The sequence below is a fragment of the Methanosarcina sp. 1.H.T.1A.1 genome (assembly GCF_000979295.1).
Taxonomy (GTDB): Archaea; Halobacteriota; Methanosarcinia; order Methanosarcinales; family Methanosarcinaceae; genus Methanosarcina.
The window spans coordinates 1-42,578 of record NZ_JJQY01000019.1 but is presented as its reverse complement, the minus strand read 5'-3'; the positions used below and the strand labels follow the sequence as shown (position 1 = coordinate 42,578).

At 41.6% G+C, this 42,578-nt stretch carries 38 protein-coding genes and 2 pseudogenes; 26 read left to right on the top strand and 14 right to left on the bottom strand.

Annotation, left to right across the window (positions count from 1 at the left end; all coding sequences use genetic code 11):
- Positions 1 to 802: 802 nt before the first annotated feature.
- Complete coding sequence (locus EO95_RS02805) at positions 803 to 1,003, top strand: hypothetical protein (protein WP_235282831.1); 201 nt, start codon at positions 803 to 805, stop codon at positions 1,001 to 1,003.
- On the top strand, positions 1,003 to 1,281 hold the full coding sequence (locus tag EO95_RS02800) for a type II toxin-antitoxin system RelE/ParE family toxin (protein WP_048131943.1): 279 nt from the start codon (positions 1,003 to 1,005) through the stop codon (positions 1,279 to 1,281). Before EO95_RS02805 ends, EO95_RS02800 begins: the two co-directional genes overlap by 1 nt.
- Before the next feature lie 178 nt (positions 1,282 to 1,459).
- Here EO95_RS02800 and EO95_RS02795 read toward each other — a convergent pair whose 3' ends face one another.
- The 7 genes from EO95_RS02795 to EO95_RS02765 all read right to left on the bottom strand — a co-directional run bounded on the left by EO95_RS02795 (position 1,460) and on the right by EO95_RS02765 (position 13,509).
- Complete coding sequence (locus EO95_RS02795) at positions 1,460 to 2,191, bottom strand: hypothetical protein (protein WP_156163956.1); 732 nt, start codon at positions 2,189 to 2,191, stop codon at positions 1,460 to 1,462.
- A gap of 383 nt (positions 2,192 to 2,574) precedes the next feature.
- Positions 2,575 to 2,802, bottom strand: coding sequence for a restriction endonuclease subunit S (locus EO95_RS18690; protein WP_394297342.1), 228 nt, complete (start codon positions 2,800 to 2,802; stop codon positions 2,575 to 2,577).
- A gap of 1,160 nt (positions 2,803 to 3,962) precedes the next feature.
- On the bottom strand, positions 3,963 to 5,396 hold the full coding sequence (locus tag EO95_RS02790; RefSeq protein ID WP_048131939.1) for an NAD(P)/FAD-dependent oxidoreductase: 1,434 nt from the start codon (positions 5,394 to 5,396) through the stop codon (positions 3,963 to 3,965).
- A 1,097-nt stretch (positions 5,397 to 6,493) separates the two neighbouring features.
- Positions 6,494 to 9,232, bottom strand: coding sequence for a DEAD/DEAH box helicase (locus tag EO95_RS02780; protein ID WP_048131936.1), 2,739 nt, complete (start codon positions 9,230 to 9,232; stop codon positions 6,494 to 6,496).
- A 478-nt stretch (positions 9,233 to 9,710) separates the two neighbouring features.
- Positions 9,711 to 10,259 carry a LemA family protein gene (locus EO95_RS02775; protein WP_048131934.1) on the bottom strand — a complete coding sequence of 183 codons (549 nt, stop codon included), beginning with the start codon at positions 10,257 to 10,259 and terminating at the stop codon, positions 9,711 to 9,713.
- Between the two features lie 51 nt (positions 10,260 to 10,310).
- Entirely contained in the window at positions 10,311 to 12,182 is a 1,872-nt protein-coding gene (locus EO95_RS02770; protein ID WP_048131932.1) for a DUF2207 domain-containing protein, read from the bottom strand.
- A 145-nt stretch (positions 12,183 to 12,327) separates the two neighbouring features.
- The gene (locus tag EO95_RS02765) at positions 12,328 to 13,509 is read right to left on the bottom strand and encodes an acyltransferase family protein (RefSeq protein ID WP_048131930.1); all 1,182 of its coding nucleotides are present in this window, start codon (positions 13,507 to 13,509) and stop codon (positions 12,328 to 12,330) included.
- 424 nt (positions 13,510 to 13,933) lie between these two features.
- On the opposite strand from EO95_RS02765, the gene EO95_RS02755 reads away from it, so the two are divergent.
- From EO95_RS02755 to EO95_RS02690, 15 genes are all read left to right on the top strand, one after another.
- Entirely contained in the window at positions 13,934 to 14,524 is a 591-nt protein-coding gene (locus EO95_RS02755) for a 50S ribosomal protein L15e (protein WP_048131926.1), read from the top strand.
- 14 nt (positions 14,525 to 14,538) lie between these two features.
- Positions 14,539 to 14,964: an RNA-binding protein gene (locus tag EO95_RS02750; protein WP_048131924.1), complete on the top strand. Its 426-nt coding sequence runs from the start codon at positions 14,539 to 14,541 to the stop codon at positions 14,962 to 14,964.
- Positions 14,957 to 15,676: a ribonuclease P protein component 3 gene (rnp3, locus tag EO95_RS02745; protein ID WP_048131922.1), complete on the top strand. Its 720-nt coding sequence runs from the start codon at positions 14,957 to 14,959 to the stop codon at positions 15,674 to 15,676. Before EO95_RS02750 ends, rnp3 begins: the two co-directional genes overlap by 8 nt.
- Positions 15,673 to 16,035, top strand: coding sequence for an Rpp14/Pop5 family protein (locus tag EO95_RS02740; protein ID WP_048131920.1), 363 nt, complete (start codon positions 15,673 to 15,675; stop codon positions 16,033 to 16,035). Before rnp3 ends, EO95_RS02740 begins: the two co-directional genes overlap by 4 nt.
- 1,115 nt (positions 16,036 to 17,150) lie before the next feature.
- The gene (gene psmA, locus EO95_RS02735; protein ID WP_048131918.1) at positions 17,151 to 17,900 is read left to right on the top strand and encodes an archaeal proteasome endopeptidase complex subunit alpha; all 750 of its coding nucleotides are present in this window, start codon (positions 17,151 to 17,153) and stop codon (positions 17,898 to 17,900) included.
- 78 nt (positions 17,901 to 17,978) lie between these two features.
- Positions 17,979 to 18,671 carry a ribosome assembly factor SBDS gene (locus EO95_RS02730; protein WP_048131916.1) on the top strand — a complete coding sequence of 231 codons (693 nt, stop codon included), beginning with the start codon at positions 17,979 to 17,981 and terminating at the stop codon, positions 18,669 to 18,671.
- Positions 18,672 to 18,682: 11 nt separating this feature from the next.
- Positions 18,683 to 19,465: an exosome complex RNA-binding protein Rrp4 gene (gene rrp4, locus EO95_RS02725; RefSeq protein WP_048131914.1), complete on the top strand. Its 783-nt coding sequence runs from the start codon at positions 18,683 to 18,685 to the stop codon at positions 19,463 to 19,465.
- A gap of 78 nt (positions 19,466 to 19,543) precedes the next feature.
- Positions 19,544 to 21,031: an exosome complex exonuclease Rrp41 gene (rrp41, locus tag EO95_RS02720; protein WP_048131913.1), complete on the top strand. Its 1,488-nt coding sequence runs from the start codon at positions 19,544 to 19,546 to the stop codon at positions 21,029 to 21,031.
- A complete protein-coding gene (gene rrp42 / locus EO95_RS02715) occupies positions 21,015 to 21,815 on the top strand; it encodes an exosome complex protein Rrp42 (RefSeq protein ID WP_048131912.1) in 801 nt (266 codons plus the stop codon). Before rrp41 ends, rrp42 begins: the two co-directional genes overlap by 17 nt.
- A gap of 159 nt (positions 21,816 to 21,974) precedes the next feature.
- A complete protein-coding gene (locus tag EO95_RS02710) occupies positions 21,975 to 22,259 on the top strand; it encodes a 50S ribosomal protein L37ae (protein ID WP_048131910.1) in 285 nt (94 codons plus the stop codon).
- Positions 22,260 to 22,289: 30 nt separating this feature from the next.
- Complete coding sequence (locus EO95_RS16935; RefSeq protein ID WP_011021777.1) at positions 22,290 to 22,427, top strand: DNA-directed RNA polymerase subunit P; 138 nt, start codon at positions 22,290 to 22,292, stop codon at positions 22,425 to 22,427.
- Positions 22,428 to 22,432: 5 nt separating this feature from the next.
- Positions 22,433 to 22,906, top strand: coding sequence for an rRNA maturation protein (locus EO95_RS02705; protein WP_048131909.1), 474 nt, complete (start codon positions 22,433 to 22,435; stop codon positions 22,904 to 22,906).
- A 224-nt stretch (positions 22,907 to 23,130) separates the two neighbouring features.
- The gene (locus EO95_RS02700) at positions 23,131 to 23,379 is read left to right on the top strand and encodes a KEOPS complex subunit Pcc1 (protein ID WP_048131908.1); all 249 of its coding nucleotides are present in this window, start codon (positions 23,131 to 23,133) and stop codon (positions 23,377 to 23,379) included.
- Positions 23,380 to 23,942: 563 nt separating this feature from the next.
- Complete coding sequence (locus EO95_RS02695; RefSeq protein WP_394297341.1) at positions 23,943 to 26,003, top strand: CHASE4 domain-containing protein; 2,061 nt, start codon at positions 23,943 to 23,945, stop codon at positions 26,001 to 26,003.
- Between the two features lie 190 nt (positions 26,004 to 26,193).
- A complete protein-coding gene (locus EO95_RS02690) occupies positions 26,194 to 28,983 on the top strand; it encodes a NosD domain-containing protein (RefSeq protein WP_048131905.1) in 2,790 nt (929 codons plus the stop codon).
- A gap of 367 nt (positions 28,984 to 29,350) precedes the next feature.
- Here the strand turns inward: EO95_RS02690 and EO95_RS17975 are convergent, their stop codons facing one another.
- Positions 29,351 to 29,524 (bottom strand): hypothetical protein, encoded by a 174-nt coding sequence (locus EO95_RS17975; RefSeq protein ID WP_200894988.1) that lies wholly within the window; start codon positions 29,522 to 29,524, stop codon positions 29,351 to 29,353.
- Between the two features lie 431 nt (positions 29,525 to 29,955).
- Positions 29,956 to 30,351, bottom strand: a complete 396-nt coding sequence (locus EO95_RS02685; protein ID WP_048131902.1) for a Mov34/MPN/PAD-1 family protein — start codon at positions 30,349 to 30,351, stop codon at positions 29,956 to 29,958.
- Positions 30,352 to 30,677: 326 nt separating this feature from the next.
- Here EO95_RS02685 and EO95_RS02680 point away from each other — a divergent pair, with 326 nt between their 5' ends.
- Both EO95_RS02680 and EO95_RS17970 read left to right on the top strand, forming a co-directional pair.
- Entirely contained in the window at positions 30,678 to 31,901 is a 1,224-nt protein-coding gene (locus EO95_RS02680; protein ID WP_048131947.1) for an NADP-dependent malic enzyme, read from the top strand.
- Positions 31,902 to 32,026: 125 nt separating this feature from the next.
- Entirely contained in the window at positions 32,027 to 32,167 is a 141-nt protein-coding gene (locus EO95_RS17970; protein WP_235282830.1) for a hypothetical protein, read from the top strand.
- Between the two features lie 360 nt (positions 32,168 to 32,527).
- Here EO95_RS17970 and EO95_RS02675 read toward each other — a convergent pair whose 3' ends face one another.
- Complete coding sequence (locus tag EO95_RS02675; RefSeq protein WP_048131900.1) at positions 32,528 to 32,773, bottom strand: hypothetical protein; 246 nt, start codon at positions 32,771 to 32,773, stop codon at positions 32,528 to 32,530.
- Positions 32,774 to 32,973: 200 nt separating this feature from the next.
- Here EO95_RS02675 and EO95_RS02670 point away from each other — a divergent pair, with 200 nt between their 5' ends.
- Together EO95_RS02670 and EO95_RS18145 are read left to right on the top strand one after the other, a co-directional pair.
- Complete coding sequence (locus EO95_RS02670) at positions 32,974 to 33,438, top strand: class I SAM-dependent methyltransferase (RefSeq protein ID WP_235282829.1); 465 nt, start codon at positions 32,974 to 32,976, stop codon at positions 33,436 to 33,438.
- 47 nt (positions 33,439 to 33,485) lie between these two features.
- The gene (locus EO95_RS18145) at positions 33,486 to 33,662 is read left to right on the top strand and encodes a hypothetical protein (RefSeq protein ID WP_235282828.1); all 177 of its coding nucleotides are present in this window, start codon (positions 33,486 to 33,488) and stop codon (positions 33,660 to 33,662) included.
- Between the two features lie 523 nt (positions 33,663 to 34,185).
- On the opposite strand, the gene EO95_RS18405 is transcribed toward EO95_RS18145, so the two are convergent.
- On the bottom strand, positions 34,186 to 34,524 hold the full coding sequence (locus tag EO95_RS18405; protein ID WP_048131899.1) for an IS5/IS1182 family transposase: 339 nt from the start codon (positions 34,522 to 34,524) through the stop codon (positions 34,186 to 34,188).
- Positions 34,525 to 34,766: 242 nt separating this feature from the next.
- On the opposite strand from EO95_RS18405, the gene EO95_RS02660 reads away from it, so the two are divergent.
- From EO95_RS02660 to EO95_RS02645, 4 genes are all read left to right on the top strand, one after another.
- Positions 34,767 to 34,964, top strand: coding sequence for a CxxC-x17-CxxC domain-containing protein (locus EO95_RS02660; RefSeq protein ID WP_048131897.1), 198 nt, complete (start codon positions 34,767 to 34,769; stop codon positions 34,962 to 34,964).
- 543 nt (positions 34,965 to 35,507) lie between these two features.
- The gene (locus EO95_RS02655; protein WP_048131895.1) at positions 35,508 to 35,726 is read left to right on the top strand and encodes a type II toxin-antitoxin system HicB family antitoxin; all 219 of its coding nucleotides are present in this window, start codon (positions 35,508 to 35,510) and stop codon (positions 35,724 to 35,726) included.
- On the top strand, positions 35,727 to 35,951 hold the full coding sequence (locus EO95_RS02650; RefSeq protein WP_048131891.1) for a type II toxin-antitoxin system HicA family toxin: 225 nt from the start codon (positions 35,727 to 35,729) through the stop codon (positions 35,949 to 35,951). It begins immediately after the preceding gene.
- A 1,286-nt stretch (positions 35,952 to 37,237) separates the two neighbouring features.
- Positions 37,238 to 39,862 (top strand): UvrD-helicase domain-containing protein, encoded by a 2,625-nt coding sequence (locus EO95_RS02645; protein ID WP_048131889.1) that lies wholly within the window; start codon positions 37,238 to 37,240, stop codon positions 39,860 to 39,862.
- Positions 39,863 to 40,125: 263 nt separating this feature from the next.
- Here the strand turns inward: EO95_RS02645 and EO95_RS02640 are convergent, their stop codons facing one another.
- Positions 40,126 to 40,980 carry a hypothetical protein gene (locus tag EO95_RS02640; RefSeq protein ID WP_052733465.1) on the bottom strand — a complete coding sequence of 285 codons (855 nt, stop codon included), beginning with the start codon at positions 40,978 to 40,980 and terminating at the stop codon, positions 40,126 to 40,128.
- Positions 40,981 to 41,158: 178 nt separating this feature from the next.
- Positions 41,159 to 41,554, bottom strand: a pseudogene (locus EO95_RS02635) (argininosuccinate synthase); the annotation flags it as partial.
- Positions 41,555 to 41,797: 243 nt separating this feature from the next.
- Here EO95_RS02635 and EO95_RS02630 point away from each other — a divergent pair.
- Positions 41,798 to 42,193 carry a hypothetical protein gene (locus EO95_RS02630; RefSeq protein WP_052733464.1) on the top strand — a complete coding sequence of 132 codons (396 nt, stop codon included), beginning with the start codon at positions 41,798 to 41,800 and terminating at the stop codon, positions 42,191 to 42,193.
- A gap of 177 nt (positions 42,194 to 42,370) precedes the next feature.
- On the opposite strand, the pseudogene EO95_RS02625 reads toward EO95_RS02630, so the two are convergent.
- Positions 42,371 to 42,578, bottom strand: a pseudogene (locus EO95_RS02625) (argininosuccinate synthase domain-containing protein); the annotation flags it as partial.

Here is a 42,578-nt window from a genome sequence, read left to right as displayed (position 1 = left end):
GCTTCGGCACCCGAGTTTCGCTTCGGCACCCGAGTTTCGCTTCGGCACCCGAGTTTCGCTTCGGGAGCACGAGGTCCTTTTCGCTGCGCTCAAGAGGACTAAGCTACAAAATTACAGGCTGTATTTCTCTAATTGCGCCTCGGGAGTACGCTGCCCTTTTCGCTTTGCTCAAGGGGGCTAATTTATAGTTTCTCGCAGTGAGCTTTGTTCAAGAGGACTTAGAACAACTCTGGTTCTATTTTTAGTTTAAATCTTTTGCCTGCAAATCATATCCAGTTGCCGTGATGGTACTTCACGAATAAACGACTAATCTTTAACTATATATATCATTAAATCCACTAGAATATTGGGCATCTGGAAAGGTCATTAAAGACTTGTTTTTAACTCTTTTTAATAACCCCCCCATACCCCCCAACTCCCCAATATCCAGATGCCCAATCCCCATATTACAGATATCTTTTTAATTCTCTTTTCCATCTTAGTTTCGTCTCCCAAGTTCCGCTTCGGCACCCGAGTTCCGTTTCGGGATCACAGGAAATCGGTGATTTTCTGGGAGTTGCACTGCAAGTGCAACAGCACGCGGTCCTTTTCGCTGCGCTCAAGAGGACTAACTTTTGGCGAAGATTCATAACTTTATCATTATTTCTCAAGCAACAGCTCCATCTAACAGACCTGAACAACCGTTTCCATAAGTTTCTCGCTGTCTTCCCGTGCCTTTACAAGTTTTGATTAGAGTTTTCAGGACCGCTATTTAAAAGTAATTAATAGTAACTTATAACTTCTTATAAGTATAATAGTTAAAATGAGCATTATGAGTGAAGCTACCACAATTCCAGTTACAAAAGACGTAAGAGACAGATTGAAACAGTATGGTATGAAAGGGGAAACTTACAACGACATCCTCAAACGCCTTATGAATGAAGTTGACTACGAGACATTCATGGAGCGCCAGTACAAAAAACTGGAAGAAAAAGAGAAATTTGTAAGTCTGGATGAAGTCTGATGAGTTTCGAAATAAAGCTGCATCCTGATACAGTAAAGTTTCTGGTAAATTTGAATCCCGAGACGAAAGAGAGGTTAAAGTCAGGGATAAAAAGTCTGGAAATAGACCCTTTTAAAAGTAGATCCCGTTCCGACATAAAAAAGCTGAAAGGAACGAAAAAAAGAGATGATCTATACCGTTTAAGAGTTGGAGATTATAGAGTTATCTATGCAGTGGAAGAAAATACTGTTTTAGTTCTTGATATAATTCCACGAGAAAGAGGATATGACTGGCTTTGAATCCCGAATTGCCGCCCGAGTTCCGCGTCGGGAGCACGGGGTCCTTTTCGCTCCGCTCAAGAGGACTTATTTTTGGCGAAGATTCGCAACTCTCTTTTTATTTTTAGGCAGAAATCTACTCTAACAAACCCCCTAATAACCATTTTCATAGCTATCAGGCGCACACTGGCTTTTTAATTCAGTTTGTGGTGACGTAGTCGTCCTTTATGCTGATTTCCATATACTCGCAATGTGTGCATTTATAGTGTTTGATTGTTCTTCTAGTGTCAAAAGATTCCAGGTGCGTATCAGCCTCTCGGTATTCTATTAAAGCAAAATTTTTTCCACATTCTTTGCAGTTTTTTTCATTTCTATAAATATTCCTTGCTTTGGATTTAGATTTTTTGAGTAGACTTTTTATCTTGAGATCTTCATCACTGCAATATTTGCATTTAAAGTATCTTGTATCTGTTTCTTCATAATCATCGTAAGTACTTACCTTTTTGATAAGAGATTTCTTTATTTCCTCGTAGGCAAAATCTCGGCCGCATTTCTTACATCTGGAAATGTTGTAGTAATTCTCGATTTTATAAAGATCTGTGGCAACAAAGAAAAACATCATGCATGCCAGAAATAATATAATTGATAAAGGCCAGTAAGCCTCTTCTAAAGTTTGTCTAAGAAATAGCAGAAAGAGTAATAACAAAAGTGAAGATGCTGCCAATAGTATTGACACTTTTTTTACAGTCTTGATTTTTTCCAGGCCTAAACTATTGACCATGTTAGGAGCTCGTTCTTTAGGAAAATCATAAAAATTTCCTTCTGAGGTTATCGTTAACGCGTCAGTGTCCCTATCCAACTCGTAACAAACGTCATCCAAGAATCTTTTGTTTATACCTACAGGAAATTTTACGTATTTGGGTTTGCTCAATTTATCAATGACCAACTTCCAATTATCTAGCTGTTTTCAAGACTATACTGGATATATCTCAGAAGGAGATAATTCTTTTTCAGTGAACTTAATTTATACAGTTATTTCTTTTTGGTTATGAAAAGATCAAAGCCGGAGCAACATCATTAGCGTCTTTAACGGACCTTGTCACGCATGCAGTGCGGCTTTCCCGTAATATCAAATAAAGAAATAAAGTAGGCTTATTGTCCCGTTTTTAAAAAAAAGAAAAATTCACTGAATTCTGCCTGTAAAAACCTTTTATTTTGTTTTTGTGCTTTTTCGGACTGTCCCGAGCGTTCGCTCGGTGAAAAGGCAGGTTCGAGACAGTGAATATGGTTTTAGGTGGGTTCATAACTTCTTTTTTATATTTCGGCAGCAGCCCCCTCTAACAAACCCTTCACAACCGTTTCCATAAGTTTCTCACTATCTTCCCTCTCTTTTCTCAGTTTTAATTCGAGTTTATCACACAATCCCATGAGCTGCTCGACTTTTTCAACGATGCGTTTTTGTTCGGCGAGGGGTGGAAGAGGAATTAAAGAGTTCTTTAATTTTGGTCCATTTAAATTAGCTTGCCCACATTGTTGAGTGATCTCTGGTTCAATTTGTGTTTTTCTAAAGTAATCCGAATTGGGTCATATGTTTACCAGCTTCAAACTAAATATATATTTGTCCAATATGTGGGAAACGTCATCAGTAACAATTCTCAAAATCTAATGTCGCACCTGCGAGAATAGGTTAAACTATCAAACGAAAAGTTATTCGGGTTCTCTAACGATTATATTCCTGCGTTGTAATTATGCGTTAAAAATAATATATACTCCAGATGCATAGTATAACTTGCGTTCTCATCAATTGAACACCCACTAGCAAACAAACACCTACTCCAAAAAGATCTACCCCACACTAAAAGGATTAAAAAACGAAAAATTCTCAACCCACAACCCACAAGTCAAATACCTCAAACCTCTTCCCACACTAAAAATAAGAAAGTTAAATCTTTTAAACTCTTTCGGAATTTCCAGGTTTTTGAGATGGGGACGCAACCTCTTTTAAAACAAAATTAATAACAAAACAAAAACTAAAATATTTTTCTAGTCATTTTTCAATCCTATCACGTAGACGGAAAGTAATTTTCAGTGTAGTTCACTACTTTAACTATTAATTTCTGGTGTTTTTGATATTCTTGCAGGTATGACCACTTTCAGCATTTTTTGGCCCTTTTTTTAATTTTTATATTTTGTTATTTTAGATCAAATTATGACTCTGTTCCAAAATCTAGTGATTTTCAATTTTACATTCATCACTGGATTTTGGTATCGAGTCCAAATTATACAATCTATATAATATTAAATTACTAAATAAAAGGTTATATGATCCGCTAATGATTATATGCCTGCGTTGCGATTATGCGTTAAAAATAATATATACCTCAAGTACATAGTATGAATTGCGTTCTCATCAATTGAACACCCCAGTAGCAAACAAACACCTACTCCAAAAAGATTTACCCCACACTAAAATTAAAAACGAAAAACTCTCACCCCACAAGTAAAATACCTCAAACCTCTTCCCAAACAAAAAGTTAAAAAGTTAAATCTTTTAACTCCTTTCGGAATTTCCAGGTTTTTGAGATGGGAACGCAACCTCTTTTAAAACAAAATTAATAAAATAACAAAAAAACTAAAATATTTTTCTAGTCATTTTTCAACCTTAGAATTTTTGCAATTTACTTTTTCGGCTTCTTTGACCTTTATTTAATATCTTCTTTAACCTTTTTCATAATCCCTTCTGCAGCCATGATTCCGGTCGCAGCGGCATTTACTATGTCCCTTGAAAGCCCTGCTCCGTCTCCTGCTGCAAAGAGGTTTTTGATGCTGGTTTCCATCAGGCGGTCAACTTTCAGATGCATGGCGTAGAATTTGACTTCAGGGGCGTAAAGCAGAGTTGAGTCCGAGGCAACGCCGGGAATGATCTCGTTTAAGGTCTCAAGGCCTTCGATTATGTCCATGACTATCCTGTGCGGGAGAGCCATTGAGATATCGCCGGGTGTGACATCTTTTAAGGTGTTTATAACCAGGTTTTTGGCAAGGCGCTCTTTTGTAGAACGGCGTCCGCGCCTGAGGTCGCCCATGCGCTGGAGGACAGGCTTTCCTCCGCCGATCGTTGTTGCGAGTTTTGCGATTGAACGGGCGTATTTGGTTGTGTTTTCCATGGGCTCGGTCAGTTCGATATGGACGAGGAATGCGAAATTGGTGTTTTCGGATTCCGTGTTTGCCATCGAATGGCCGTTGGTCGCAATAAAGTCTTCATATTCTTCCTTTACGACAAAGCCGCGCCTGTTTGTGCAGAAAGTCCTGACAAAGTCATCATAGCGGTGGCTCTGGATATGGAACTTGGGATCCCGGTTGATTTTCGTTACAGGGTCCATAATAATTGCAGGGACTTCTACCCTGACTCCTATGTCAATCCCTCCGTAACGGGCTTCAAGATCATGTTTTTCAATCATTTCCGAGACCCAGTTGCAGCCCCTTCTTCCAGGCGACAGGAGCACGTAACGCGCACGGACAACTCTTCCGCCTGAGAGTATAACCCCTTTGCACGTTCCGCCCTCAACAAGCAGGTCCTGGACTTCGGTCTCAATCAGGAAATCCACACCTTTATCAACAAGGTCCTGTTTGAAGCGCCCTATGACTGCAGGAGCATTGTCCGAACCTATATGCCGCTGCTTGATCTCTATAAACCGGGCTCCGACCGAGGCAGCCCTGCGTTTTAACTCCTCTATTTCCGGGCCTTCGGTAAGGAGAGCACCCTGAGGAGCTCCGAATTTAAGGAAAACTTTATCAACCCTGTCCACCAGTTCCCAGGCTTCTGCCTGGTCTCCGGTCAGGGCTGCAAGGTCTCCTCCTATATCAGGCCGCAGGTTCAGGGTCCCGTCAGAAAACGTCCCGCAGCCCCCAACCCCGCACATGATCTCACACGGAGTGCAGTGCATGCAGTAGCTCTGGGTTTTCATGGGGCACAGGCGTTTGTCAATGTCCCTGCCCATATCAATAACAAGAATTTTCAGTTTCCCGGCCGCAAGCTCGTAAGCTGCAAACATCCCCGCCGGCCCTGCCCCTATAATTACTACATCATATGCAGAGCCTATCTTTTCCTTCTCAACAGCCTGGTTTTCGTCACCCATGGGTAACTCCCCTGGAATTTTGAACGTTAAGCACCGGAATAACCTGTGAATTTCTTTAAGATTATCAATATAAATTTCGTTATGAAATTCTGTTAATTCCCCACCGTTTTTAGCACATTATTATATTTCCTGTTTATATTTACACCACCTCCATGCTATACCCGCCTCCGATGAATAGGGTCTCGAACTTCTTCGGCAAAAAGCCGCTTCAGTCCGTATCAGGGGTGTAGAAGTCGTGCCCGTGAGTTTCCACAGGTTACTTTCTTCAAGCATTCCCCAAGTTCAGGACAGTATCTACGCTGAGACCCTTTCATTGATAGGCTTTATGTTCATATTTCAGTTACCAGTGTTTATCCGTGTACTGATCAATCACTGGAAATTGACGAACGAAAGTGCAAGCATAAAGGCCATAAATAGGCAGGCAAACACCATCAGAAAAAACAACTTTTGCAAATAATCCTCCTCCTGTTCCCACTATTTTAATATTCTTTCCCACTACCTAACTATATGTATCACACAGTATAAAAAACTTTCATTTACTCACTGAAATATATGTATGAAAAGTAAATAATTATCCCGAAGTCTCTTTAAAATATATTCTCTCGCCCGAATTGCGCCTCGCCTGAATTGCGTCTCGGGATCACAGGAAACCAGAGATTTCCTGGGAGTTGCTATGTAATCGCAACAGTACGCGATCCTTTTCGCTGTGCTCAAGAGGACTATTTTGGGTTTTAGTAGTGAGCTCTGCTCAAGAGGACCAAATTACAAATATTGGTGGAACTTGAAAACCGGTTTTCGGGGTCAGAGGACGTATTTATTGACTGGCAAGTCGGTTACAGCCCTGTGTGCCGCGAGGGAGAAAATCAGATGTTCTATTTGGGATATTCTGAATTATATATACGGTTAATCAGGGGCTACCGGAACTGTATAAAACAGGCAATTAAAAATAATCCGGATGGGGATTTTAAGTTCTCAGCTAACAGTCCGGGCTGTTAGTTCAGGTCATTAATATTGATAAGAGGCAGGGTTGATGAAATCTTATTTGAAATTTGGCCTGAAATGAGGAAGGTCAAAGAGTCTGAAAATTATTCCTTTCCTCAGTTCATTCTTCTAATAACCAGTTTCCTCACAGCCTTTTTCTGTTCTTCCGTATCAGATGCGCCCTTTTCTGTGCTTTTGAAAAGCTCGGTCCAGACCTTGAAGTGGTAGTCGCTGCCTGCCCCAAGGTCCCTGATCCGGATATCAATGGGCTTTTCTCTCGTAGCTTCCTTTTGCCCTGCGAGTTTGTGGTGAAAGGTTTTTGCTGCAGCCTTTTCCGGGGAAGGGGCAGAGATGACTCCTATCATTCCCCCATTTTCGTCCGTGGCAATGAAGGTCTTTTCCTTTTTCTCCTGCCCTGCCTGCGGATCCTGTTTTATGGTCTCCCGCCTGAGCTGCCTTCTGACCCTGTCAAGGGCATCCCCTGAGTCCTTTTTTTCCGGGATCTGCTTCAGGGCTCTGGCTTCAGAGAGGTGCCTTTCTTTTTTCTCAGGGGGGATGTAGGGGGCTTTTCCCAGGAGTTCGTGCAAAAGCATGACTGCAGCGTGCTTATCAAGGGGTTCGTTATTGTTCCCGCACTTGGGGGACTGGATACAGCCAGGGCAGCCGCTTTCGCAGGGGCAGCTTTCAATGGCTTTTAAGGTGCCGTCGAGGACCTCTTCAATCAGGTCATAGCCTTTTTCAGCGTACCCGACTCCTCCCCTGTGCCCGTCGTAGATGAAGATCCCGCTTTTGCCTCCGAGATCAGGATGGGATGGAGTTGAAACCCCACCCACATCGCTCCTGTCCACAAGCAGGTGCAGAGGGTACATGGAAATCATCGCATGCTCAACAGCATGGATCCCGCCTGCAAAATCGAGCTTATGCTCTTCGATCAGCTCCTGCAGCCTATTTGGGAGCTTAAGCCAGAGGGCAACTGTCTGAAGGGTTATCGGAGGCATCTCAAGGTCATGGGCACTCATGGTCTCGTCGCTGTGGGTCCGGATTTTCCTGTACCCTATAATCGTGTCCGTTACCTCCACGTCCCCAAGCCCGACCTCCACTTCGGGAGCGTGCCGGAGAGGCTTTACCGCATATGTCTCCCGCACCAGGACTGACGAATCTATCATGGGTTTTGTGTAGTAGCTGTCGTGAGCCCTTATGGCGTGGATCTCCTTTTTCTCATGGTCGATCCTGTTTATGTAGAAAGGTTCTCCCCTGTGTATGTAGACCGCACCCGGATGGCATTCCCGGAAAGCCAGGGTCTCCTCTATGTCTTTTTCGATAGGAAAGCTTTTTTCCCCTTCAAAAGTAAGAAGAGAGTACGTATTATTATCTATCCCTCTCAGGGAGACTTGTTTGTAAGGGAAAGGGTCAGTGGAATACTTCAGGTCACTGCCTGCAAGCAGCCCTTCGGCTTCCAGAAGCTCAACAACTCTTGGATACCCTTTCCCAAAGTACTTTTCATCGGATACCCTGAGAGGGATTTCTTTTGCTGCACAGAGCAGGTGCCCTGCAAGGATATAGGGGTTTTTAGGGTTAAGCACTGCATTTTCGCTGCTTCTTGCAAAAAAGTCGTCCGGGTTTCTCATATAATACTGGTCAAGGGCATTTGTGCCGGCTACCATAAGGACAAGGCTTTCGTTCCCGCTCCTGCCTGCCCTTCCTGCCTGCTGCCTTGCGCTCATAACCGTGCCGGGATAGCCGTCAAGAATGCAGGCATCAAGCCCTCCTATATCTATCCCGAGTTCAAGGGCATTTGTGGAAATGACGCCCCTGAGTTCTCCCGAATTCATTTTCTTTTCGATCTCTTCCCTCTCCCTGTCAAAATAGCCGCTCCTGTAAGAACAGACCGCGGAAGCGAGGCCGCGTTCCCTCAAAAGTTCCCTGCAGCTCTTATACATGCGCTCCACTCCCTGCCTTGACCGCGTAAAGGCAAGGGTCTGGAGCCCCGCCTGGACTGCCCGCGTAAAAAGGGTTGAGGTTTCGGAAAAGCTGTTTCTCCTTACTGTACTTCCCCTTCCGTTCAGGTAAAGAGGGGGGTTCCAGAACACAAATTTCTGGGGGCCGTGTGAAGAGCCGTTATTCTCAACTACTTCTGCTTCCCTTCCCAGCAGGGTTTCAGTATGCTCTTTCGGGTTTCCTATGGTTGCCGAGCAGCAGATAAACTGTGGGGAAGCCCCATAGTGTTCAGCAGCCCGGAGAAGCCGTCTGAGCACGTTTGCCATATTACTCCCTATAACTCCCCTGTAGTAATGGCTCTCGTCAACAACAATGAATTTGAGGTTTGAAAAAAAGCGTCTCCAGAGATGGTGCCAGGCAAGGAAGCTCATATGTACCATTTCGGGGTTTGTGAAAACAATATTAGTCTGTCCTTCCCTGATTTCTCTCTTCTGGGCTGCAGTCAGGGCGCCAGTATAACGGGCTATGCCTGCTCCGGAATTCAGTGCCCCTTCAAATTCAAGGAAGGCTTTTAACTGGTCGTTTACAAGGGCATTGAGAGGAGATATATAAAGGGCAGTAGCCTCAGGGTCTTTCATGACAGTTTCAAAAATAGGGATCATGTAAGTAAGGGACTTTCCGCTTGCCGTGCTTGTGCAGAGCACTATGTCTTTTCCTTCCCGGATCTTTTCGATCGCTTCAGCCTGATGGGAGTATAAAGATTCGATTCCAATTCCTGAAAGGGCAGTTTTTATCTGCTCCTTCAGCTCAAGAGGTGAATAAAGGGCGTCCCTTGCAGGTTTTTCTTCAATATGAACTATCTGGTTTTCATATCGGCTGGAAGCTTTTATTTCATTCAGCAGGCGGGAAATCTCCATTTTTCGGCTCCACTTTTTATTTTTCCAATTTTTATTATACCTTATACTCTGTTAATCCACTACGGAGGGTTGATATTTTGAGATCTAATTTTCCCAGTGCGGATGAAGATTACGCTTTAATTTGATCGAAGCTCAATGGCCCAGGCGGGGGAGCGGCGCGGGACAAAAGATATGAAAGATGCCGTTCCAGCTTGCCCTTGGATAATATTAACCTATTGACTGCGTACCACCTGCACTTTTAAGATTCTTCGTTTTCTCTTCTTAATTCAAATTTTTGAATCCAGAACTCTGCCTCGTCGTAACAATATTAGCTATATCATGTCGTTTCTAAAAACCAGAAAATGAAAAGACCGGGATACGTGTAAGAACCTAACAGATAAAAATGCCGGTGAAGCTGATAACAAACACACAAAAAACAGTAAGTAAAAGAAATCGAAAATTAGTAAACTGGTTCAGTAACCTGAACCAGTGTACATTATTAGAACTCGACCTTAGGAACTTCCCTTTCGGCTTGCAGGGTTTCAAATAGATCTTTTTTCTTGAATCCCATCAAAGATGCAACAATATTTCTAGGGATTGTCTGAATACTGATATTATATTTCATAACGGTATCATTATAAAATTGTCTTGCATAGGCAATTTTGTTTTCGGTCTCCATGAGGTCTTTCTGGAGCTGCATGAAGTTCTGGTTGGCTTTCAGGTCCGGATAGTTTTCTGCAACTGCAAAAAGGGATTTCAGGGTAGATGAGAGGTAATTGGATGCTTCTGCAGTTTCATTTACATTATTTGCAGACATTACTGCAGCCCTTGCTTTTGTAATGTTTTCCAAAAGGGTTTTTTCGTGTTTAGCATACCCTTTCACCGTTTCTATCAGGTTGGGGATGAGGTCATAACGCCTTTTCAGCTGGACTTCTATCTGAGCCCAGGAATTTTCTACCCTGTTTCTTTGCTTTATAAGGTCATTGTAAATTATAACGAAGAGCAAACCCAGAATTATTACTACTATTACCATAATTTCTACTATCATATAGATCACCATCTCCTAATCAAAAGTACTTAACCTGGCATTTACACGGCATCATCTTGCACCACCGCCGCCGCCACCTGAGCCGCCGCCCACGCCGCCGACCCCGCCTCCACTTCCGCTTGAAGATGGAGCTGATGCCGAATAGGCACTCCCAAAACCGGACCCGAACTGGCTGTAACTGTGTTGTACATAGTAGAAGTGACTGTATTTCAGCTGTTCATCAGGAACAACTAAAGACATGTTTTTAAGGACTTCTTCTGCGACTCCCAGAGCAGTTGCATACACCAGGTAAGAGTCCCAGATCTTTATTGATTCCGGCGGATGCTCTTTGAGAGCAGAAAAATCGGTGAGATATTTTCTAAAGTTATCCCAGCGTTCATAATAGAGCCTTCCTTCAGGGGTCCAGCTTCCCAGTACCTTTTCGAACATTCCGGAGAAAATTATCATAATTATCCCGAAGACTACAACTAAAGCCACCAGTATATTCACATTTGATGCAAGGGGAAATGATTCTGAAGGGAAATATTTGGAAATTACAACAAAATAAACAACTGCTGCTATTATAGTTGCCACACCGAAAATTCCCATATATGTGTTCCCTGTGGACCGGAAGAGTTTCTCAACTACAATATGCTTTTCAACTTTTTTATTCCAGGCCAGCACAAATTGATAGAAATCGGTTCCCTTTCCAAGTTCTTTTTTCAGTTTATCCCAGGAGACCTTATTTTCGGAAGCATGTTTTTTCAATAAATTGAACACATCTTTTTCGAAATCTGCAAGTTTGGGGAGTTTTCCGTTAGCTATCTCGGAGGAGTCCGGACTGACAAGTTCAATTAAAATGTTTTCAGATTCGGATTTGAACAGGCCCAATGCCCTGCTTTCTTCTGATTTTACAGTGTGGAGAGTAATATAACCAAGGTTAGCAAGGTTCATGACCGTGGCTGTAAACCCGTCCATTGTAGGAGTACCTATATTCCCCTTCATTATGGCATTAACTACGGCAGGGCTGGAATCAGTAGGAGGCTCTCTCTCATATATTGCCTCATAATCTATTTTTGGCTCTCTCCCATACCTGAAATAAATGATGAAGGGAAATGCCAGGGCAAAGACTGCAAATACAATTGCCAGGTTATAAAGACCCTTTAAGATCCAGCCTTTCATTTCATATTCATTCTCAATGGATTTTATTTTTTCAAGGCCTGCTTCATTGTCTACCTGGACCAGGCTGGAATTGGGAGATTCAATTCTTGGGAAAACAACTCTGATCTCATACCATTTATTTGAGGGAATTTCGGATGTCTTTAAATTGAGCACATTCTGTTCCAAACTCGCGTCCTGAGTATAACCGGTCGGATGGATCCAGTACTGTATCTCATTTTCGTTTTCCACAGGGAGCTTAATGCTTCCTTCTAAGCTTCCAAGAGGTTTCTCCCATTCTTCACCCCACAGCTTATAATGAAATTCGGAAACATCGCTGTGGACCTTGACTGCACCATAGTGGTCATAGGAAATAAAAAAAGTCACTTCTTTTGGGGTTGGGGTCGGAAGCTCACCTATCAACTCGTATCCTTCGGAAGTCTGTTCTACTCTGAAGTTACATGCTTCTTCAGAACAATATCCCTGGATATTCCGGATGGATTCTCCGGGGGACACCTCGAGTATTCTAAAAACTTCTTGATAATTTCCTTCAAATGTGTAGGAAATCGATTCTTCAACGTGGACTAAGCCGCTGGGATCAATAGTTATATTCGTCGCAGCTCCTTCAAGTGCATAGTCTCTTGCACTGGCTGAGGGTACCAGGCAGAGAAGGACCAGCAAAAGAATAGTTATCTTCAATGCCGCAGGATTAAACGCAGACTTAATACTTGCTTTTCTAACAGGTCCAACAGAACCAGGTTCAATAGAACCTTTTGAAAGCCGCAACCATATTCCTCCAACTCGGTATTAATTTTAAAATATTAATCTTCTCCGAAGGTCATTAAGATCTTAAAGTCTTCGGCTGAAGATATTTACTATTTTTCAGAATCGACAGATCAGCTTTATTTATTTACAGGCTTCCTGAACCTGGTCAGGAAGCTTTCAAAGCCTTCGAAGATTTCTTTTTCCCCAGTATGAAGGGAAAATAGTTGTTAATGATGAAGATCACAGGTACCAGGCAAATAAGATTCAGCACGGTTAAGCTCAGAGCAAAAACCACATTGTAATAGAAATACTCAAGCTCGACCCCGAAACTCAGAAGTGCCAGTTTTGTCAGGACATCCTTTATAGGAAAATGGAGCGCAAGCACAATCAGGCTATTTCTTCCGTAATATTCCAGGATTCTTGAACTTCCGACTTTTTTGAATAGATAAACAAAGGCAAAGATCCCTGAGAAAGCAAGAAGATAATACGAGAAGAAGCCTCCGTATTTCAGCACGTTCATGTTGACCTTATCGGTTGTAGGGAACTCCAGAAGGTATCCAAGATACAGCAGGTTCAGAAAGATAAAAACCACAGGGAAAACCTTCTCAGCCCGGACGAACTTTTCTCTGAACCCCGAACCCGAATTAAGGCTCGAACTTGAGCTCAGATTCGAATCTGCATTCTGACTCAAACCTGCACTCAGCCCTGAATCTGAATTAAGGCTTGAGCCAGATCCAGACTCTTTTTCCGGCTCTGTGATTTTTTTAAATAAATTTCCGGCTCCGTAAAAGACCACGGCAGAGAGAGCTACATCAGCGTTCCAGAACAGCCTGGAAGGTGCATAAACCGCATAAAGATACCCGACGATACCGGCTGCAATAAGCCAGAGTACAAGTTTTCGCGGTTCCCCGTAATACTTCTTTGCAAACCCGTAAAAGAGAATCTCGGTTACGAATAGGCAGCTCAGGAACCAGAGAGGTGGATTATAAGAGACGAGGGGGCCAAGTGCGTACAGAATGGAATAGATGCCGTAAAGAGTACTGTTTTCGAAAAACTCAATATTCGTGACTCCGGGCTGAAATCCTGCATCCAGCAAAAAGTAAAATAGGCCAGTGAGTAGTGCAAAAGAAAAGTAAGGCACAATAAGAGACCTGAATCTCCCCTTTACAAAATTTGCAGCCGATCCTGCATATTTCTCAAAGTCAAACAGCAGACCGGAAATAAAAAAGAAGAGCGGCATGTGAAAAGAAAATATGTAAGTATCAAGCGCTACAGGTAAGCTGTGGTGCGCAAACACTACAAGCATAATTCCAATTCCTTTTAAAGCGTCAATCCAGTGAAGCCTCATATTAACCCGGGATGTAAACAGTGTTTACAATATAATAATATTTTGTTAATTCTCATTGTGTGTACGTTGTTTCCGAACATTACAAGAACTTCCACGCAACATCGGGAAACTGAATAGTATCTAAAGTAGAAGTTGTTTCCGAATATTACAAGAACTTCCACCACGGTTTATTAGTTTCCATTTTTTTTCTATAGCATCCTGGTATTTAATTTAATCTTTTTCCAGGTTTCCCCTGAGCTTTACCCGCACCTCTGTATCTCTTTTTTGCGGATTCTTTGCTTTTAAAGGGCTTTTGAAGGGGCAAAGCTTTAAATCAGATGATTCAGTTGTATCGCATGTTTCATTTTCGGGATTAGATCCCGTTGGAATGTGGTCCTGCAGGCAGGGCTGAACCATGAAACATAAGTGAAACTTGGTGTTTAAATTGTCAAAATCTTTTTACGGATATATACGTGATGCATGGAAAAACCCTGATGAGACATACGTGAACGAGCTCCGCTGGGAGCGCCTCCAGGTCTGGAGGAAGCAGGGTTCCGTGACCAGAATCGAAAGACCAACCAGGATTGACAGGGCACGCTCCCTTGGATACAAAGCCAAGCAGGGAATTGTCGTTGTCAGAGTGAATGTACGCCGTGGAGGGCTTGGTAAATCAAGACCAAAGCGTGGAAGAAGAACCCAGAGGATGGGGACGAATAAGATCTCAGGCGGAATGAGCATCCAGAGGATCGCTGAAGCCCGTGCAGATCGCAAATACCCGAACCTTGAAGTCCTGAACTCCTACTGGGTAGGGGAAGATGGAAAGCACAAGTGGTTTGAAGTCATCCTTGTAGACCCGCACCACCCTGTAATTAAGAGCGACAAGAACCTGAACTGGGTCTGTGACTCATCCATCAGGGGCAGAGCTACCAGAGGCAAAACCAGTGCCGGCAGGAAGGGCAGAGGCATGACTACACGCGGCAAGGGAACTGAAAAGACCAGGCCGAGCATCCGTTCAAATCAGAGTCGAGGCAAGTGATTCATCACATAACAATGCGTGTGATCGCCCACGCAACCGAAGACGTATCCAGAGTCCGCGAGACTCTGGACTTTTTTTTATTAGGTGCTGGCGTAAAGGACAGAGATAAGCTCATAGAAGAGCTTGAGGCTGAAGGGCACCATGGAAATCCAATTACTATCCTTAGCTTACAGCTTAAAAAGAAGGCAGAATGCCTGAAATTTGCCCATTTTGTCCGGGAAAACTTTTCGGAAGAAGATGTGGGAATGCTCAGGAAAGAAATGCCTGAGAGGCTGGACGATGATACGGTTTTTCACCTCCGCTTTGACAAGCAGGCTGCATACCTGCAGCAGGTAAAACTGACTAACTCTTCTGATGCTATTATTGCAAAGGTCAAGATCGAGACCTATCCGAGGAACTGGGAGAAAGCCGGAGCCATAGTGGAGGAGTTATTTGGGTAAACCGAAGTTTTATGATTTTTGCGTTCATGCAGCTCCGGATGGGGACCATACTGCTCCGGAACTGGTTTCCCTTGCCCGGCATTTCGGATACGACGGGATTGCCCTTGCTAACCATTCCGATAAACTCCCTGATAAAAAGCCAGTACTGCCTTCAATAGAGGGTTTTGAGGTCTTCAGGGGAATTGAGCTTGTGGAAGAAAACCCTTCTAAATTACACAGTTTGATCGGAAAATTCAGGAATTCAATGGATGTCCTGATTGTGCACGGAGGGTCCGAAGCAGTCAACAGGGCTGCGCTCGAAAACCCCAGGGTAGACATTCTGAACCACCCGGCTTTTGACAGGAGCAGCGGGTTAAACCAGGTGCTGGCAAAAGCAGCTGCAGAAAATGGAGTTGCAATAGGTATCACCCTTAGACCTATTCTTCATTCCCGGGGTTCAAGGCGTGTCCGTTTGTTGTCCGACCTTAAGGCAAACCTTGAGCTTACCAGAAAATACGAGGTATCCCTTGTCCTTTGCAGTGATGCTATGTCCTGCTTTGACCTGCGCTCCCCAATGGAAACTCTTGCCCTTGCTGAGGTCTGCGGGCTTGAAGAAGACGAGGCTCTTGATGCCATAAGCATTGTTCCGGAAAGAATTATCACAAAGAACCGCCCCGGTCCTGGATATGTAAGGGATGGTATTGAAGTTCTTGAGGGAGATGATCTCTTTTGAAACGCCTGCTTCCTTCGCTCCGCGCTAGAAAGCGCTATCTTGCTTTTGAACTGATCTCAGAAGAGCCTGCAAGCAGAAACGATATTGTAAGGGAAGTTATTTCCTCTGCTTCATCGCTGCTTGGAGATGTCACAACCAGCGACTGTGATATTAAGGTGCTGGGATTTGAAGGCGGAATAGGAATTCTCCAGTGTTCCCATGCCAGAGTAAAAGAAACGAGAGCCTCCCTGGCTGCTCTGACCCGGATTAACGGGAAAAGGGCAACTCTTCATGTGCTGGGAGCGTCAGGCACTGTTAAAGGAGCTACGGAAAAGTTTCTACAGGATTACAGGCTTTTTGAGCCTGAAATACAGGAATGAAAGGATTCGGGACCGGCTTCCGGAAAGGTACCTTAAAGTCCCGAAGCTGTATTAAAATCTCGGATCTGTAATTAAAATCCGGAAGCTGTAATTAAGCTTCTGAAAAGCTGTAATTAAGCTTCTGTTAAACTGGAATCGGGATCCTAAAGAGCTAAAGTTAAGGTTCTGGAAAGCTTGACCTGAGACTCAGGAATGTTAGAGCTGAGATCCGGGTTTTCAGAGGGTTTATATGTGGTCTCGTTTATATCCGGTCTTATTTATATGAAGTAAGAACTGGATATCTGCCTTACAGCAGTGACAGAAGTCTGCAGGTATCAGCCAGTCTTAAGGATGTCTGCTGAATACTTCAGGCTGAAAATTTCCGTTGTGAACTTCAGTAACGGCCGAATAAGCTGTCTAATATATGCTATAATGAATGAGTATTAGTGTAACAAAGTATAATAGATTGGCAGAACTGATTTACAGAAGGGCAGCTTTGCCGGGACTCCTGGTAGTTTACTCATGAGTTGTCTGAGAGGGCTTGGAGGTATCCCTGCGTTTCGGGGTGGAATCCTGCAGGAGGTAAATTCTTCCTTACAGGTTCTAAATCTGAATTTAAGCGCCGGAAAAGCCCCGGGCTCTCACAAACATTATAACTGAGTAAATACACTTTATTAACGGACATAGTTAACATTGGAATGGACCTTCATACTCTGTTAAAAAGTTTACTGGAGTGCGTGAATCCGGGTTATGTCTGGAAAACGTACTTTGCAGGGTAAAAGTGCCTTTAAACTCCCTGTAACCGGGATATTTTCCGCTGGTTTCATCAGGAAAAAACTCTGTCAGGATTGAAAGTCCCGTGTATAAGGCTAAAAACTCTAATAAGGAAGAAATACGTTATAGGGAATCAATAATCGGTTTCCTTACCTGAACACTGGGTCGGGGACTTTAAGCTCCTGAGCTTTCGGGATATCCGCACAGGTTAAATAACGTTTACTGACCAAAGCCTTTTTTGGGCATGCGGTGGTTTAGTTGACGATTCTGCGGATTTGAAATCCCTTAGGAAAAATGACCGGTTTCTGGCCGGGAAAATTGAAACAATATGGAACATATATTAAGGCAAGGAGATACGGAATATGCAGATGGCACCACAGATGGGTTATGACAGGGCAATTACGGTTTTCAGCCCTGACGGAAGACTTTTCCAGGTAGAGTATGCCCGCGAAGCGGTCAAGAGGGGAACAACAGCCGTAGGAATCAAGGCAGCTGATGGGGTAGTGCTGCTTGTTGACAAGCGAATAACAAGCAGGCTTGTGGAAGCCGCATCAATCGAAAAAATATTCCAGATTGACGACCACATAGGAGCCGCAACCTCAGGGCTCGTGGCAGACGCCCGCTCCCTTGTTGACAGGGCTCGTGTAGAAGCCCAGGTAAACAGGGTTTCTTATGATGAACTCATAGGTGTGGAGGTTATCTCCAAGAAAATCTGTGATCACAAGCAGACCTACACCCAGTATGGCGGAGTTCGCCCCTACGGAACTGCACTCCTGATTGCCGGCGTGGATGACCAAAAGCCAAGGCTCTTTGAGACCGACCCCAGCGGTGCTCTCCTCGAGTACAAGGCAACAGCCATAGGTGCAGGCAGAAATGCAGTTGTTGAGGTTTTTGAGGCAGACTACAGGGAAGATATGAATATTGATGCTGCTATCCTCCTTGGTATGGACGCGCTCTATAAAGCAGCTGAAGGCAAGTTCGATGCCGGAACCCTTGAAGTGGGTGTTGTATCCCTTCAGGACAAGAAATTCCGAAAACTGAGTCCTGAGGAAGTTGAGAACTACGTTCAGCAGATCCTTGAGAAACACAAGGGAACTGAAAGCAAAGAATAAAACCTATAAATATTTTAAGAACGAGTTATCAGAGAATTTCTGAATCTCAAACTTACGTTATAGAGAAGGTATTCGAAAATGGTGTCCCTGGACGAGGCAGTGACTGCTCGGCTCAAAAGAGGCAGTAAACATTTCGAAGTCCTGGTCGAGCCCGAAGGGGCTCTGGCCTATAAGCGAGGAGAGGAAGTAAACCTCGAAGACATTCTGGCAGTTGAAACTATCTTCGAAGATGCAAACAGAGGGGATCGGGCAGCAGAGTCTGATATAATCAACTCTTTTGAGACAACCGACCCCTTTGAGATTGCTGCCGTGATCCTGAAGAGCGGAGAGCTTCAACTTACCGCTGAGCAGAGAAAACGAATTCTTGAAGAGAAAAAGAAAAAGGTTATCTATACCATTTCCAGAAATGCTATAAACCCTCAGACTAGAGCACCGCATCCTCCCGCACGAATAGAAAGAGCGATGGAAGAGGCAAAGGTGCACATAGACCCTTTAAAAAGCGTAGATCAGCTGGTAGCTATTACAATGAAAGCCATTCGCCCGCTTATCCCGATACGCTTTGAAGAAATTAATATTGCTGTGAAAATCCCTCCCGAATATGCTCCCAAAGCATACGGAGATATTTCCAAAGCCGGAAGCATTACGAAGGAAGAATGGCAACGTGACGGCTCATGGGTTGCAGTAGTGCGGATTCCTGCGGGAGTCCAGACTGATTTTTACGCTCTTATAAATCATCTCACGAAGGGAGAGGCTCAGACTAAACTTTTATAAGAGGATGTTGGATGGATAAAAAAATAGTGATCCCTGGTGACCTGTTATCCGAGGAAATGAAAAAAGCCGGATACGGGACGTATATCAAGAACAACAAGATCTATTCTTCGTTTTGCGGTATTGAAAACCTCAAAGAGGATAAAGTTGGAGTGATCCCACTTGCGGGAGCTTACATCCCCTCAGTGAATGATGTGGTGATAGGGATCGTTATTGTGGTTACTCCATCCAACTGGATACTGAATATTGGAGCTCCTTATGACGGTCTGCTCCATGTATCCGAATATCCGAGAAGAGTCGAATCCCGGGAAATGCCTGAAATTATGAATGTAGGCGACTCTGCAATTCTCAGGGTAAAAGATGTAGACAGCTCCATGAAAATCGAGCTTGCCCTGAGGGATCCGAGCCTTCATAAACTCAAAACAGGCCAGATTGTCGAAGTTGAGCCTGTAAAAGTCCCCCGTGTAATAGGACACGGCGGTTCCATGATCTCCATGCTGAAGAAAGAAACAAACTGCAGCATTTTCGTAGGCCAGAACGGCAGAATATGGATCGATGGAAAGGACGAGGATGTAGAGCTTTTGAGTAAGGCTCTCCGGAAAATCGAAGTTGAAGCCCAGCGTTCCGGATTAACAGACCGGATCTACAATTTTTTGAAAAATGAACGGATTAGACAGAAAGAGTCCAAGCCTGTTACGTTTTTTCAAAATGAGACGAAAGATGCGACTGCAGGACAGGACGATCATTCCGAAGATATATACAGGAAGATCGATGTACTGCTGGACCCGACGAATTAAATTCCGGATGTAGTCAAGAGGATTTTAGGTAAGCTTCTCTAGAGTATTTTGGTTTAGGAGTTGTTTGGAGATTAAAGTATGAGTGATAAACCTGATAAATTAATCACTGACGATGGGCTGCGCCTTGACGGGAGACGTGCGGATGAGATAAGGCCCATGAAAATTGAGATCGGCGTACTTTCACGAGCCGACGGTTCATGTTATCTTGAATGGGGCAGGAATAAGATCCTGGTAGGCGTTTTCGGACCCCGGGAAGCTCATCCCCGCCGCAGCCAGCGCGCAGATTCGGCAGTTATCCGTTATAGGTATAATATGGCATCATTCTCCGTGGAAGACCGTGCTCGTCCGGGACCCAGCAGGCGGAGCATCGAAATCTCAAAGGTTTCCAGGGAAGCTTTCGAACCTGTGATTATGGCTGAGCTGTTTCCGAAGACAGCAATTGATATTTTCGTGGAAGTGCTTCAGGCCGATGCAGGGACAAGGACAGCAGCAATTAATGCTTCAAGTATAGCTCTTGCAGATGCCGGAATCCCCATGAAGGGCCTTATTACCTCCTGTGCTTTCGGAAAGGTTGACGGGCAGATTGTGCTTGACCTCAATAAGGATGAGGATAACTACGGAGACGCTGACTTCCCTGTAGCAATGACCCAGGACGGGGAAATTACTCTTGTCCAGATGGACGGGCACCTTACTCCGGAAGAGATTAAGAAAGGTATGGAGCTCGTAAAGAAAGGTTGCAAGGAGATCCTTGAAATTCAGCAGGCAGTCCTTAGAAAGAAGTTTGAGACTCCTGTTGAGGATACTGCGGAAGAAGCTGCAGTAACTGAAAAGGAAGGCGAAAAAGAAGAGTCCGTGCCTGCCCCCGAGGCTGTTTCGGAAGCAGTAGTGGTTGAAGAAGCTGTTGAGGAAACTGAAGAATTCGAAGCAGAGGCATCAGAAGAACCATCTGCAGCTGATGTCCTTTCCACTGAGGTAATCCCTGACTTCGAAGAAGAGCTCGATGAAGAGATTGAAGACGAGTTCGAAGCCGAAGAGGAAGAAGAGCTCGATGAAGAGATTGAAGACGAGTTCGAAGCCGAAGAGGAAGACGAGGATCTTGAAGACGAAGATGAGGCCGAAGAGGAAGAATTTGAGGCTGAATCTGAAGAAGATTTAGAGGACGATTTAGAAGAAGCTCTTGAAGACGAAGCTGAGTTTGAAGCTTCTTTTGAAGGTACTCCTGAACTCAAAGAGTTTGACGAAATTGAAGCCAGGCTTGAGAAAGAATCTGTCTCCATAGAAGCCGAAGAGGAAATCGGAATCGGGTCTGAAGCTGAGGAATTTGTCGAAGAAGAATCCTCCCTTGAAGAAGAATCCGAAGTTGAGGAAACAGAAGCTGCCTCAGAAGAAACTATTGAGCCTGAAACAGAGGTAGAACCCGAGGTTGAAACCGGGGAAGTTTCCACTGAAGCAGTAGAGGCAGAAGAAGAGCCTGAAGAAGAGCCTGAAGAAGAAACATCCGAAGGTCCCTGGAAGGTAGTAAAAGACCCCTCTGAAGCCGGAAACAGAGGTGAAAAAGATGAGTGAAATCATAGCCACACTTAAGAAGGACTATATTTACAGCCTGATGGTCAAAGGAAAGCGTCAGGACTGGCGCGGGTTTAAAGATTTCAGGGAGCTCAAGCTCGAAACAAACATTATTTCCAAAGCTGAAGGTTCTGCAAAGGTTACCCTTGGGAACACTCAGGTTCTTGTAGGTGTAAAGCTTCAGAAAGGAACTCCATTTCCAGACTCTCAGGATGAAGGAGTGATTATTACCAACCTTGAGCTTAACCCGATAGCTTCTCCCGAATATGAGCCTGGGCCTCCAAGAGAAGAAGCAATCGAAATGGCAAGGGTCGTTGACAGGGGAATCCGGGAATCAGGCGCAATTGATATAAAGAAGCTTTGCATAACGGTGGGAGAATCCGTATGGATTGTCTTTATAGATGTCCATATCCTGAACAATGACGGAAATATCATTGATGCATCCTGTCTTGCTGCAATTGCAGCCCTTATGACCACAGTCGTTCCGAACGAACAACAGGGACTGGGCGAGAATGTGCCCCTTGCAATGAAAGAAATGCCTGTTGGTATAACTCTTGCAAAGGTCGGCTCAAAACTGATGGTAGACCCCTCCCTTGACGAGGAGGCAGTTTGCGAAACAAAACTGACCATAGTTTCCAGTTCGGACGGATCTGTAGCAGGCATGCAGAAAATGGGTTCTGCCCCTCTTTCCGAGGCAGAACTGTTCGAGGCAATAGACCTGGCACTTGAAAAAGCAGCCGAAATCAGGGAACTCTACCTGAAAGGGCTTGCAAAAAGTGAATAAATCAGGCCGGATTAATTAATTATAAATATTAAATGCCAGTATTACGGTCTAAGTGCACGTATTAAGGTGATAGAAGAACCCGGGTCTCTGGGCTAACAGTCCATAGATCGGTTAAGGGCTCTATCACTTTGATTAAATACATTTTAAGGAGTTATAACGATGGCAAAAAAATTCACTAAGAAAGGAAGAATTTCCAGATCTGCAGGCAGGTTTGGTCCCAGGTACGGGAGAAAAGACCGAAAGCTTGTCGCAGACCTGGAAGAACGCATGCGAGCTCCGCATGTATGCTCCAAATGTGCCCGCCCTACAGTTAAAAGGATTGGAACCGGGATCTGGAAATGCAGCAAGTGCGGACACACCTTCGCTGGCGGGACCTATATCCCCTCCACAAGTGTTGGTCAGACCCTGCTGCGCACCATGAAGAACCTTGCTGAGGCAAAGTAAAACAAACAATTTTCAGGGATGTGAGGTTGTATGGGTTATAAGTGCACTCGATGTAAACAGAAAGTGGAAATTGACTACGAGTACACAGGCATCAGGTGTCCGTATTGCGGACACAGGATCCTGGTTAAAGAGCGTCCTACAACCATCAAACGCATCAAGGCCGAGTAAGAAGTATGTTAGTTACTTCTTCTCGTAAACCTTCTGCAAAGACCCGGACGCTTTGCAAGCTTCTTTCACGCTTTATTGCTGGCAGGAGCATTTCCCGCGGCAAGATGGGCATGCAGGAACTTCTGGAGTTTGCAGAGGGAGGGCCTCTCATAGTTGTAGGAGAGTACCACGGAAATCCCGGGGAACTCGGCTTTTATGACGATGCAGGGAAGCTTCTTTTTTCCCTCAGGTTTTCGGACTGGTATTCTGAGGAAATCGATTCTTATTGGTTTCCAGATGTTGAACCGGTGCTTGCAGGCCAGGGAGAGATTGCGGACGCATTTGAGTCTTTTTTCCATTTCAACAGGGTCGAAAGTGATAAGGTCGATCAGCTCCCTCCCCGCTCCACACTGATGGCGGCAGGAGAAAAAGAGGTCGATTTCATGGGCAGCGGGAAGTCCCTTTTTAAGCTTACTGTCAAAGGTTTCAAAAAGTACTGACCGGACCCCTTTTTCAACCCTTTTTTCTGAATTTTCTGGAATTTCAGGTTACTGAGGAATTTCAGTCTATTTTCAGGACTATATTTTAAAATCAACTTTCCTGATTCCTTACCCGGATTTAAGAGTTAAGTTTTCAGAATAAACCTTTTAAAGATAAAGTTAGAATCCATAGCCAGTTTAAGAGTTAAGATTTTTAGACCCGGATTCTTCCCAGGAGGAGTTCTTTGAAACTTTCCGCAGAGTTTACATTTGAAACCGAAGCTGTTGAAAAGATCTATCAGGCTGTCCTTCCAGAACTTAATGATAACTTCTCTGAAAGGTCAAGAATAGGGCTGTCCCTTGAAGGTGCAAATTGCCTTGTACTTACGGTTAAAGCCGACGATGCAGTTTCTCTGCGTTCTGCCCTGAACACCTGGTTCAGGCTTATCCAGATCGCTCAGGAAGTCCTTGAAGTCACATCTGAAGATAACTGAAGCATAACTGAAGCATACCTGCCAACCAGCGCTCAGTCGCCAGAATTGCATCTCTAGAGGACATATACCCGGATTTACCAGATAACAGGCACAAAAAGGGATAAGACAAGGAATATACCTTCAAAGACAAGAAATATACTTACAACTGCTTTTTATGCTCCGGGTCCTCAAAATATGTGTGTAAATCATGGACCCAAAATCTATGATTGAGGACAGTGTGGATTTCACCTGTAATATAATTAAATTTTTATATATGTTTATTTAGATTCATTCAAATTTTTTATATATAATTAATAAGTTAAATTAGACTAATAAGTGTTACTATCTTATACATTTTTTTATAATGTATCCCTACTATTATATACTTCCCTCACCTTTTTAATGTATTTATTATATTGCTCTTTAGCTTTTCTTTATCTATAGTCTCTGGGGTGTCTGGAATAGATATTAGTAAAAAAATTTTTATAATAACAATTTTAATTTTTACAGTTCTAACCGTTACGTTTACGTTTACCTATAATATGCAGCTTTCTAATTTTTTGGAGTTTGAACAGGCTAACACATTGAATGATGTTGAAAAGGTACAGAATGTGGTTTCTACCGAACAGAGTTATCTTGATAACATGGTTCAGGACTGGGCCTGCTGGGATGATACTTACCGTTTTATCGATGATGGAAACCAGGATTATATAAATGCAGACCTTCAGAACGAGACTCTTGTAGAACTCAAAGTTAATGTGATGCTTTATGTGAATGATTCCGGGAAAGTGGTCTATGCAAAATCGGTAGACATTAATTCTGGAAAAGAAAGACCGGTCCCAGAAGAGCTTCTTAAACTGGTAGAAGAAGGTACCCTTCTCACAAAATCCGAAAACGACACTATAAGCACTTGTGTTTTGCTCGACGAAGACCCCATGTTTATTGCCTGCCATCCAATCCTTACGACAAAGTATCAGGGGCCTATGAAGGGCACTTTGATTTTCGGGAGGTACTTTGACAGTAAGCTTCTTGATTATTTCAATCAAACTACCTGCTCTTCCATTTTGATGTACAGAACTGATCAGGAGATTCCCCCTGAGATTCAAATGAAATATAAAAACTTTTCGGAGTTTCCGGACAGGAATATTGTCGAACCCATCAGCAAAGAAAAAATAGCAGGTTATTTTGAGTTAAAGGACGTTTCAGGTCAGCCTGCCCTTATTATGAGAGCTGATTTCCCAAGAGAACTCTATTTAAATGGAAAAAAAGCCCTGAATTATATGTATTTTTTCCTTTTGCTAACCGGGCTTGTGACAGGAGTCGGAGTTAAATTTGCACTTGACAGTTTCTTCGTTTCGAGACTGATCGAGATTGACAATTTCGTTACAAAAGTCAGGTCGGAAAAAGATCTTTCCAAAAGATTGGTTCTCAAAGACAACGATGAACTCTATCGCCTCTCAAGAGAAATAAACGGGATGCTGAATGATATCGACCTGGCAGATCAGGAATTAAAGGCACAGGAGCGGGAAAAGAAAGTCCTTCTTGATTCTTTAAACGAGCTGGTTATTTTCGTAAACCCTCAGCTTAATATCATCTGGGCAAATAAAGCTGCTCTTGAATATATGCATGTGGATCTTGAAAAAGCAACGGGAAAACGCCTTAAACCTATTCTGGGTATGAGCGGTCCCCTGGGGGAGCACCTGCAGCTTGAAGAGATCTTTGTATCAGGGAATAAGGAGTCAGGGGAATTTACTGAAGAGGACGGCAACTCCTGGTTTGTCCAGGCAATCCCGGTAACTGACGATAATGGCAAGATCATAGGCGTCCTGGAAACCTGCAGTGACATTACCGGAAGGAAAGCAGTAGAAAAACTTTATCAGGAAAAACAAATAGCAGAAATTGCAAACCATGCCAAGAGCGAGTTCCTGGCAAATATGAGCCATGAACTGAGAACTCCACTTAACTCAATCATAGGGTTCTCAGACCTGCTGTATGAACAGGTTTTCGGGGAGTTGAATGAAAAGCAGTTAAAGTATGCAGGCAATATTTCAAGGAGTGGGAAGCACCTTCTGAATCTGATCAATGATATTCTGGATATTTCTAAAGTAGAAGCCGGAAAACTGAAGCTTGATTATAATGAGTTTGAACTTGCTAATAAGCTCAACACGATAATAAGTCTCCTGTCTCCAATCGCATACCTGAAAAATATTCGAATTGAAATCGATATGGATAGCAAGCTTACAAGCATCTGTGCGGATGAGGCCAGGTTTGCCCAGATAATGTACAACCTCGTTGATAATGCTATCAAGTTCTCCCATGAAAACAGCTCTGTAACAATAGGGGCAAAAATGAAAGGAGACAAGGTAGAAATAACGGTTAAAGATACCGGAATCGGTATTAAAGCTGAGGACCAGCACAAACTCTTCAAGCCCTTCAGCCAGATCGATTCCTTTTCCTCCAAAAAATTCCCGGGGACGGGGCTTGGCCTTTCTTTAGTTAAGCAGATTGTAAACCTGCACGGAGGATATGTCTGGTTCAGGAGCAGTCCGGGCGAGGGGAGTACCTTTGCTTTCACAATTCCGATAAACGGCGATAAAAGATATGACGTCAATGCCGGATTAAGTGCGAAAGAACAAAACGGCTGAAAACTAAAGAATGCACTTTAAGGATCTAAATAAAAAATAACTTCCCAACATGCTGTATTTTCCCTTAATAAAAGGTTAGGATTATATAAATCCAGAAAATAAGGTCTATTAGCTCTGAAATTACTAAATTCTCAGTACTTTATAGGATTTTATTAGTATCATATTTCTGGTTTAAAGGGGGAAGTCACGGGTGTGGGTAAATAAATTAACTATTCTTTTAGTGGTTGCTATTTTTCTTGCAGTTGCGATTTGCAGCTCTGCATCCGCAAGGGAGATAACGGTGGATAATAGTGGTTCAGGTGCAGATTTTAAATCGATTCAGGAAGCGGTAAACAGTTCCTCTTCAGGAGATATTATTCTTGTTTATCCGGGTCTCTATAACGAAAGTGTGGATGTAGGGGTACAGAACATAAGCATCATTTCTGAGTCTGAAAATCCTGAAGATACTACTGTTCGGGCTTTTAAAATTAGTGAAAATAACATTACTGTAAGCGGATTTAGCATACAGGAAGTCTTAAAATATGATGGTCATTATTCCTATCCAGTCGAAAACTGCACAATTAAAAATAATGTTTTGAAGCTGGGCACTTATGCTAACGAGTGTTATAATTTCATTATTGAAAAAAATATAATCGTAAATGGCGGCATTGGTGTATCCAGTTTTGACTATCATCCAGGTTCTAATTTTACAATCTCTGACAACCTAATTGTTGAAGGAAGTATTGATATTTATTTAGGACCATATGTTTCCGTGATTAATAATACTCTTTTAAATGGTAGTATAGGTTTAGTTGAAAGCGGTGGACACAGAATTCTCGGGAATCACATCTCAAACAGTTCACATTCTGGAATTAACCTCTGGGAATCTGATTCCAATGAGATAGAAGATAATACGGTTGTGAATTGCAGTAATGGCATTTCTATGGAATTCCTTTCATCGCAGAATACAATCAACAATAACACACTGATTTGCAACGATAAAGGAATTTGGATCAAAGGCTCGGGAGGAAGTAATTCCCTCTTGAATAATACTATTTCAAAGAACAATATTGGGATATTGGTGGAAGCTGATTCTTCAAGTAATTTGGTGGCCAATAATAAGGTGGAGTTAAACAAGAAATACGGGGTATATCTAAACGGAATTGCCTATACTAAACCGTTTAATCGAACGAACCGGTTCTATAACAATATCTTCAATAATACTGTCAATGTTTTTAACGACACAAGCAGTCATTATACTACAGATGTAAGCAATAGAGCCAGAGTGTTTCCGGTTGCTTGGAATACCACAAAAACCTCAGGTACTAATATTGTTGGGGGGTCTTTCCTGGGTGGCAATTACTGGGCAAAGCCTGATGGCACCGGTTTTTCTCAAACCTGTAACGACTGGAATAGAGATGGGATTGGTGACTCTATCTACACGGTCAGTGCGTATGATATTGACTATCTTCCTCTAGTCTCTATATCTAAACAGGATCAAACAGTATTTCCTGTTGCAGACTTCAGTGCCAACGTAACTGGTGGTTATGTACCTCTTTCTGTCATGTTTACAGACTTTTCGCAAAATGCCACATCCAGAGTATGGGATTTCGATAATGACGGAGTCGCTGACTCTACAGATAAAACACCAGTTCATGTGTATCCGGTATCCGGCACCTATATTGTCAATCTGACAGTAAGCAATGCAAACGGTACTTTTTCGAGATTATCTCCGATAACAGCATCCAATAGGCCCCAATACACTCTCAGGGAGGTCCAGATTACCACAAATATATCAAATCAGATGATGCCTGCCATTTACGGAGATAAAATAGTCTTTTTAGATGACCGCAATGAATGGAGATATTACAATATTTATGTGTACGACCTCTCTACATCCAGGGAAACTCAGATTACTTTCAATAATTCATATTATAATACAGGGCCTGCGATCTATGAGGACAGAATAGTCTGGCAGGAGTATCGCAATGACAATAATCCCAATGTATGGGATAAATTCGATATCCATATGTACAATCTTTCCACTTCAAAAGAAACTCAGATAACTAATAGTGGAAGAGCAAGTAATCCTGCTATCTACGGGGACAGGATAGTGTATATAGATAAGCGCAATGGAAACTCAGACGTATATCTTTACGATCTTTCTACTTCCAACGAAATTCAGATTACTAAAAATGGATCAGCAAGCAGTCCTGATATCTACGGGAACAGAATAGTGTGGCAGGATAATCGCGACAATAAGGGGTATTCAAACTCCGATATCTACCTGTATGATCTCTCCAATTCTACTAAAACTCAAATTACTACGAATGAATCGGATCAGAAATATCCCGCTATTTACGGAGATAAGATAGTGTGGGAAGATTGGCGCAATAGAAATGCAGATATCTACATGTACGATCTTTCCCTCTCCGAGGAAACTCGGATCACCATCAAAGGATCATCATACATTCCTGCAATCTATGAGGACAGGATTGTATGGCAGGATAATCGCAGAGGCTATCCGAACAACGATATTTACATGTACAATCTCTCTACTCACACGGAAACTCAGATCACCTCAAATAAATCCTGGAAGGGGAATTTTGCAATCTATGGTTACAGGATAGTTTGGGATGATTTGCGCAATGGACATAGCATGCATGATGATCCCTACGCAAATGCGGATATTTACATGTGTACCGTTTCAGAAGTGGAGCCCTCATTAAAAGCACCTGTTGCTGACTTCTTTGCCAATATAACGTCAGGAAGTGCGCCCTTAAAAGTATTATTCACTGACAACAGTACAGGTGCACCGATTTACTGGTTCTGGGACTTCGGAGATGGCATCCATTCAAAACATGCTTTGAATGCAACTCACACATTTAATGAACCGGGAAAGTATGATGTAAGTCTTACAGTAACGAATGAAAACGGTAGCAACACAAGGATCATTCCTGAATATATCGTAGTCTCCGAGGACGAAAGACAGGTTAATTGAAAAACAGAGAAATCAGCATAAAGATAAAGGGAAAGTTACTGGCCATATCTGACAAAAGCGTTGTATTGATTCTGCTTTGTCATGTATGAGTACAGCCTTTCCTATCGTTTTTAGTAACTGATAGAACCTGGTATGTTAGAATAAAATATCAAAGGTCAGCACATAAAGAAACGTAAATGTAAAAAAGAAGATATAAAAAGGAAAGATTGAATGAGATTTAACTTAAAATTCATTTGATTCCGGCAAGCAGAAAATAGATTTTTTTGCGCTTTCCGGTTTTTTGTCCCGCTGGAGGCTCGATCAATGTATTTTTACATTTTCAACCTCATTTAACAGTATTTTTTTCGTCCCCGATCCGTGATCCATTTTAATACCTTGCCGCTCCGGCTTTTTTCGAATTGGGACCTTTATTTGGCCTGAAAGCCCGCTCCGGGCATTTCTTGGAATCGGTTTTCCCGCGTACTTCAAATCCGAGGCTGAAACATTCGCCTTTTAGCTCATCAATAACCGTATAGAATCTGCAGTCTTGGCATGTAGGCATTAGGATTACTACCTCCAGATACGTGAAGGCTATCTGGTTCTTGAGTCCCAGATACGTTTCCTGAATACAACCTTTAAGCTAAAACCGCCTCCCTTTAAATGAAGGCACAAGGTGTATCCCATAAATAATGTGTATCTGTAAATAAAATGTTTTTGGTAGGGAACAAGGCAGAAGCAGACGGAGGCAGGAGATAATTGCTGCTTTCTCAGGCTTTATAGTGAAAAAATAGTAAAGGTTATTCCGGAGAATAAAGCAGAGATATTAGGTTGATGTTTTCCTTGCATCTGTATCAATAATTTCTGCGTGTTGCAGGGATATCCAGTCATAAACTCTCAGCAGGAAACCCGTTAAATCTTTAGATTTAGCGGGTATTTAACATCAGGGGTATTTAACATCAGGTTTTTTTATCGCGCCTTACTTCTGTTATCTTTTCAAAACTCTTCGTCCTCTTCGAATTCTACATCAAGGACAGGAAGTTCCCTTACATTTCCTTCCCTGTCATAACAGGTCCAGCTCTGCCTGTTGTAGGGACGGCCCACGATGATATGGAAGTTTCCGGTTTTTGAAAAGAGGTGTAAGTCGGCTTTTGAGGGATTGCGGTTGGGTCCGGGATGGCTGTGGACCGAGCCTGCAGCTTTTACATTCGGCATCATGTAAAGCCTGAGGACTGCATTTGAGTCGCTTGATTCGGTTCCCGGCAGGATAAGCACCTCGGTGATTATTCCGTCTTTCTCCTGCAAAAGCCCGGCAAACTCTTCCGGAGCCATTGACCTGCTAGCTTCAAGGATAAAATCAAGAGTATCACTGGCAATTCCTTTAATCTGCATACAGGGTAATTCTCCTGAAATGGTATATCTCTTTCTGGAGAGCGAGATCTGCAAACTGAGCAATCACTGGAAATAAAATATACAAAAATATCAGGTTCATTTTCCCCCATCGGGTTTATCTATTATTTCGATAAATCATTATGTAGCATTATATTTCTTACAGGCAGTTTTTCCGGAGGTTTCCTTCTCCGGACACAGGGTTTGCTATAGCACAGGGGGTTTTTGGAATAAAAGACGTTTATTCGGTTTTAGGCTTGGAAAGAGATCCGGAAGAAAATATGGGGAAGAACTCTGAAGGAGATTCTCAAAAGGGCTCCGGAAAGGGTATGGAAAAGGATAGTGACACTCACGCTTCATTATATCAGGAATCGCTTGCAATGCACAGGAGGCTGGAGGGTGTACTTGAGGTTGCAAGCAAGGTACGCCTCCGTACAATCCACGACCTCAGCATTGCCTATACGCCCGGAGTTGCTGAGCCGTGCCGGAAAATTAGCGAAAACCAGGGGCTTGTCTACCTTTACACCCTTAAGAAAAATACAGTTGCTGTTGTAACTGACGGGTCAGCAGTGCTCGGGCTTGGGAACATCGGGCCATATGCGGCTCTGCCAGTTATGGAAGGAAAGGCGATTATCTTCAAGGAATTTGCCGGCATAGACGCTTTTCCTATCTGCCTCGATACCCAGGACACCGAAGAGGTGATAAAAGCGGTAAAACACCTGGCTCCGGTTTTCGGAGGCATCAACCTGGAAGATATCAGTGCACCCCGCTGTTTTGAAATAGAAGCAAGGCTGCGGGAAGAGCTTGACCTTCCTGTTATCCATGACGACCAGCACGGGACAGCCATTGTCGTATTTGCCGGGCTCCTGAATGCCCTTAAAATTGTGAAAAAGGAGCTGGATGAGCTAAAAATCGTTATTTCAGGGCTGGGGGCTGCAGGGGTTGCAATTTTCAGGTTCCTGGTCCGGGCAGGCGCAGATCCTGCAAAAATTCTTGCCTGTGACAGCAAGGGGCTTGTGTACGAGGGGCGAGAAGAAGGCATGAACCATATAAAAGAGGAAATTGCAAAGCTTACAAACCCTGACAAAATAAAAGGCGGTCTCAAAGAAGCTTTTCCATGGGCTGACCTCTTTATCGGGGTTTCAGTCGGAGGGATCGTGACCGAGGATATGGTCCGCTCGATGGCAAAAGATTCTATTGTAATGGCAATGGCAAACCCTGTTCCTGAAATCATGCCCGATGCTGCAAAGCGGGCGGGAGCAAGAATTGTTGCTACCGGCAGGTCGGATTTTCCAAACCAGCTCAATAATTGCCTGAGTTTCCCGGGGCTTTTCAAAGGGGCTCTTGGCACCTGTGCAAGGAGGATAACGCCTGAAATGGAAATGGCAGCGGCCTATGCCCTTGCAAATGTAGTGACCGTTGGCGAGCTTTCCGAAGACCACATTATACCGGACCCCCTTGAGAAGCATGTCGTGCCTGCGGTTGCAAAAGCCGTTGCTAATGCGTCATTTGAAAGTTGTGCTGCAAGAAAAAGCCTTGAAGATAGTGGCTGAAAGAGTCGAATTTTTCAGTTTAGCAGACTAATCTTCAGAATTATTGTTTCAAAAGCAATTTTAACCTAAATTACATATTTTTTCTGTCAAGAATATAGAGGTAGTATGGAATGAATTGCAACAATTTGAAACAGGGTCAGGTTCTTATTTGTGAGAACTGTGGGCTCGAACTTAAGGTGGTAAATGAGTGCGGAGATGACCGCTGCGCTACAGGCTGTACCGGTGATATGGACTGTTGCGGAGAACCGATGAAATTGAAAGAATAAACAAGACAAATTACTGGGGTATGTAAGGCAATAAATCCGCAAGAAGCTGCATAAAAGATAAAACCCGAAAAAGCCTGAAAAGGGATTTTTTCCGGATTTAGGACTCATAAATGTCTAATTTTTGGCTCAATTTCAAGCGTGCCCTTCCGTTGTGAGTTTTACTGCAAGGAAAAGCCTTGAAGATAGTGTCTGAGAGATTCACTGCAGTATCTGAAAGACCCAGACAGTGTCTGAGATACCCATATTTCGGCTGAAAAAATTCTGTTTATATGTTAGAATACTATCGAAATCTCAGAAAAAACAGTTGAAAATATAAAAACCGTGCTTAAAGTGAAAAAAGAAAGTGTTAATTGGAGTTTATCAGGTCTTGTTCTTTTTAATCTCTTCCAGTATTTTCTTTTGAGTCTCTGCGATCTCTTTTAATGTTGCATTGATCTCTGTCATTATCTCTATCGTTTTTTGTGTCGTGTTTGTTTCTGGGGTTTCCACTAGGCATGTCTCAGTTTGTTCCACTTCTTCCCTTTGCAGTTCCCGCAGAACATCTCCCAATGCGCCAAATTCACGGCTCTTGTCGGCGCTTGCCGTCTCTTCATCTTCGAGATACATGCTTCTAACAATGCTGCGAAATATAAATAGATTCTTTTTTGAGCTTTAGAGAGAACCTGCCTAAATGAGCTTTGAGATATTGAAAATAAATGTCGTACGGAAAATAGGTCAATAATGAATTAATCATATGCCGTACAAAGACGTATGCAGTAAGAAGGAAAAGAAGAAACCGTCCTCGGTGCTAAAACCTGGTGAAAAAAATGGGCGAAATTCAACGAAAGTTTGATGCTATTTCAAAAAAGTATGATGAACAGAGAAGGAAGTTTATACCTTGCTTCGATGACTTTTATGGAGCCGCGGTATCCGTGGCGTCAGTAGATGCGAAAAATCCAGATATCCTGGACATAGGTGCCGGAACAGGACTTCTATCGGCTTTTCTGATGGAAAGATATCCAGATGCATCATTTACACTTATTGATATCTCGGAAAAGATGCTGGATATGGCAAAAGACAGATTCAGAAATAACTCAAAAGTAAAATACATTGCAGCAGATTATTCAAAGTACGATTTCTCGGAAAAATACGATATGGTAGTGTCAGCCGTATCTATCCATCACCTGGAAGACAAAGAGAAAAAGGAGCTCTACAAAAAAAGCTACTCCATATTAAAAAGAACGGGGTTTTTATTAACGCCGATCAGGTACATGGAGAAACTCTTTTCATAGAAAACCTGAATAAGACAACCTGGAGACAGCATATCGAAAGTAGCGGCTTGCCCGAAGAAGAAATACTGGCTGGTTATGAAAGAGTTAAACTTGATAAGGATTCAAGCTTGGACCAGCAGCTCGATTGGCTTAAAGAAGCAGGTTTTTGCGATGTTAGCTGTATATATAAGCACTATCAGTTTGCAGTGATGTTTGGAAGAAAACTGGGTAAAAATAATAGTTGAGGGTTCGATAAAACCAATCTATCATATGAAAAACAAATCTTCTTTTAATTTTCATAAGTGGGGTATATATACAACTGTTGCATTATATTATTTAGGTGGTGGGAAACTCTCGTATGTAATGGGATCTCTATAAATTGGATGAACATCTTTCATGATCCCCACCTCCTACAATTACTTTTCTGGAGTTCTTTTAGATTTTATTAGATACTTAAAGCTTAACGGACAGTTTTCTTAATTATGGCTTTTTTGAGCGTGCGAAAGTGCGGTTCCTGGTGCCCGGATGTGTCGCACCATTATGGTAATCTTACAGACTTGCTTCCTCTTCTTCTGTTATATTTTCGAATTTCACCTGTATCATATATTGCATCAGCTGTCACTTTGAAAGGCCTGTTTACAGGCCTTCCTATAGGTCTCCGTATCTTGAAATTCTTAAGTGTAGATACATAAAGCGTGGAGTCATTCTTTGCAGAAACAACAATAATAGAGAGGTGTAGCTCCTCTAAATCTACTAAAACGCTTATTTTTACTCTTTTTCCTTTCTTGTAGCCATCATAATCGATGTTTCCCCTTTTTTAGCAGGAACATCCTTTGTATCAGTAAAGCACTGAGAAAGATCTATTTTCTTCAAGTCATAACCTTTGTTTAAAAGTTCATTGCAAATCTTCTGATAGGTACCATGTTCACACAGGTAGAGATGAAATCTATGAACTGTTGATTTAGAGCCATAGATACGAGGAACATCTTTCCAAGTACAACCTGTTGTAACGACATACAAGATTCCATTCATTAACTTCCTTAAGTCTGCATGAGGCCGTCCTGTGTGTGGTTTCTGTGGGGGAAGATAGGTTCTATGGATTTCCACAGATCACCATCTCCTGAAATGACATAACTTTAAATATATAATTTCAACATAATATTAGTTTCGGGATCGGCTCACATTATATTATGGAACATTTATATATTTTAAATGCAATGTATGTGTATTGAAAATAAAGAGATGTATGACAATCTGTTGTTAAAAACCAATTTTTGTTTTTAACCAAAGAGTCGTATACAATCTTATTTTTCAGCAATAAATAACAACTAAAACCAGGGTGAAACAAAATGGCTTATAATGATAGAGGAGACAGGGGAAGAGACAGCAGCCGTGGAGGCTTCGGAGCTCCCAGGGAAATGCACAAGACTAAATGTTCTGATTGTGGTGTTGAAACCGAAGTGCCTTTCAAACCTGACCCGGAAAGACCCGTTTACTGCAGAGAATGTCTTCCTAAGCACAGGAAACCCAGAGAAGACAGATACTAAACCCGAATTTCGCTTCGGCACCCGAATTGCGCCTCGGCACCCGAATTGCGCCTCGGGAGTACGCGGCCCTTTTCGCTGCGCTCAAGAGGGCTAATTTTGGATTATAAAGTGAGTTTCGCTCAAGCGGACTTACACTTTTTCTTTTTTAAATATACCTCAGACCCGGAATATACTTTTCTCTTAACTAGTGACCTTACTTTTTTCGTTGGAGCTATCCAAAACTGGACCGCCAAATACTATATGAAAATCTTCTTCAACAACCAATTCAGTTGAAATATATTTTTCCTGCCGGCGGTCTGCTTAAATCTACCCCGAACACGTTTGTAGAGATAAAGTTAAGAAAAGCGAAATTGAAAAACCCGTGGTTTTTACTGCATTATAAGGGTCATTTTGCAGGGCTTCCTTAGATTAAGCGATTCTTTTCCCTTTTTGAGGAGTTTTTCAAATTCGAGCGACGTTTTTTTAAGTGGATTATGGATCAAAAATATCAATATCAAACCCTTACCCATACAAATATTAAGCAAAAACCTCATAATCGGTTCTATGCGGTTCAAAATTATCCTTGAGGAAGACGAAGAAGTCGGAGGGTTTATTGCCAGCTGCCCCGGTTTACCAGGCTGTTTTTCACAGGGAGACACTGTAGAAGAAGCTATTGAAAATATTAAAGAAGCGATTCAGGCCTGCCTGGAATCCCTCGCAGAAGACGACTTGCAGGAATGCATTGGAAAATCCTCCTGTAGAGTTGTTGATGTGGTTGCTTAAATGTCAGGACTTCCTGTAATTTCCGGGATGCAGGCAATTAAAGCCTTTTCTAAAGCTGGCTGGCTTCCCCACCGGCAGGTAGGAAGCCACGTTGTCCTGAGAAAGGAAGGCTCAAAAGTTACGCTTACCGTCCCGAAGCACAAAGAACTGAAGCCGGGTCTTTTAAGAAATTTGATAAAAGCTTCAGGGCTCACGGTAGAAGAATTCGAAGCTCTTTTGAAGTGAGATTTTTTGATTTGGCTACTTTATCGGGTGAGCCTTATTTGTTAAGGTAGTTTTCTTTTTCATATTGCCCAATACATTAAAATATATTTTTCCTGCCGGCGGTCTGCTTAAATCTACCCCGAATACGTTTGTTATGATAAAGTTAAGAAAAGTGAAATTGAAAAACCCGCGATTTTTGCATATTTATAAGGGGCACTTTGCAGGGCTTCTTTAGATTAAGCGATCCTTTACCTCTCGGGGAGATTTTTTTGATTTAAGGGACTTTTTCAAGTTAATTATAGACTAAAGAAAGTAGCCCGAAAAAGGATCGCTTAATAAGAGGTGAAAAGTTCTCCTTATCCTTTCCAAGTAACTCAAAATTGATTCGAAAAAGGTAAGTTGGAGTCATCCATCTATATGTCTTTTTATATGATTCAGAAATATCTGTTATTATGGTTGACACACCCGAAAATTTACCCGGTTGGGTAATTTGGCTTATTATTATATTTGCTATTCTCACAATTTTGGTAAAATGGGTATTACCTGTTATAAACTCCTAATTCTGAACAGATACATGGCAATTTAAAATTCAGATAAATAAGCATGACTCATTAGAAACTAAAATTTAGTGTCTTTCCACTAATATTTTTTAAACATTTTCCCAGTTTTAAGTATTCAGAAGTATCCGAAACTGGACCGCTGAATTCAATATGAAAATCTTCCCCCCTAACCAATTCAGTTTAAATATATTTTTCCTGCCGGCGGTCTGCTCAAATCTACCCCGAATACGTTTGTAAGAAAAGGGTTAAGAAAAGTGAAATTGAAAAACCCGTGATTTTTGCATCTTTAGAAGGGGCACTTTGCAGGGCTTCTTTAGATTAAGCGATTCTTTTCCTCTTGGGAGGGGGTTTTCTGATTCAAGCGACATTTTTCAGGTGAATTATGGATCAAGGAAAGTTGTCAGAAACTGGACCGCCGAATACGAAATGAAAATCTTCCTCCCATAAGCAATTCAGTTGAAATATATTTTTCCTGCCGGCGGTCTGCTTAAATCTATCCCGAATACGTTTGTTAAGATAAAGTTAAGAAAAGTGAACTCGAAAAACCTGTGACTTTTGCAGCTTTATAAGGGGCATTTTACAGAATCGATTAGTTGGTTTTCAATCTGATCTCCCAATCCATCATCCATTTTACTCATATAAAAGTTTACATTTATTCTCAGCCTAAATTTTTATATAATGTGTGTATAAACATACATATCGTACCTATGAAGCAGTTTTTATTTTAAGTTACTAGAAGGTATTGTAATGGTTTTAGGTAACACAAATGAAAATTGTTCCGAAGTGAAAAAGCAAACTAAGGTTATTGATTTTATGATTTTCTCTCGATCCATACTTTCATTTAAAAGAATCTACGAAATATGCATAATCAAAGTTCTGGAAATTAGAAATAGAATTTTAAAAATTGAAAAGGAATGTATAAGCGAAGAAATAAAAGAAAACATTGGAAAGGATATATCTGACTTGTGTCAAAGGTACGAATTATACAATACAAGAAAGGAAACTTATTTGACTTATCATGAAAGAAAAAACTTAATTGATACTTGTAAAAAATGCCTAAATACCTGCTCCTTTTTTAAAAATCGAAGTAAACTTTTGGATGAGCCCTCCAATGATTTTGTTAAAAAAGCGATAACAGAATTGTCCTGTTTATTGAGTGAATTTGAGAGATATGATAATGAAGAATTTATACAGGAAAGAATCCAGAAGTATGATTATTTATTTCAAAAGTCTCCTTTCCCTCTGGATGAATCTCAAAAAAGAGCCATAATAATTGATGATACACATAATTTGGTTGTAGCGGGTGCAGGTTCAGGAAAAACTGAAGTTCTGGTTACAAGAGCTGCCTACCTCAAGGAGAGAGAGCTGGACGGAATTAAAGCTAAGAAAATACTTGTTTTAGCATTTCAGAATAAGGCGGCTGGAGAGATTAAGGAGAGACTTAATGAGAGATTTGGAATTGACGATATAGAAGTCAGGACTTTTCATTCATTAGGAAAGAAAATTTTGGAAGATGGATGTAGAAGCTCAGGGAAAGAGATTCCCAGATTAAAGTTTTCAGGTTCTAATTTTGAATGGGAATTTTCCAGTTATATCGATAATTTATTCAAATTAAGAAAAAATGACGGAAATTTCCAGAAAAAAATTATAGAATATATGAAGTTTTACTTTGATGGTGAGATTATCAAGAGCAAAGACGACTTCGAAGAAAAGGAAGAATTTTACAAATACATGACGAATTTAACATATACAGCCCTCAACGGCATTAAGGTCAAAAGTGAGGCTGAAAGGGTTATTTTTAACTTTTTTATAAGTCACAACCTGAATGGAAAAAGAGTCCGAATATTATACGAAAATCCCGCCATATGGATGGAATACACCGCTGAAAACGGTGATAGAAAGATTCCGACTCCTGATTTTTTCTTTCCTGATTACGATATTTATCTCGAACATTGGGCGATAGATAGGGATGGAAGAGTACCTGATTGGTTTGAGGGTGAAAATGCATCTGAAGCGTACAGAAAAAGCATGATGATAAAAATCGAGAAGTTCTCTAATCAGGATAAATATTCTCTTGTGCAAACTACATACTACGAATTCAAAGAAACATATTTTGAAAAAACCTTGATTGAAAAGATGACAAATACCTTGAAAACAAAGTACCCTGATAAAGATTTTGAATTCACTCCCGTTCCATATGAACAACTTGTTAAGAAATTGGACGAAGAATGTAAAACATCTGTTAAGGGTCTTTCTTTCAATATCAGCCGATTCATAACAATAGCTAAAACATATAATCTGCCCCCCAAAAACATTGAGCAAAGGCTGAAAAATGAAAAATGGTCTGTAAAACAGAAAATGTTTTCCAATATCGCATTGGAAATCTATGAAATTTATGAAAACGAACTAAAGATTGAAAACAAAATCGATTTCTCTGATATGATCAACCTTGCTGTAAAAGAGCTAAAAGAAAACAAAGAATTGTACAAAAATTCTTTCGACCAGATTTTGGTTGACGAGTATCAGGACATCAGTGCTCAACGATACGAAGTTATACGCGAGCTCATGAAGAAAAACCAGAAATGCAAATTATTCTGTGTAGGTGATGATTGGCAGAGCATAATGGGTTTTTCAGGATCTGACCTTGATTTTTTTGTCAACTTCCATGAGTACTTTGACCATCCGGCCAGGACCGATCTTTCCATAAATTACAGAAGTTGCAAGTCTATAGTTGACGCTGGTGCTGAAATCATAAAATACAACAAAGGCTCACAGATAGATAAAAGTACTTTTGCCAGCAATTCTACTGAAAGCACTATAGAGGTCTACGTTTCAAACTACAACCAAAAAGCTCCAAGCAAGTATCATTCTCAAGTTGCTGAACATTGTGTTCATTCACTAAAGAATTATCTTAATGAGGGCTATGAAGCAAAAGATATTTTACTTCTATCTAGGATTGGAAAAAATCCTGTGATGCAGAATACGTTAATAGAACATGCTAAAAATCTGGGCGTTCCAATTTCCTTAGACGGAAATAAAAATCCTGATAAAATACCTTTCATGACAGTCCATAAAAGCAAAGGTTTACAAGCAAAAGTAGTTTTCCTGCTTAACGTAGTGGAAGGAACATACGGTTTTCCCTGTGAAATAGAAAATCCCGATCTTTTTGAACCCGCAATCCTTTCCCGTAAAAGAGATAGATATGAGGAAGAAAGAAGGCTCTTTTACGTTGCTGTGACAAGAGCCAAGAATGAACTGATCATTTATACTCAAAAAGATTCTGTCAGTAAATTTATTTATGAGGTTGAAAATAAAGTCACATTTTGCGAACTTAATAATCCAATTAAAGCAGTTCCAATAATTGTTAAATGATTGATATTTATCCCAAGATCATGCAGCCTTTTCTTAGAATACGATCCGCTTACAGATTTTTCCAATTCATCTAAAATATATTTTTTCCTGCCGGCGGTCTGCTTAAATCTACCCCGAAAACGTTTGTTAAGGTAAAGTTAAGAAAAGCGAAATTGAAAAACCCGTGATTTTTGCAGTTTAGAAGGGGCACTTTGTAGGGCTGATTAGATTAAGCGATTCTTTTCCTCTGGGGGGAGTTTTTCTGATTCAATCGACGTTTTTCTTCACTTCCGTTGTGATTTTCTTATAGGGTACCGAGATTTTGGGGATATTTGTTTTGAATGTTGTTTATACGTCTCAATTTCAGTCGATACCGCTCCTTTTGGTATATCTAGTATCTTGCTTTTAATAAACTGTGTATTTTTGTCCAAAAATTTATTTCGAGGTGTATCTGAATATCCATGTGCCCACATATAAAATTCAATACCAAAGACAGTAGGTGTAAAAATAATTCCTGGAGTATTTGCTTCTTGATAATGCTTTTTTACAGAATCACCACTTCCAGAGGCAAAATTTGAAATTAGATCTAACCTTGACAAACCCCAAAGTATATGCGGAAGAAGTATTTCTAATAGATATTCTCTTGGAACATCCATGGAGTGAACGTATAAATCAAATGGTAAAAAAACTTGCATTTTCTTTCTTTCAGTTCCTTTTCCAAGTTTAAGGTTTTTACCATCAAATAATTCTTTTACAATTGTGTAAAATATGTAGTGTGTCCTTATCTGGTAAGATGACATGGATTCTATTAAAGATATAAAGGTTAAACCTCTGTCATCCCTTAAATCATTATTACGTGAAGATGCTAGAACTCCTCCAAAATATTCACGAGTTAACTCCTCATCGCAAAAAGCGCCTTCATTTATTATGTGTTTTAATACTCTAGGACTCACTTTTCCAGGAGAATCTATTTTAGGACCAAGAAACTTTTCAGCATTTATAAATATTTGCTTTATGTTTTCATGAGATTTTTCAACGAGATTTTTTGTTTCATTGCCGATGTAATCTGCCGTAGGACCCAGTATTTTGACAATTAGTTCCCTTCCTCCAATTATAGCTAAACCAGTCCCTATATCCATAAATATCTGTCTGAGTTACGAATACATGTAATTTAATCCTTTTTAATATGTACCGTGATATAATTTCTTAACCTTCGGTACAAAAACAATCAAAATTTAGGATGCCCAAAAATAAACTAAAAAAGAGAAATCACCTGCCCCTTGAAAACCAAAAGGCAGGAAAAATTACTAACAAAATTTATTTTTCCATAACTTTCCTGTACATCCTTGCCTGGAACCCGTGATACTTCGCAAACCCTTCAGCGTCCTGCTGGTTGATGGTCTGGCTGTCAAAGGAAACCAGATCTTCGGAATACAGGGCATTTGGAGAGGAGCGGGCAAGGATAGTAAGTGCGCCTTTGTAGAGCTTCACTTTCACTGTGCCTGTGACCCTTTCCTGGGACTTGTCGATAAAGGCGTTGAGGTCAGCAAAGAGGGGATCGTCCACAAGGCCGCCGTATGCCATTTCGGACCACTGCTCTTCAACGATCTTCTTGAACTTCAGTTCTCCGCGGGTCAGGACGAGTTTTTCAAGGTCGGCGTGGGCTGCGAGGAGGACGGTTGCAGCCGGGTGCTCGTAGTTCTCACGGGCTCTCTGATCATGATATTTATTCTAAAATTCTTTTTGATATGAAAATAAAATTAGTTCCAGAACAGTTTCTTAGTGGTATATAGATGTCTTGAGTATAATCTTGACTTTGACTAAATTTAAGTAAATATATCTAATTATAGCTTAAATAGATTATATACAGAAGATTTAAGATATTCTGGAACTCAAAAATGAGTACGGGAATTTAGCTATTCACAATGAATCCATCTTCTGTGGGGGCGCAGAGTATTGGATGAAGAACAGAAAGATAGAATTTTTATAGTTTTAACAATACTGGTAGCAATACTGGTTTTTGGCTATAGTTTTTATTTAAGTCTTGATGATGAATATGTTTTCGGAGCCTCTGTATCAAACGAATCAGTTTTTCAGGTCAATCTCACCAGCAATGTAGAATACAAGTTTTTAGTTGCAGAGATACCTTATTCAGGTCCCGGGAAGATTTTTGTATCAATAAGCAAGGGTTCCTACATCCCATTTGAAGAAACGTTCAGATTGGATTATTTGGATGGAGTTTACGGCCCCTATCATCCGGATTTTACTGTAGAAGAAAACGGGACTTACAATATACACGTTAAACCACTGGATACTGGCTCGTTTAGAGTAGGAATCAAGGAATATTCATGAGGAGATTCTATTGTTGAAAGCTCATCAAAGTAAAACAGTTATGAGTAATCAGTTGAGTTTGTGATCACAGAAAATAGTTCTGAAGCTTTATTGATTTGCGACTAAAATTGGTTTTGGGATGAGCTCAATAAAAAAAGAATTCTGCTCCATTAAAATGGAACAGACAAAATCACAAACTTATTTCTTATCCATTACTTTCCTGTACATCCTGGCCTGGAACCCGTGGTACTTCGCAAACCCTTCAGCGTCCTGCTGGTTAATGGTCTGGCTGTCGAAGGAAACGAGGTCTTCGGAGTAGAGGGCGTTTGGAGAGGAGCGGGCAAGGATAGTAAGTGCGCCTTTGTAGAGCTTCACTTTCACTGTGCCTGTGACCCTTTCCTGGGAC

Excerpts from the sequence above, each read along its gene's own strand:
- EO95_RS02805 (WP_235282831.1), top strand. The coding sequence starts at position 803 with ATGAGCATTATGAGTGAAGCTACCACAATTCCAGTTACAAAAGACGTA.
- EO95_RS02800 (WP_048131943.1), top strand. The coding sequence starts at position 1,003 with ATGAGTTTCGAAATAAAGCTGCATCCTGATACAGTAAAGTTTCTGGTA.
- EO95_RS02790 (WP_048131939.1), bottom strand. The coding sequence starts at position 5,396 with ATGGGTGACGAAAACCAGGCTGTTGAGAAGGAAAAGATAGGCTCTGCA.
- EO95_RS02780 (WP_048131936.1), bottom strand. The coding sequence starts at position 9,232 with ATGGAGATTTCCCGCCTGCTGAATGAAATAAAAGCTTCCAGCCGATAT.
- EO95_RS02775 (WP_048131934.1), bottom strand. The coding sequence starts at position 10,259 with ATGATAGTAGAAATTATGGTAATAGTAGTAATAATTCTGGGTTTGCTC.
- EO95_RS02765 (WP_048131930.1), bottom strand. The coding sequence starts at position 13,509 with ATGAGGCTTCACTGGATTGACGCTTTAAAAGGAATTGGAATTATGCTT.
- EO95_RS02750 (WP_048131924.1), top strand. The coding sequence starts at position 14,539 with ATGCGTGTGATCGCCCACGCAACCGAAGACGTATCCAGAGTCCGCGAG.
- psmA (WP_048131918.1), top strand. The coding sequence starts at position 17,151 with ATGCAGATGGCACCACAGATGGGTTATGACAGGGCAATTACGGTTTTC.
- EO95_RS02730 (WP_048131916.1), top strand. The coding sequence starts at position 17,979 with ATGGTGTCCCTGGACGAGGCAGTGACTGCTCGGCTCAAAAGAGGCAGT.
- rrp4 (WP_048131914.1), top strand. The coding sequence starts at position 18,683 with ATGGATAAAAAAATAGTGATCCCTGGTGACCTGTTATCCGAGGAAATG.
- rrp41 (WP_048131913.1), top strand. The coding sequence starts at position 19,544 with ATGAGTGATAAACCTGATAAATTAATCACTGACGATGGGCTGCGCCTT.
- EO95_RS02710 (WP_048131910.1), top strand. The coding sequence starts at position 21,975 with ATGGCAAAAAAATTCACTAAGAAAGGAAGAATTTCCAGATCTGCAGGC.
- EO95_RS16935 (WP_011021777.1), top strand. The coding sequence starts at position 22,290 with ATGGGTTATAAGTGCACTCGATGTAAACAGAAAGTGGAAATTGACTAC.
- EO95_RS02705 (WP_048131909.1), top strand. The coding sequence starts at position 22,433 with ATGTTAGTTACTTCTTCTCGTAAACCTTCTGCAAAGACCCGGACGCTT.
- EO95_RS17975 (WP_200894988.1), bottom strand. The coding sequence starts at position 29,524 with ATGCCTACATGCCAAGACTGCAGATTCTATACGGTTATTGATGAGCTA.
- EO95_RS02685 (WP_048131902.1), bottom strand. The coding sequence starts at position 30,351 with ATGCAGATTAAAGGAATTGCCAGTGATACTCTTGATTTTATCCTTGAA.
- EO95_RS02680 (WP_048131947.1), top strand. The coding sequence starts at position 30,678 with ATGGAAAAGGATAGTGACACTCACGCTTCATTATATCAGGAATCGCTT.
- EO95_RS02675 (WP_048131900.1), bottom strand. The coding sequence starts at position 32,773 with ATGTATCTCGAAGATGAAGAGACGGCAAGCGCCGACAAGAGCCGTGAA.
- EO95_RS02670 (WP_235282829.1), top strand. The coding sequence starts at position 32,974 with ATGGGCGAAATTCAACGAAAGTTTGATGCTATTTCAAAAAAGTATGAT.
- EO95_RS02660 (WP_048131897.1), top strand. The coding sequence starts at position 34,767 with ATGGCTTATAATGATAGAGGAGACAGGGGAAGAGACAGCAGCCGTGGA.
- EO95_RS02655 (WP_048131895.1), top strand. The coding sequence starts at position 35,508 with ATGCGGTTCAAAATTATCCTTGAGGAAGACGAAGAAGTCGGAGGGTTT.
- EO95_RS02650 (WP_048131891.1), top strand. The coding sequence starts at position 35,727 with ATGTCAGGACTTCCTGTAATTTCCGGGATGCAGGCAATTAAAGCCTTT.
- EO95_RS02645 (WP_048131889.1), top strand. The coding sequence starts at position 37,238 with ATGGTTTTAGGTAACACAAATGAAAATTGTTCCGAAGTGAAAAAGCAA.
- EO95_RS02640 (WP_052733465.1), bottom strand. The coding sequence starts at position 40,980 with ATGGATATAGGGACTGGTTTAGCTATAATTGGAGGAAGGGAACTAATT.